Raw genomic sequence first — 41,427 nt, 5'->3', positions numbered from 1 at the left:
TTGCCTCTGCCCATGTCGTGACCCGCCGGCAGCGTTTTGTGGTCAGGTGTGGGGAGTAGTTGTCGCAGATGATGGCGATCCGCACCGTGGCAGGGCGCAAGGAGCGCAGGTAGCGGCAGAACTCCAGGAACTTCGAAGGGTGCGGATCCTTTGAAGTGACGGTCGGGATCACGCCGTGAGGCCGTAGTTCAGCTGGTCCGCTTGGGCAGCAACAGGAGTCGGTAGGTGCAGGTCCATCCGTTGGGAAAGAACCTGGCCCGACGCGATGGCGGAGGCTACGTTCGGACGATGCGGATCTTGCATCTCTCTGACACTCATCTCGATGAGGCGGGCGCCCCGGACGCCGACGGGGCAGACGGCACTGCGGCGCTGCGCTTTCTGCTGGACGAACTCCAATACCTGGACAACTTCGATGCGGTGGTCATCACTGGTGATGTTGCGGACGACGGTTCCCGGGCGGCGTACACGCGGGCACGCGGGCTCGTGTCCGCCTACGCCAGTCGGCGAGGGGCGGAGGTGTTCTACACGACGGGTAACCACGACGACCGCATCGCGTTCCGCGAAGTACTCGGCAGTGGCCACAGACAGCCCGAGGCTGTGTACGAGGGGGCGGCAGGTGAGCGGGCGGCGGTAAGCACCGTAGGCGGATGGCGGTTGATCACACTGGACACGCTCGTTCCGGGCAAGGGCTACGGCCGCCTGGACAGTGGCCAGCTCGACTGGCTGCGGGAACTGCTGGCCGACCCTGCCCCGTCGGGCACCGTCCTGGCCTTCCACCATCCGCCGGCCGTCCTGGACGTCGAGGTCCAGCAGGCGCTGGGGCTTGAGAACCCTGCCGAGCTGGCTGAGACGATTCGCGGGACAGACGTCCAGCTTATCTTGTGCGGGCACTTCCACCTGCAGATTCTGGCGCGTCTGGAGCAAGCGACGGTCTGGGTCACCCCGGGGGTTGTCAGCCGCATCGACCTGACCGCCCAGCCGGGCACCGAGCGTGCAGTCCACGGTCCTTCGGCGTCTCTCGTCCGCCTGGGGACGCCCAACGGGCCGCTGATCCACATGCTTCACGCCCGGGGTCCACGCATGGGGGAGACGGTTTACGAGGCAGACGAGGCGGAGATGCACGACGTCATCAGGAGGCTCGGGCCTGAACCTGCGGACTGATCTGGGAAGAAGCCAGTTGTTGTGTGGTGGCGCCGTGGTCCTCCTACCGTTGTGGAGTGGAGGTGGGGCGCCATGGTGTCGTTGACGGAAGAGCTCCAGGCGCGGGAGGCAGCGGCTCGACGCCGTGTGGAGGAACTCCAGTCTGAGGCTGCAGAGTTGGCCATCCGGTTGGAGCAGGCACGGGAGGATCTCTCGCGCCTGGAGATCACACGGGAGACCGTCACGCAGGTGCTGGCGGAGCTGTCGGCCGCGGAGGCCGAACCGGACATTGGGTCGGGCGATGCGCCGGAGGGGCTGGTCGTGGCGGTGTTGCCGGATATGTATCGCGACATCGTGGAGGTCATCGCTGATGCGCCGGGACCGGTGCAGGCCAAGCAGATCGTGCCGCGGATCGGGCTGCCGACGACAACCGGAAAGATTGAGGGGACCCGGGGAAAGCTGAAGCGTCTGGTGGAGCGCGGCTGGCTGGACGAGGACACGCCGGGACAGTTCACCCTCGCCCGACAAGGCCCGGGACGCGACCGGACCAACTTCCAGTGACCAAGGGCTCTTCTCCGTAGATTCGTAGGTGCCAACCGATGCGAATCACTCCCGAAGAAGAGCCCTCGATGGAACCGTACGACGCCTCAACCGAGCCTGATCCGTACTCCGCCTCCCGTGACGCCCTCGAACGCCTCATCTCGACGCTGGCCGACGGCCCAGCGGCAAACATGTCCCACGATGAACTGGAGGCGCAGCTCGAAGTGCTGGGACGCGAACTGCTGCGCCAGTTGATGCAGAACCACCTCGATCAGCGAGCCAGGGAGGAGGCCACGCTTCAAGCGGACGGAGGGCAGCCGCCGTTACTCGGTCCGGAAGGACAGCCTCGGACCTGGCGGGAGCGAGGTCACCACCGCCTGCTGACCTGCGTGTTCGGACCGGTTCGGGTGACCCGGATCGCCTACCGCGGCCGCGGTGTTGCCAACGTGCATCCGGCGGACGAAGCGTTGTCGCTGCCCGCTGGTCGGCACTCACGAGGACTGGCCCGGCTCGCGGACCTCGAAGCCGTCAGAGGCTCGTTCGACCAGGCCGCCGCCGCGATCGAGCGGCGGTGCGGGAAAGTGCTGGGCAAACGCCGCCTCAAAGAACTGGTGGTCGCCTCCGCCATCGACATCGCCGCTTACTACACGGCGAAGATCCCCACCCCGTGCACCCGCGAGATGCCACTGATCATCCAGGTCGACGGCAAGGGCGGGGTGATGCGCCCCGAGGCACTGAGGGAAGCCACCCGCCGAGCCGCGGCCAAGACCACGGCGGCCGGTCGACGCGGACGCCTGGCCCCGGGCGAGAAACCCAACCGCAAGCGCATGGCGACCGTGGCCTGCGTCTTCGACGCTGTTCCGGCCGCACGACATCGTGCACCCGCCCGGCGGTCGCAGCACAGCCAGGCCGCCCAGGCCGGGCCCGACAGCGAAGCAGAAATGGTGCACTGCCTCGGTGATCCGTCCTCCGGAACAGGTCGTCGCCGACGCCTTCGCGCAGGCCGCCTCCCGTGACCCGCAATGTCTGCGGGACTGGATCGTGCTCGTCGACGGCGCCCGCCATCAACTCGACCTGATCCAGGACGAAGCCACCCGCCGGGGCATCCACCTGAACATCCTGCTCGACTTCGCTCATGTCGCCGAACACTGCTGGACGGCCGCGCACGCCTTCTACCCGGTCGGCAGCCGCGAGGCCGAGACCTGGGCTGCGGACAAACTCAGCGCGATCCTCGCCGGACAAGCCGGCCGCACAGCCACCGAGATGACCGCCCAAGCCGCAGCCGAACAGCTTCCCGCCACCCGCTGCGACGCCGTCACCACCTGCGCCCGCTACCTCACCGGTCACCTCGACCAGCTTCACTACGACACCGCCCTCGCGGCCGGCTGGCCGATCGCCACCGGCGCCGTCGAAGGCGCGTGTCGGCAACTGATCGGCGACCGCCTGGACATCACCGGCGCCCGTTGGGGACTCGACGGCGCCGAAGCCGTCCTCCAACTCCGCGCACTGATCACGAACGGCGACTTCGAGGACTACTGGACCTTCCACACAGCCCGCGAACTCCAACGCCTCTATCGCAGGCCCGACCAGCAGGGCTACACCCTCACCGCTTGATCCTGACCGTCACTTCAAAGGATCCGCACCCATCGGCTTTTGGGGCCGGCCGCTGTCCGGTGAGGAACGCGTGGGCGGCGGTGACGAGGGTGACGTGGTGATGCCACCCGTTCCAGGAGCGGCCTTCGAAGTGGTCCAGGCCGAGGCCGTGCTTGAGTTCGCGGTAGTTGTGCTCGATGCGCCAGCGGATCTTGGCCAGGCGGACCAGTTCGGCCGGCGTGATCTCGGCAGGCAGGTTGGACAGCCAGTAGTCGGTGGGCGCTTCGGTGCCTTCGGGTCATTCGACCAGCAGCGTGACCTCGGGCAGGACACCGTCCCAGCGGCCGTGTTCGGCGGTGGCGGCGGCCCGGGCCAGACGACGGGCGCGGACGCCGGCCGGCCGCACCCGCAGCGCCAGGAAGTGCGAGCGCATCGGTCCGCGGGAGCCTTCCCGCCAGGTGACCTCGGTGAACGCCTGCCGTCCGTGGCCGGCCGCCAGTGCGGCCACCGGGGTCGGCTTGTCCCGGTAGCGGGGCTGCGGCTTGGGACCGTTGCCACATCAGGGCGGCGCGACCGGCTCGGCGTGGTGCGGGTGGACGGTCACATCAGAGCGGACCGCGACGACATAGCCGATGCCCCGGCTGTCCAGGCCGTCGCGGAAGTCGGCGTTCTGCCCGTAGCCGGCGTCGGCCACCACCACCGGCGGCACCAGCCCCCACCCGGCCAGCTCATCGATACTGTCCAGGGCCAGGCGCCACTTCTCCCGGTGCCCGACCTCCTGCGGTATCCCGGTCGTGTGCCGCCGTTCCGGATCGTCCGCCCACTCCTGGGGCACGAACGTGCGCCACTGCAGCGGACTGGACGCGGTATCGCAGACCGCGTGCACGCTCACCGCGACCTGGCAGTTGGCCCGCTTGCCCAGCGCCCCGCATTACTGGCGCGCGACAGCCACCGACATCTTCCCGTCCTTCGGGAAGGACACATCATCGACCGCCCAGGCATCCGGCCCGATCAGCGGCACCATCCGCTGGGCGATCCGCCGCCGCACCGGCACCGGATCCCAGGTCGACTGGTTCACGAACTGCTGCAGGTTCTGCTCGTTGCCATCCGGCAGCCGCTCCGCCATCGGCTGGATCGACTTACGCCGGCCGTCCAGCATCAGCCCGCGCAGATAGCAGTCACCCTTCGCCCGCTGATCCTTGCGCGGCACCGACGCGAACACATCGGCCACGAACAACGCCAATTCGGCCCGAACACGATTCACTTCATGTGCATCCACACCCCTAACGTGCCCCTAAACAGGACCGCTAGGCAGACCTAACGGAGCCCTACTAGAGTGTCGCTACACGGCTCCGGTTCCGTGAGCGGGGTGGTGGAGCCCCGTACCGGGGCCGATCGAGGTCGGTCTGACGACCCTCTGGCCGTAGCGCGCCACCAGCGGCGTGACGCCAGCGCGGCCAGCCCGGCGCCGGCGGTGTTGAGCAGTACGTCGTCCACAGAGGACACCCGGTCCAGCCGCAGGACGTACTGCGCGGTCTCGACCAGGACCGAGCAGCCCGCCGCGAGCGCCAGGATCCGCGGTACCGACGCCAGCGCCGCGAACCGCAGCGGGGCGAAGAGCCCCAGCGCCGCGAACACCAGCAGGTTGCCGACGACCTGGCCCGTCGCCGTCGCCGACCCGGCTGCGAGGATGTGAGACAGGTCACGCAGCGGTATCAGGCTCACCCGAGCGGGGGCGGTGCCGGCCCGGCCGCCCGGCAACATGATCACCCATACCCACGGCACCGTTCCGTAGACGATGCCGACCTCGGCCGGCGACGTGCGCCACGCCCCCGCCGGCGTGGTGCCGGTGGCACGTCGCCGGGCTGCTGGAGCCCACACCGCCAGCGCAGCCAACGGCAGTACGGCCACCGTGATGATTGCCACGCCAGTGAACGTACCGAACCAGCCGTGCCACCCCTTGATGATCACGCTACCTCCGCTTGCGTCCGACCGCGAAATCTCCCCGCAGGTCAGAGCGATTTCTTCGATGTCCCAACAGATGTGACGGTTGTCCGTTGGAGTTCCTCAGGGCCAACGGGCGGTGTCAGCGTCCGCCGATGGCGCCCTGCGCGTGCCCGGCAGACCGGGCTGGAGGAGATCCCTTCTCTCCGTGTCTGCCGCCGGACCGTTTCAGCCACCATTCCCGTCGCCGGGCGAAGCCCCGGTGATGGCCTGCATCTCCCGCTCGGTGATCTCCTGCAGCGGCAGGCCGTCGCAGTTGCCGAGGACTACGCCGACCCAGCCGGTGTACGGGTAGATGTTCCAGTTGGCGCTGACACCGGGGTTGCCACCGCCGCGCCCGAACACCCACTGGCCGTTGACGATATGGACCGGCATGTCGTAGGCCCCGAACGACGAACCGCTGTGGGGGATTTTGGCCCCGGTGAGCAACTCGGCCCAGGGCCGGTCCAGCACCGTGCCGTCGCCCAGCGCGCGCGCGAACCGGACCAGATCCGGCGCGGTGACGAAGCCGCCGTCCCCGGGAGCATCGATGAAGCTGCGGCCCGGGTTCTTGCCTAGTACGTCCGGGGACGGGCTGCCCTTGTCCAGGTTGCGGACCGCGTCCACCTGGCTGCCGTCGGCCAGCGTCATGTACGGGTGCGCGATGTGCTCGTCGGTGAGCCACTGCGGCCTCGTGTAGAACGCCGAGCCGGTCATGCCGCAGCGCCCGAAGATGTTCTCCCGCACGTAGTCCCAGTACGTCTTGCCGCTCACGGCCTCCACAATCAACGCGGGGATGCCGACATCGGCGCCGGAGTGGCTGGTGCGGGTGCCGGGGGCAGCCACCAGCTTGGACTGCCGGACCCACTGCTCGTAGTACTCGTGCACCTCCTCCCGGCTCTGGAAGATGCGTTGCACGTCCTCATCCGGGGTGCTCAGCCCGGAGGTGCCGGAGAGCAGGTGGTGGATGGTCACCTGCTCGGCGATGTCCTTGGCGAAGCCCTTCAGGTGGGTGCCCACCGTGTCCGACAGGCTCAGCTCGCCCTGCTGTGCCAGCTGCAAGATGGCCACCGCGCCGAACGGCTTGCCCGCCGAGCTGAGGCTGAACGCGACGCCCTCGCTGTTGCGGATCCCCTTCTCATTGTCGGCCATGCCGTAGCTGCGGGACAGCACCGTCCGGCCCCGGTGCGACAACAGCACCACGCCGGAGAACTTCCCCTCGGCGGCCAACTTCGCCACGTACCGGTCGTAGGCTCCGCCGGGACGGGTGTCCGGTGGGGTGTCGGAGTCGGTTGGGGCCGGGTCGGCGTGGCCGGGTTGGGCGCCCACCAGCGGCGCTCCGGCCGCCACCACGCCGACGGCCGCCAACCCGCCCCCGAGCAGCCGCCGCCGATTGATACCACGTACGAAATCCGAGTCCATGATCACGGTCCTTTCCTGATCGACAAACCGACCGTTGCAGGCCTGACGGCGACCGCTATCGGCAGCCGATCACCGCCCATGTGGTCCGTGCCTCCACTGAAGACGGAGGACTGATGCGGCGGCGTATGCGATTTTCGATACGCTCGCGACACACCGAATGCCCGGCATCAAGGAACCGGCGCAAGCGGGCAGTGAGATGGTCCTGCCGCTGGTGATCGCGGCAGCCCGGCTACGGCAGGGGCTGGACGACTCGTCGGTGAACACCGCACCGCCGAGCATCCAGAAGGAGTCGGCGGGCCGTTCGGACGCGTGCTCTGACAACCCCTTGCCACGGCTGCTGAGTTCGAGGCCTACCCAGGGCGCCTGCGCATCCGTGAGGGCATGGCCCTGGCAAAGCAGCGCCAGGGCAAAGCTCAAGGGCAGGCAGCTCCTGGTGCAGGACACTGATGGGCCTCGCTCGGGGCCGATGCCTGCGGCGTGCCGGGAAGTCGGATCGTGACGAGGAGTCCGCCGGTGGGGCGGGGTGTGAGTTCGAGGGTCCCGTCGTGTCCTTGGACGATGCTGTGCACGATGGCCAGCCCGAGGCCGACGCCGGCATGCTCGTCGGTGCGTATGCGTTCAGTTCCGCGTTGGAAGGGTTCGGTGAGGGTCGGTACCAGTTCCGGTAGGAGCGGAGGGCCGGTGTTCTCGACCCGCAACACGCTCACGTCGTGCTGCGATTCGGTGTGAACTGTGACGGTGCCGCCGGAGGGGAAGTTGTGGACGATGGCGTTCTGGACGAGGTTGGTCACCATCCGCAGAATGAGCGCCGCGGAGCCGAGGGTCTGTGCCTTCTCTCCGGTGACGTCGAGCGTGATCTGGCGTTTTTCGGCGAGGGGAAGCATCGTTTCGGTGGCTTCTTCGGCGATGAGGGACAGGTCGACGGGCTCGCGGGTGAAGCTCTTGCGGTCGACGCGGCTGAGTAGCAGGAGTGCCTCGGTGAGGTCGATCGCCCGCGTGTTCACGGTGTGGAGGCGTTCGATGAGTTCGCCCTGGTCCCGCGTGGGATCGTTGCGGGCGAGGTCGAGGAGTGTCTGCGAGATCGCCAGCGGGGTGCGCAGTTCGTGGGAGGCGTTCGCGGCGAATCGTTGCTGTTCGGTAACGTGCGATTCGAGTTGTTCGAGCATGATGTCGAACACGTCGGCGAGTTCGCGGAATTCGTCTTTGGGACCTTGCATGCGGACCCGGTGGGACAGTGATCCGTTCGCGGCCATCCGTGCCGCGTCTGCGATCCGTGTGAGTGGTGCGAGCATCCGGCCGGCGAGGATCCATCCTCCCAGGAGGCCGAACACCAGCAGGAAGGCCAGTGCTATGGCCGCGGCGGGGGCGAACATCCGCACGAGGAGGTAGCGGTTGGGTGCGACCCCGAGGAGGCCCTGGGGGCTGTCGGGTACGTAGCGCAGCAGGAACACCCATACCACGGCCAGCAGGAGAGTGCCGGCGATGAGGAGGAATCCGGCGTAGCTGATGGTGAGTTTCAGGCGGGCGCTGAGCCCTGGGCGCCTATTCATGAGTGCTGCCAGGGTGGGTGGTGTCCAAGCCGGTGTCGATTCGGTAGCCGACGCCGGACACCGTGGCGATGAGCCGTGGTTCGCCGAGTCGTTTGCGCAGGGCGGAGACGGTGATGCGGACGGCGTTGGTGAAGGGGTCGGCGTTGGCGTCCCAGGCCCGCTCCAAGAGTTCTTCGGCGCTGACGACACCGCCTTCGGCGGCGACGAGGACTTCGAGCACGGCGAACTGCTTCCGGGTGAGCGCGACGTAGCGTCCGTCGCGGAAGACCTCCCGGCGGAAGGGGTCCAGCCGCAGGCCTGCGATCTCGCTGACCGGGGGTCGGGCGTGCACGCGTCTGCGGTCCAGCGCCCGCAGCCGCATGACGAGCTCCCGGAGCTCGAACGGCTTCGTGAGGTAGTCATCGGCGCCGAGCTCGAACCCGGACGCCTTGTCGTCGATCCGGTCGGCAGCGGTGAGCATGAGGATCGGGATGCCGCTGCCGGAGGCGACGATTCGTCGGGCGATCTCGTCGCCGGAGGGGCCGGGGATGTCGCGGTCGAGGACCGCGAGGTCGTAGGAGTTGATGCTGAGCAGTTCCAGGGCGGTGTTGCCGTCGCTGGCGATGTCGGCAGCGATCGCTTCCAGCCGGAGACCGTCACGGACGGCTTCGGCCAGGTAGGGCTCGTCCTCCACGATCAGCACGCGCATCCCTGAAGCCTAAGCAGCACGGCATATCGCCGACATATGCAACGTGTCTTAACGGCCTGCAAGGCGCTCACCAGCTAGAACGGTTGACAACCCCCAGATAACCGTCGCGGCGGCAGCACCTCCACGATCCGGCGGGCCAGCCGGATTTTCACGCCGCGGGCGCCGCTGGACGGCGACACCCGCCGCGCCTATGACTCCCGCGTCCGGACCTTCCTGGTCTGGCTGGAGGGCAGCGGACTGGACGGCGACCCGCTCGCCAACGCCCACGACCGCGACTTCGCCGTCCGCGACTACAAGACCCACATGAAGTCCGTCCTCGGCCGCGCCGCGAACACCGTCAACGCCCACCTCATCGCCCTGGACCGCTTCTTCACCCAGCTCGGGCTCGGCCCCGCCGTCGTCCGCCGCGACGACGCCTCCAAACTCGCCCCCCGCTCACTGGTTCTCGTAGTCATGCCCGCCATACTGAGAGGTCGCCCCTGCGGCAGGGTCAACTGCTTCGGCCACATGACCTCGCACTCTTGAGATGTCGGCCTCTGCCTCACTCCGGGCACGGTCGGCTGTCGTACGAGCGGGCCGCGTACCTGATAGCCCGCGCCGGAAGCATGACCATCTCCTGATCAATTCCTTGGTCCGGAAAAGGGCCAGCGGACTTACAGAACTCCTTGCACGAGCACTTCGTGAGAGCGGCCGTGAAGTCGAAGTCGAGCACCTCCACGTCCACCTGCCCCGCGTGCTCAGGACGGCCAAGTCGTGATCGCCCGGACGGCCTCACGATCCTCAAGCCGACGCAGGGGTGCCAGTACAGCCGTCACCGAACGCGCTGGCCGCAGTGAGGCCCTCGACGAACGAACGAAAATCCGCAGCCAGGACGAGCTCCGTGTTGAAGTCGGTCTCGAACCATGCGACCGAGGGCTCGCCGTCCCGCCCGCAGGCGCGGTAGTCAAGCCCGATCCAGGAGTGCCCATCGCCGGAAAGCAGCACAAGAGGTGCTGGCATACCCCACTCCTCGACCAGGTATGGCGTGTCGAGCAACGAAGTCGTCCCGCCGCGTCGGCCGATGCCCATCAGGTCGTCAAAGGGAATGTGGTCTTCACTCCACGAGGTTCGTCGGCTGGTGGGAAACGCATCGTGATCAGCGGACACGACGCCGCCGTTCTGAACCCGCAGAAGGTCAAGCAGAGCCGAGGGCAGAGACACGCCGAGCACGCGCTCGGCCTCCCGGACCATCTCGTCCGTCAGCGCCTGTTGGACGCCGTAGTCGCCGTCCCCCCAGAACGTCGCCATGACCTCATCGAATCTCGCCATGCTCCGCAGCCTACGGGCTCAGCCGCAGCGGCCTTTCAGCTACAAGGCGCGGTCCCCCTGAGGCGCTCAACCTCGTCTACGTCGGCGGTGTCGTGACCACACGGCAGGCCAGGACCATGAACCTCCACCGCCTGCCGCCGGACATCCGGTCCCTGCACTGGATCCCCCGCCATCTGCTCGACACCGTCATGCAGTCCGACGACGCCGGCCGCGTCCACGATGCCTGGCACGCCTGGGAACACGGCGCCGCCCGCCCGCTCCTCCTGCGCGGCACCCCCGTCCCGGTCTGCTGACCGTGAAGCTCCCGAGCTTCGTCGAACACCGTTTCTCCCCAAGGTAATTCGACTACGCTTGCGAGTCCAAGATCGAACAACAGGGGGCGCCCATGCCGTACGAGGCCGGCACGAGGGTCACGCTGACCAGGGATGCGCAGGTCACCGCAGGTGACACCGCGACCAGCGGCGGCGTCCCCGGTCCGCTGTTCCTCGCCGAGGGCCTGGCGGGAACGGTCATGGGCTCGACCACGGAAGCCGGCCGCGCGGGCCAGGACTACCTCGCGAGCTTCGATCAGCAAAGTCGCGGCCATCGGTTCGACGCGTTCGCGGCGAGCCTGATCGATGACCTCCGCCAGAACGTCGCCCGGGTGGGAGCGGTCAACGCCGGAGCGGGCGCTCGGACGACCTACCGGGTGCGCTTCGACAACGGGTTCGTCCTTGACGGTCTTGAAGAAGGCTGGCTGGCCCGAGCCTGAGCACCTGCCACCCTCACCACCATCGAGGAGATCCATGGCCGACACCGTCACGTCACTGACCGCCCGCGTGCACGATCTTCAGGTGGCGGTCATGACCCATGGCCTCACCCCGCGGGGCGTCGACGTCGTCGCCGGCCTCCACGACATCGTCGTGCGCGCCTCGGCGCTCGGCCGCGACGGCAGGTGGCTCGTCGCGTCGGGCCACTCGGGCCTCGGCGGTCTGGCCATTGCACAGGGGCAGGTGGATCAGGGCCTCCTCCACTTCGACGCCGCCGTGGCGAACGGGTTCAACGACTGCGTGGCGTTCCACATGCCGCTCGTGCGCCCGCTGCACCACGACCCCCGGTTCCAGGCCCTGTACGAGCGGATGCGCGTCACCCCGGCCGACCTCGACGAGTTCTTCTGGCTGCACCGGGAGATACAGATCATGGCGAGGGAGGCCCAGCAGGCGACCGTCGACAACATCGGCCGCCTCGACACCGGGGTCTCGCTGCTCCCGCAGGCCCCCATGCCGACCCGCGAGCCGAACACCCCCGGCGTGCTGATCACCCGCCTCGACCTCGCCGCCACGCAGACCGCACTGCGACAGGCCGCCGTGAAGGCGGACTTCCAGCGCAGCGCCGGCAACGTCAGCCTCAGCCTCATCGACGACTCGTGGGACTACACCCGTGCCAGGCACGACGCCTGGCACGCCGACGATCTGGACACCCGACGCGAACAGGCCGCCGCAGCCCGGGCCTTCGTCGAACGCCCGGGCATCGGCACCATGCTGATCCCCTGCCCACCGCTGGGCTCGATCGTCTACCCGTCCTGACGAGGGACAAGCGCGCACACAGGAAGTCGACTCCGCCGACGTCCTGCGCCGGCGCACAGCAGCTTATGTAGTCGATCCTCCCCACCCACTTCCCCGTAGCGCCGGTCCTCCCCAGATTCGCCCGTGGAAGGCTGCCCTCGTGGCCAGCGGAGAGGTGCAAGCGGGCGGGTTGCGTCCTATGGCTCCTATGTCAATCAGGCGGCCTGCGTGAGGTCAGCTTGCTCGGTGCTGGTCTGGGCGTCGCGGAGGAGGGCTCGGTAGACCACGTCCGACAGACGGCGCCGGAGGGCGCGAACGGCTTCGGTGTTGGTGTTCCCGGCCTCTCGTCGGCGCTGTAGGTAGGTGCGGGCGTCTGGGTGATAGTGCGCCTGCGTGACGGCGATCCGGTGCAGGGCTGCGTTGAGTTGGCGATTGCCCGTCCGGCAGAGTCGATGGCGTGTGCGGTTGCCCGACCATACGGGGAGCGGTGCGGTGCCGTTGTGGCGGGCGTAGGCGCTCTTGGACCGGAACCGACGGATGTCGGCCGTCTCTGCGAGGATCTTCGCCGCATTGAGAATGCCGCAGTCGGGGATAGCCAGCAGGCTGGGCGCTGCGTCGGTGACGAGGGCACTGATGTCCGCTTCGAAGGAGCGGATCTCGGCGGTGAGCCGGCAGCACTGCTCCAGCAGGCAGCGGGCCAGGCGGGCCACGGTTCCGTCCTGGGTGGCCGGCTCCTTGGCGAGCGCCTGGGGGTGTTTGGTGCGGATGAGGCAGCGGGCTGGCGGGTCCAGGCTGGGGTCGATCTCGTGCAGGTGCCAGCGCAGCCGGTTGATGATCCTGGTGCTCGACGTAGCGGTGCAGGGCGACGGCGACGGGGGCCTCACGCAGTCGCGCGTCCTCGATGGCGTGCTCGATGGCCGTGAGGCGGGATTCGTAGATGGCCGCGAGCAGGTCCTCGCGGTTGGCGAAGCGCCGGTAGACCGTACGCCGGTCGACACCTGCCTCGGCGGCGATGCCCGCGATGCTGGCGCCGGGGTCGGCGGCGAGCATGCGTGCCCCGGTGGTCAGGACGGCTTCCAGATTGCGTGCTGCGTCGGCTCTCACCGGCCCGGGTCTAGTGCCGGAATGTGATCCCTGAGACATCTAACGCCTCTCGGGAGTAGAACCCTGGGCCATAAGTGCTACAGCGAAGTGACAGATAAGAGATGTACCGCCATCTACCTGTTTCATTTCGAGAAAGGCACCTTCCATGTCGAACGCATCTGAGTCCTCATCGCCCAAGGCGGATGGTGTCGCCGCCGCGATGAGTGCGCTGATCCTGGCCGTCCTGCTCGCGGCTCTGGACCAGACAATCGTCTCCACCGCGCTGCCCCGGATAGCGGAGGACCTGAACGGGTTCGACGACATCGCCTGGGTCAGCGCCGCATACCTGCTCGCGTCGACCGCCGTCACCCCGCTGTGGGGCAAGCTCGGCGACATGTTCGGCCGCAAGCCGCTCTATCTCGCCTCGACCACCGTCTTCCTGATCGCCTCGGTGGCCTGCGGCCTGGCCCAGAACCCGCCCGAGCTGATCGGCGCCCGCGTCCTCCAGGGCGTGGGAGGCGGCGGCATGATCGTGCTGACCTTCGCCCTCGTCGGCGACATCGTCTCCCCGAGCGAACGCGGCCGCTATCAGGGCATGTTCGGCTCGGTCTACGGCGTCGCCAGCATCGTCGGCCCCCTGCTGGGCGGCGTCTTCACCGACCAGCTCTCCTGGCGGTGGGCGTTCCTGGTCAACCTGCCCGTCGGCATCGTCGCCCTGACCATCGCTGCCCGTGCCCTGCCTTCGGCCACCCGAGGCGCGAAGGCCCGCATCGACTACCTCGGCGCGACCCTGCTGGCCGCGATCGCCACCGGCCTGGTCCTGGTCACCTCCTTCGGTGAGCGCTGGGGCTGGGGCTCACCGGCCATCGTCGGCCTGATCGTCGCCACCGTCGCGCTGGCCGTGCTCCTGGTCCCCGTCGAGCGCCGCGCCGCCGCCCCGGTCCTGCCACCGGCGATGCTCGGCTCCCGGACCGTGGTGTTCTCCTCGCTGATCGCGTTCTTCGCCAACGCCGCGATGTTCTCCGTACTGGTCTACCTACCGACCTACCTGCAGATCGTCCACGGCGTCTCGGCCACCCTGTCCGGCATCTACATGCTGCCGCTGGTCGCCGGTCTGGTCGTCAGCCAGTCTTTGGCCGGACGCTGGGCCGCACGCGTCGAGCTGCTGCGGAAGATTCTGCTCGGCGGCCTGGTCGCCAACCTCGCCGGACTGCTCCTGCTCGGCACCATTGGCGCCGCCACCAACACCCTCGTGCTGAGCGTCTACTTCCTGATCACCGGCGTCGGCATCGGCATGGTCCCGATGGTCGTCCTGACCACCGTCCAGAACAGCGTGCCCGCCGCCGATCTCGGCGCCGCCAGCGCCGTGGTCACCTTCGCCCGCTCCATCGGCGCGGCCTTCGGAGTCGCCGTCTTCGGTACCCTCCTCAACACCGGCTTCGCCGACCGCACCCACGCCCTGCCCACCGCAGGCGGCTTCGACTCCGCCCGCCCCGACACCATCGGCCAGCTGCCCGCCGCCCTGCGCGACACCGCCCTGAGTGCCTTCGCCCACGCGACCGCCACCGGCTACCTCTGGATCGCCCCGACCCTCGCCGTCGGCATCCTGCTCGCGCTCTTCCTCAAGCCGTCCCGCAAGGACCACCAGGCCGCTCCCACTTCAAGTGCCGCCGTCGCCGAGGAGTCCGTCCCCGCCGCCTGATCCACCCACCCCGCTCAACCGCCGCCGGCCGGCGGCGGTTCGGGCCGACAGGCGGCGGGGCCCTTACTGGGCCTTGGAGCCGCCATCGACGTGCAGGACGGTTCCGGTGACGAAGGACGCGGCCGGCGAGGCGAGCCAGGCGATGGCTTCGGCGATCTCGGCGGGGTCGCCCATCCGGTTGACCGGGGAGCAGACCACGGTGCGGGCGAAGGGGCGCCACGACGGTCGGCCGCGGGAGTCGGTCATCCACAGCTCCACCGCCGCGTCGCCCGCCGAGGCGCCGGCCGGGGCCGCCACCGGGGCGCCCACGGCCACATGGACGTCGCTGTCCAGCAGGTCCGCCAGTTCCTCCCCGAGCCGCAGCAGCGGCTGCCCGTCCAGCGACAGCAACCGGAGCGCCGCGCGCCGGGTTCGGGCAGGGCGGCCATCACCACGGCGAGGACGGCGGCGGGCACCTGAGCGGAGGAGAGGATCAGCTGCGGCCGGTCGCGCTCCGGTGGGATCGTGTGCGGCCGGGTGTGGGCGGTGACGGGCGCCGGGCCCGCGGGCCGGACGGCGAGGTCGGCCGGAACGGGCTCGACCACATGACCGGCCACTGTCTGCCGGCCCAGTCGCCGCACGGCCATCTCCCAGTCCGGGAGCGGCAGATGGCTGCTCACCCGCCGGGCGTCCGTGCCGGGGGAGAAGTGCCACCAGCCGCCGGAGGCGCCCGGCAGGTCCGGGGAGAACAGGGTGCCGTCGGCGGTGACGAGCGCGGTGCCGGCCGCCGCCAGTACGTCCAGCCCCCACCGTTCGCAGATCAGCGTGGCCGCCGATGGGCGTCCCCCGCTCTCATGGGCGCCCGCGGACATCACCAGCGTCAGCTGCCGCACCTACGCGTCCGCGACCGAGTCCAGGCTCGGCGCCAGCCACGCGCACAACGCCTCGGCACTGTCCTCGTGCAGGGGCGCGCCGACCACTACGACGGCCTCGCCCGGGCGGACAGGGGAGAGCCGCCCGGCGAGCTCGGTGAGCCAGTGCGGCGGCCGGTTCCCGTGGTGTACGAGGTGAATGCGGTCGCCGGCCCGCGAGACCGTGGGAGACGACACGGTGTCAGGGTCGTGTTCGGTCACCGTATTGCTCCCGCGGGGACGACGGCCGCATGTGAGCGGGCCGGATTCGGCTGCTGGCCACACATGTGAAATGACGCATGTGAGTCTACGCGCAATGCACACGTACCCAAATTGTCACCCTCACCGGGAATCGGGGCCGGGGCACAGGTGTTGACGACGTGTGAGGGAAGACCCAGCTCGGAGAGGCTCACCTATGAACACCGTGACCGGAACCTTTGTGGACATCGCCACCGCGGACGGCATCGCCGACGCCTATCTCACACACCCCGACGACGGGCAGGCCCACCCGGGTGTGCTCATGTACCAGGACGCATTCGGGGTGCGCCCGCATCTGACGGCCATGGCCGACCGGCTGGCGGCCGCCGGCTACACCGTGCTCGTCCCGAACGTCTTCTACCGGCACGGGCGTATCCCGGTCGTGGAGCTGCCCGAGTTCATCGACATGGAGGCCCGGCCGGACATCGTGGGGAAGGTCGTGCCGCTGATGGAGGCGCTCACCCCGGAGCTGACGGAGCGTGATGCCGAGGCTTACCTGGGGTGGTTCGCGCAGTCGCCGCTGGTCGCGACCGGGCCGGTGGGCATCACCGGGTACTGCATGGGGGCGCGGCTCGCGCTGTACACGGCTGGCACCCACCCGGACCGGGTCGCCGCGGCGGCCGGTTTCCACGGCGGCTGGCTGGCGAGCGAGGCACCGGACAGCCCGCATCTGCTGGCCGACCGGATCACCGCCGAGCTGTACTTCGCGCACGCCGACGAGGACCCCTCGATGCCCGAGGAGCAGGTCCGCAGACTGGAGAAGGCGCTCGCCGACGCGGGGGTCAGGCACCGGTGCGAGGTCTACGAGGGCGCCCATCACGGCTACACCCAGTCCGACACGGCCGCCTACAACCCGCAGGCGGCCGAGCGGCACTGGACGGAGCTGCTGGCCCTGTTCGGCCGCGTCCTCTGAGTGAGAGCGGCCCGGTCGGCGCCGGTCAGACGAGACCGGCGTCGGCCAGGGCCGTGCAGCAGGTGTCGACCATCAGCCGGGTGACGACGTACGGGTCGACGTTGGCGTTGGGGCGCCGGTCCTCGATGTATCCCTTCTTGTCGATCTCGACCTGGAAGGGGATGCGCACGGAGGCGCCCCGGTTCGACACGCCGTAGCTGAACTCGCTGAAGTGCGAGGTCTCGTGGAGGCCCGTCAGCCGGTACTCGACGCCGGAGCCGTACTGGCGGATGTGCTCGGCGGGCTTGTCATCGCGGCCGAGCGCCTCGCACGCCTCGATGATGGCGTCGTAGCCCTCGCGCATCGCCTTGGTGGAGAAGTTGGTGTGCGCGCCGGTGCCGTTCCAGTCGCCCTTGACCGGCTTGGGGTCCAGGGTGGCGAAGATGCCGAAGTCCTCGGCGGTGCGGTAGAGCGGCCAGCGGGCCACCCACAGCTGGTCCGCGACGTCCAGCCCGGGAACGAAGCCACGCTGTTGCGCGAGTGCGGGCGCCCCGACTGCACCCACGTCTACCTCGACCGCTCCCGGGGCCGCCGCCGGGAGTGGTGCGCGATGCGTTCCTGCGGAAACCGCGTCAAGGCAGCCGCCCTGCGGGCACGTAGACGGGCCTGACACACGTACAGCGGGGGCGGCCCCGTCGTACAGAACCGTCCCCCGAGAGCTTCAGGCAGCGACCTCAACCCCGGTTCTCGGCCTGGAACATCCAGCTCTGCTTCTCCAGGTCGGCGGTCAGGCAGATCAGCAGATCCTGCGTCACGGCGTCCGCCGGACCGGTCGCCTCGATGCGTTCCCGCACCCGCCCGATCACGGCGGAGAACGCCTCGACCAGGGCCTCCACGGCGTCCACGTCCTTCGTCCAGCCCGCCGCGAACGCGGGCAGTCCGCTGGTGGCGGCGATGGTGCCGGCCCGTCCGTCCGGACTGACGCCGAGCGCGGCGGCACGCTCGGCCACCGTGTCGGCGTACTCGCGCGCGGTGGTGACCACCTCGTCGAGCTGCAGGTGGATGGAGCGGAAGCGCGGCCCGTACAGGTTCCAGTGCGCCTGCTTGGCCACCAGGGACAGGTCGAGCAGATCCACCAGGGTCGCCTGGAGGGCGCTGCCCGCGATCTCGCGTTCCTGGTCCGGCAGTGGGCTGTTGACGACCGTCATGGGTGTGCGGTTCCTTTCCAGATAGTCGCCTGTGCCATCAGTGTGGAAGCCGCCGTCATGCCCGGGATCAGTCGTTTGACTGTCGGGGCTGCGGGACGCGGACCGCCGTGGCGGGCAGCGACTCCGCATCGTCGTCAAGCTTCGCCAACTCGCCCTCGGTCAGTTCGCGTTCATCAAGCCAGGCAAGACCGACGACAGCCCGCACTGTGCCGTGCGTGCCGCGCACGGGCAACGCGACGGCGGCCTTGCCGTCCACGGCCCTGGCCCCCGGCTTGACCGCGCCGCTGTCGTCCTCCTTGAGATTGCAGGTCTGGATCGGCCGGCCCTGCTCCCAGGCGAGGCCCGCTATGCCCTTGCCGAGCGGTATGCGCGCGGTGATCTCCTGGACCCTGGGCGGGATGTTGTGCGCGGCAGTGATGTGCAACAGGTCGTCACGCGCCACGTGGACCGTCCCGGCCACGGCCTCGTGACGGTCGAGCAGGCCGCGCAGCCAGACATTCGTCGACTCATCCAGCATGGTGGTCCTCGCCTTCCGGCAGGCCGAGGGTACGGGCGATCTCCGGGACCCGGAGTGGGCCTCATGGTGGCGCGGTCGAGGCGGACGACCGTACGACTGCCGTGGGCCTAGGTCACCTTTCCGTCGGAACACACCCGGTAACCGGCGGTGGCCGAGGTGGTGCCCAGGCGCCGCATCCACAGGCGTACGGCGTACTTGCCGACCTCCGCGACGGGGCGGTCGTAGGTGATGTCGAACGTCTTGGCGACGTTGAAGCCGTCCCCTTCGAGACCGCTCGTGCCGCCTACGCCCTTGCCTCGCCAGAACCACCCCCATGCCCGCTCGACCAGTACCTGATAGTGACCGTTGTGCAGCAGGCCCATCGAGTCCAGGTCGTCGAAGTGGACGACCACGGGCAGTAGAACGCCGACATCGGTGCCCGGTGTGTCGGCGGTGGTGGGGGAGGCGGCGGTCATCGTTGCTCCTAGGGGCGTGTCATCCGTCCGCTCGCTAATACGTGTGAACACGTATTAGCGAGGATGGCTTCAGGCGTCGTCGCGGACGAACTCGGCGGCGCGCTCCGCGATGGCGTACACGGTCGCGTTGGTGTTGTTGGACGGGATCGACGGGATGACAGAGCCGTCCGCCACACGCAGCCCCTCCAACCCCCGGACCCGCAGCGCGGAGTCCACCACGGATACCTCGTCCTCGCCCAGCGCACAGGTGCCGACGGGGTGGCAGTAGGACGCCACGGAGGTACGGGCGTACCAGGCGAGTGTCTCGGCGTCGGTGACGTCCGGCCCCGGAGCGACCTCCTCGGCACCCCAGAGGGCCAGCGCCGCGGACCGGGCGATCGCGCGCGCCGTCTCGATCCCGGACAGCGCGGCGCGGACATCCCGCTCGTCGGTGAAGTAGCCCGGGTCGAGCACCGGCCGCGCGTACGGGTCGCCGGAGGTGATCCGCAGGGTGCCTCGGCTGAACGGCTTGAGTGGTGAGACCCCGATGGTGAAGCCGTTCTCCACCGGGGCGACCGGGTTCGGGAACGGGACGTCGACGAAGATGATCTGCAGGTCGGGACCATCGAGTTCGGGCGTGCTGCGCAGCAGACCGATGATCTCGCCGTGGTTGCCGCGCGGCTCGGGCACCGTACGGCGGGCGCTGTGGACGAGGTTGACGAGCGGGTGGTCGTGCAGGTTGCGGCCCACGCCCGGCAGCTCGTGGAAGAGGTCCACACCGGCCTTGCGCAGCTCCCACTCGGGGCCGATGCCGGAGCGCAGCAGCAGGTGGGCGGAGCCGATGGTGCCGGCGGTAAGGACGACCTCGCGTGCGGCTCGCACGGTGAGGATACGGCCGTCGACACCGAATTCGACTCCCGTGCAGCGTCGGCCGTCGAAGAGCAGCCGGTGGGCCGTCGCCCCGGTGACGACCTCAAGGTTGGGGCGGCCGAGGGCTGGGGCGAGGTAGGCGTCCGCGGCGCTCTGCCGGCGGCCGTCGACGATGTTCAGGTCGACCGGGGCAAAGCCCTCCTCCAGGCCGCCGCTGATGTCGTCTGCCCGGCGCTGTCCCGTCTCGATCGCGCCGTCGAGGCAGGCGAGCAGGACCTCGTTGGGCTCGGCCGTCGGGGCGACGGTCAGCGGACCGCTTGTGCCACGCCACGGGGCGCCGCTGACGGCGGTCTCGGTGCGCTGGAAGTAGGGCAGGAGGTCGTCGAAGGCCCAGTGCTTGGCGCCGTGGTTGCCCCAGTCGGCGTAACTGGTGTGGTGGCCGCGGGCGAAGACCATGGCGTTGATCGTCCGCCGGCTCGGCACGCAGGATATCGAGGGCTTCCTCCAGCCCCGGTTCGGCGGACACCCCGGCTCTCCTCGCTTCGCGCATCAGCACCCCACGTCGTGGGGCCGGGCCGACCCGTCCCGGAAGGATCGGAGGCTTCAGTCCCTCCTCCCTGTGCTGCCCCCTCATAACTGGACGGTGCTCTACCGGCGGACCGCTGAGATCACCCCGCCGGGCCGTTCCTCGCGCCGCGGCGGGGGGTGATCGGGCGGTCGTAGGCGGCAGCACACTCGTGCAGGGTGCGGCTGTCGGCTTCCAAGCCGTGCCCGGCCAGCCAGCCCACCGGGTCGTCGGGCATCTCCGAGACTCACATGGACGCAGTTGATCCCGGCACGGCGTCCGCGCCGAAACGCTCGATCACACCACGCAAGCCCACGTCAGCCCATCCGACTGCCTGCCGCCGAGCGCGCGCTGATCCGGGCCAGCAGCAGGTCCACCGCATGCTCGGGCAGATAGATCCGTAGTCCTTTCGGCGATCCGTACCGCCGGCAATGCCGGATCGTGCCCCGCGGCGGCCGGCGCGGCGGGCCGGTCCTTTTGCAGATCCACCGTTACGGTGATCCGCTCGCAGCGGGCGACGGCCCGCTTCTGGCGCAGCACTGTGACGCCTTGAAGTCCAGCGGGGCGGCGTGTCGACCTCGAACAGCCGGGCACCTTCGGGCCAGTTCATCCGAAGGCCCGGCTGTCCATGCCGGCGCTGAGCAGCACAAAATGCCGGACCCCGGCCGCGGGGGCCTGCTGCAACAGGTCGTCGAGGAATTCGTCCTGATGACGATGGAGAACGACACGGTCAGCCGCCGGCGTCGCGCGGCCTCGTCATCGGGCGTCGGCGAGGAGGGCCACAAACCGGCGCAGCGGTGAAGGCCCGTGCTAGAGGGTCCCGAAACAACGCGTCTGCCCGCTTGCCTTCCAGTGCCCGCACGCGGCCACTCCCACCGCAGTGGCCCACATCCCTGAGGGCTACACCCGTTCCTGCTCATCAGCCGCCGCGCCAGCCCAAACGGGACCGAATGCGGCGACGCTGACTGCAGAGCCGGACCCCCTCGGTACGCCCGGTGGGACGGTCAGTGGGCGAGCGATGCTGCGTCGCCCAGGACGGCGACGGGATGGTCCGCGGGATCGAGCGCGCGCAGCAACTGCTTCATGTGCGCCTTGGAGAGGCTGATGCAGGCATGGGTGGGGCCGCCGTGGTCGACGTGGATCCAGATGCCTCCACCGCGGCTCTCCCCCAGCGGCTTAGTGCCGTCCATCGGTGATGTTCCGGGCTGCCGGTTGTAGTTGAGGGCGACGATATAGTCGAAGGACCCGGCCAGTGCTTCGCCTTCGAAGCCGGTGCCGCTGACCGAGAAGGCACCGGACTGGTGGTAGGGCAGCTTGGTACCGGGATCGGCCAGGCGTCCGCCGGCGTCGGTGAGGCCGAACACCCCTATGGGGCTGTGCAGATCGCCCAGGTAGTGCTTGTCCGTCCAGCCTTTGTAGCCGTTGTGGGCGGCCCACACTTCTCCGCGAAGCCAGCCGCCGTCGACCCGTTGCCAGAGCACGGCCTGCGAGGATGCCGAGTTCTTGGCGGTTCCCGTGACGACGAGGACCTGGCGGGTGTCGGCCGGGACGTGTGCCAGGGTCTTCGGGCCAAGCCCCGGCAATTCGAAGGGGAGTTGAGACCGTGATTGAACCGTCGCCGACGGAGCGGCGGATGGGGGTACCGATTCGCCGGCCGCCGTGGTGGCGGATTGTTCGGTGCTCCCGGCCCGAACGTGGGCCGGATGGGCGTCGCCCTCGGTCAGGTGGTGCGCGGTGATCCCCAGCGCAGCGACGACGAGCGCCGCGGTTGCTGAAAGGTAGGGCCTGTGCAGGCGCATGGGTATGGGCTTTCTCGGGAGGTTAGAGGAGCCCCGGAGGGCTCGTGGTGCCGGACGGACCAGGCGGCGCTGGCCGGCCCCCGATGGTGCCGCTTGGACCGGATGGTGCCGCGAAGTGCAATACGGGGGAGGAGGCTTCAGTCGCGTCGCCACGGCCGCGGCCCCTCGAAGGAGCTCGCGGCCCGGCCCTGGCCGCGCATCACTGCGCGGCAGTGCGTGTGCCTTGACGTGTGCTCGGATCAGCTGTGGGCATTCTCCGGCACGGTGATCTGACGCTCGCCCCAGCTCATACGGCTGGTGGCCTGGTAGTTGACCACGGTACCCGCCTTCAGACCCGTCGCCTTGGCCTTGGCCGAGGGCTCGACGAGCCGGAGTTCGTCGCTGAGCAGGTCACCGGTGGAGGAGTCGATGACGAGCCGCTGCTTCGTCGTCCCGAGCGCCGTCCGGTACGTGCCGGGGAACTCGACACCCACACCTTCACGCCCCAGCGGATCGGTGACATGACCGACTACCCGGACTCCGGGCAGACCGGCCATCACCCGGTACGCCGCCGCCCGGACACCGGGCTTGACGGGCATCGTGGCGAGGTTGCCCGCCTGCCGCAGGATCCAAGCACTGCGGTCGGACGCGGCGCCCTCCGTGCCGTTGCCCCGCGCGTACAGCCCCTCCAGGTAACGGCGCAACCCGTCGCTGGTGGCGGGCAGGGCCCGCAGGGCCTTGTAGGAGACGTTGTCCGGTCCGACGGCGTAGATCTTGCCGCCGACGTCCGTCCGCATGACTGTCGGCCGCCCAGCGCCCATCGTGAAGGCGACCGAGTGGGTGTCGCTCGACTGCCCGACCTCGGCCTGCACCGTGCGGGGCGAACCCACGGCCTGCCACACCGCCTTGTCCGCCGCGGTCCGGGGTTCGGTCCTGGAGTCCAGACTGGAGACCATCAGACTCTTCGTGCCGGGCCGCACACCCACCGACCAGGAGTCGGTCGACGTGCTGCGCACGGCGAAGAGCCGCCCACTGACCTCGGCGAGATCCACGCTCCCCGAAAGCGTGGTGGTCTGCCAATACGCCCCCTCGGCGGGCGAGGCCTCCGCCTTCTTGGCCGCGCTGAGCAGTTCGATACGTCCGTCGACCTGCACGTCCGTGGCTGCACCCGGCGCCTGCGCCCCGACGGAGGCCGGCGGTTGTGTGGTGGACTGGTCGGCCGGTGCCTGCCGGTCGAACGAGCTGACGGACACCACCACGGACGCCGCCGCCGCCACGAGCGCGACGGCCCCCAGCGGACGGAAGCGCATCGACCGGCGCGCCACGCGGCTGTTCGCGGGTTCGGAGACGATGCGTACGAAGTCCTGCCGTTGCCGCGCAGGGTCGGTCAACCGGGCCGGATCCAGTTCGTCGGGCCGCGCGTCCGAGAGCACCTGCATGATGTCGGGTCGCTTCGATCGATCCTGTGAGTTCTTCATGCGTGTGCTCCTTCGCAGTGCGGTCGAGGGGTGCCGGCGGCATGGGTCGACGCTGCCTCGGACGGTTCGTACGGGTCGGGCGCCTGCGCCGCCTCCAAGGCCTTCTCCAGGCGCCGACGCGCTCGGTAAAGACGGACGGCCAGTGCTGCGCTGGTGCATTTCAGGACGTGCGCGGCTTCCTTCGTGCTCAGGCCGTGCCAGGCGATCAGGGTCAGCAACTCCCGGTCGCTCTCGGGCAGACCGGCGAGCGCCTGGAGCGCGATGTGCCGGTCGGCGACCATCGCCGCCACGTCACCGGCGTGGTCCTGAGCGCCACCGGCGATGCGCTGTGCCTCCTGAGCGGCGAGGAGGTAGCGCAGAGCGTCACGGCGACGCATCTCACGCACCAGGTTGCGGGTCACTCCCATGAGCCACGGCAGGGTCGGATGCGGGACGTCGTCGTGGATCCGCCGCCAGGCGATGGTGAACGTCTCGCTGGTGATGTCCTCTCCCACCTGGCGTCCCACCAGGCTTGTGGCGTAGCCAAGGACACGCGGGTAGCACTCCTCGTAGATATCGTGGAAGCGCTCGGCAGGTGTCACGGGCACCCCCTCATCTCGGCTTTCATACCTGGAAATGTGAGCAGCGGCCCGCTTCTTACCGGCCGGCGAGAAAATCTCCGTGTGATCGGCATCACGGCTGGAGGCGGATACGCCCGACCGGGACGGAAGGGCGACACCTGCACGCGTCACACGTGCGTACTGGTCTTCCGTCGCCCACAGCGCGTTCTGCCGGCGCAACTGGACAGACGCGGCCCGGCAGCACAGCCCCTCGCCGGATGAACCACGAGCGGCGCCGTTTCGTTGTGGTCGACGTAAAGCCCTTCCGCCCGGACGACGAAGTTCGACTCTTCTCTGTCAGCGAGGTGTTCTTGCACCCCCAGAACAATGGGTCAGTGTCTGCGCCCCGGCCAACACCGGAGGACCCGGTAACGAGCCGTCCCGCCTGCTCTGCCCCACCTTGAATGCCCCGAATGCGGATCCTCCGGTATCCACCGAGGTCCCAGCGCCCATCCGGGCATTCTCATCTTGCAGTGTGCGAAAAAAGGGATGTGGCTGGCGGTCGGGCCGCGAGGCGTGACGCCTTGACGAAAGGCTCGGGCTGAGAGGGGAGCGGCGCCCAGGGCGCCGCCGCAGACAAGGCGCTGTCGCGCCGGAGCGACAGCCGTGATCGGGATGTGCCGGCTCGGGACGCGGATGCCGTGGCGAGAGCGTTCAGTTGCGGGCCAGTCCGCTCGAGGACGGCTCGCAAGGCCCATGCGACATGGCGCTACTGTTACTGAAACGGCAGTGACATCGCCCCAGGTCCACGGAAGGTGCCGCCGGGCGCAGCCCGCCCATGCCACGATCACGCTGCCGATGAAGGCACCGCTCACGCCGCCGAGAACCAGTACCTGAACGCGGGTTGTTCTCCTCCACGGTGTGGTCCGCCGGATGAGCCGCGGTCACGTCCGTCGTCCGGTGCCCCGTCCTCAACGGGTGGCTCGTTCACTCCTCTCGCGCCGAAGCATCCGGCGTCGCCGCCGACCCCATGTCCCGTCAACCTCGTGCGCGCAGGCCGACGAGGGAATGGAACCGCGCGGGCGTGGTTCCCTGACCGATCCGGCGGGGCCCGTCGCTCTCAGTCGAAGGTGAGGATGCCGCGGATGTTCTTGCCGTCGCGCAGGTCCTGGTACCCCTGGTTCACCTGCTCCAGCTGGTACGTCGCGGTCACCAGCCCGTCCAGCCGCAGATAGCCGTCCCGGTGCAGCTTCAGCAGCCGCGGGATGTCCGTCTGCGGGTTCATGGAACCGTAGATGGAGCCGCGGATCTCCACCTGGCGTTGGAGGATCCAGTCGGACACCGCGTGGATCTCGAACGTCGAACTCGCCAGTCCCGTGATGACGACGACACCCGACTTCCCGACGGCGGCCTGCGCCTGCTGCACGACCTGCTGATCCACGTTTCCCACGGTGATGAGCGCTTGGTCGGCCATCTCTTGGCGTTAACGGTCTGGAACTGGCCCCGCTTTTCCGGCCCGACCTGGCCCCGCTTTGGGGCTGGTGCGGCGATTGTTCCGGCTTGAAGTGGCCCCCGGTTCCGGTCTGCTCCGGCCCCAGCTTCGCCGGGACGGCTGTGCTGGGCGACTTGCTGTGGGAGAGAATGCTGGGCATGACGACTTGAAGAGCACCGGCCGGGCGGCAGCACTGGCGCAAGGTCGGGACCTGGGACACGGTCTTTGACGGGGACTGTCGGATCTGTGCCGCCTGCGGATCGTCCGTCCGCTCGTACCAGTACCGCTTCTATCCGCCCGAGTCGTCCATGTTCGAGCGGTGCATCGGACTTGCCTGGTGTTCCAGTTGCCGTATCTACTCCGGCAATATGGTGCACGTCCCGCGAAAGCGGGTCCTGGCCGACGCCCTCGCTTCGCTTCCTGGTGAACAACGGGAGAGGCTTGCACGTTCGGAAACACGGCTGATTGAGTTCCTGGACCGCCAGGTCCGAGGCAACAGGGATTAAGATCCCACCGGCCGGCTGGCCTTGGGGCTACTTCTTCGTCTGCAGTTGCTTCGCCTTGGTCTGGGCGAGGCGGTAGGACTCGGTGCCGGTCTCGATGATGGTGCCGTTGAAGGTGAGCCGGTCGACGATGGCCGCGCAGAGCCTTGGGTCGGTGAACGTCTTGGTCCAGCGTCTGCCGAAGTCCTGGACCTCTGATCCGGCCCGCTGCACAGAGGCGAAGATTCCCGACGAGCGTGCCTTCGCCACCAAAGGCGATCTCGCGAAGGCCATCATCATGCGGGCCCTGGCCTCGCCGCTGCCGATCGCCTGGGTGACCGCAGACTCGGCCTACGGCCAGGAGTGGCGGCTGCGCCGCCTGCTGGAGGAGGCCAGCATCGGCTATGTCCTGGCCGTGCCGAAGTCCCAGCACGTGCACGCCATCGGCCGCATCGACTTTGCCATCACCCAGGCACCCGAGGACGTCTGGGAACGCCACTCCTGCGGGGCGGGCGCGAAAGGGCCGCGCGTCTACGACTGGGCGGCAGCGAGGCTGCCCGCGATCGATGACTTCGACGGCGATGCGCCCACCCACGACCGGTGGGTGCTGGCCCGCCGCAGCCTGGCCCGCCCGGACGAGATCGCCTACTACCTCGCCTATGCACCAGCCGGCACCGGCATCGCCGAACTGGTACGGATCGCCGGGACGCGCTGGGCGATCGAGGAGGCTTTCCAGGCCGCGAAGAACGAGTACGGCCTGGATCAGTACGAAGTTCGCCGGTATCCGGGCTGGTATCGGCACATCACCCTGGCCATGCTCGCCCACGCCTTCCTCGCTGCCATGGCCGCCGCCGCGGGGACGGAAAAGGGGGCCGCAGAATCGGTTCCGGCGATCTCGCCCCGCTCACGGTGGCGGAAATCCGGCGACTCCTGGCAGTTGGCCGCCCCACGCTGACGCATATCCGGCGCACACGCCACGCACTGAACTGGTCTCGATGGCGCCGCCGTCACCAGGCCACCGCGCGCCACTGTCACTAACGCCGCCGCACCCGAAGTCACGAACTCCCGCCACCTGACGGCGCATCAGCCCAGTACACTCACGAACACGCCACTGACCAGCAGGAATAGCAAACTGCAACTGGAGTACTAAGTCACAGGTCGCAGTGTTGATCGATTAACCGGCCGCAGGTCAGAGACCCGGCCCTTCACTTCTTCGACTACTGATCGCGCTCGACGGAACTGGTCTCGCCCACGAAGGCTCTACCGACCACTTGATCCGCGCGGCGACACGCGATACGCCATTCCTTGATCCGCTGCCGCTGACAGCGCGAGCTCTATTGACGCGAAAGGTGCCGATTTGGGCATCTTCTTTGTGTATGTACCAGCGTTGGTGTTCTTTGGGTTGGGAATCATGCGGATCCTCAATAGGAAAGGAGTTCGGACCGAGGGTCGGCGTGGCGGTACGAGCTGGAACGCCAACATTTCTTCGATCGATGTTATTTATCGAGACGAAAGAGGGGAAAGGCATTATGTCTCGATCGTAGCCGAGGGTATCGGGATTATGGCACCTGTCCGCCTCGTAGACCTGCTTCGTGATTCCTGGGGGACTGCGGTATTACGTTGACGTACTGCTGAAGGGGGGAGTAAGAAGTTCACAGCGAATACACCCGCAGAGCCGAGTCATATCCGTCCACCGGGAACGGTACCTGGAGAATGGCGCAGCTGTAGTGCCGCTCGGCATCGTTGAAGTCCGTTTTCGCGTGCTGAGGAAGCCTTTTCCGCCAGATCATCACTCGTCTTGACCGATCCGGGCCCGACCCTGTTCTCTGCCGTCACCGGCTATCGCCCGCAGCGTTGATCCGCCCCGGATTGCGGCGCGGCGCCAATGGCATTCGGCTACAGGGGGTCATGGTGTCTCACGCAGGGCGACGTGACACCTTTTGCTACAAATGAACGACGGAACTAGCCTCATTTTATGGCTATCGCGACCACGAATCCTGTGACGGGCGAGGTCATCAGGACCTTCGAGGAACTCACCGCCGAGCAGTTGGACGACAAGCTGGAGCGGGCCGCCGCCGCGGCAAGGTCCTATCGCCTCACGAGCGTTGAGCAGCGCGCTCAATGGCTGAACCAGGCAGCCGATGTGCTGGAGAAGGACGCCGACGACGTCAGCCGGATGATCACCACGGAGATGGGCAAGACGCTCCGGGCCGCCCGCGAGGAGGTGGCCAAGTGCGTCCACGGACTGCGCTTCTACGCCGCCCACGGCCTGGACTTCCTGCGGGATCTACGGAACGACGCCGGGAACGTCGGCGCCAAGGAGTCCTTCGTGACGTACCAGCCGATCGGCGTGGTGCTGGCGGTGATGCCGTGGAACCTGCCGCTGTGGCAGGCGATGCGCTTCGCCGCGCCCGCGTTGCTGGCGGGGAACGTCGGGGTGCTCAAGCACGCCTCGAACGTGCCGCAGTGCGCGCTGTACATGGAGCGGCTCTTCCGGGAAGCGGGATTCCCGGACGACGTGTTCCAGACGCTGCTGATCTCCGCGCGCCGGGTCGAGGAGGTCCTGCGCGACGACCGGGTGGCGGCCGCGACGCTCACCGGCAGCGAGCCGGCGGGACGCTCGGTGGGCGGGATCGCCGGTGACGTGATCAAGAAGGTCGTGCTCGAGCTCGGCGGCTCCGACCCGTTCATCGTCATGCCGTCCACGGATCTGGACCGGGCGACCGACGTGGCCGTCAGGGCGCGGACGCTCAACAACGGGCAGTCCTGCATCAACGGCAAGCGGTTCTTCGTCCACGAGGACGTCGCCGAGGCGTTCCTGGAGAAGTTCACCGCGAAGATGGCGGCCCTGGTGGTGGGGGACCCGATGGAGGACGCCACGGACGTCGGCCCGCTGGCGACCGAGTCCGGCCGGGCGGACGTCGAGGCGTACGTGGACGATGCGGTCGGCAAGGGCGCGACGGTGCTGACGGGTGGGAGGCGTCCGGACCGGCCCGGCTGGTTCTTCCCGCCGACCGTGCTGACGGGCATCACGGACGAGATGAAGATGTTCCACGAGGAGGTCTTCGGCCCGGTCGCCCAGGTGTGGACCGTGGCGTCCCTGCAGGAGGCCCTGGAGATCGCCAATGGCCACCCGTACGGTCTGGGTTCGAACCTGTGGAGCGAGGATCAGGCGGAACGGGACCTGTTCGTCCGGGATGTGCAGTCCGGTATGGCCTTCATCAACGGCAACACCACCAGCTACCCCGAAATCCCCTTCGGCGGGGTCAAGCGCAGCGGCTACGGACGCGAACTGTCCGACCTCGGGATGCGTGAGTTCATGAACGCCAAGACCGTCTGGATCGGGCAGGACGCCGCCTGAGCGCGGGCGGGACCGTCACCACGGAGGTGGGAGCATGAGCGGAAGCGACACGGCCCGGGGCCGTCCGGAGGTGGCCGTCCTCGGGATCGGAACCATGGGGGACGCCATGGCGCGGAACATCGCCGCGGCCGGGCTGGGGCTTCGGGTGTGGAACCGCAGGCGGGCGGCGGCCGAGCCGCTGACCGAGGTCGGCGCGGTGGTGTGCGACACTTCGGCTGAGGCCTGCCGCGGGGCCAAGGTCGTGCTGACCGTTCTCGCCAACGAGCGAGTGGTGTCCGAGGTGATGGACCAGGCCCGTGACGGTCTGGACCGGGACGCCGTGTGGCTGCAGTGCTGCACCGTCTCGCCCGAGGGCAGCCTGCGCCTGGCGGAGCAGGCCGACGGACTCGGCGTCGCCTTCGTCGAGGCGCCGGTGCTGGGCACGAGGGAGCCGGCCGCCGCCGGCACCCTGACCATTCTGGCCGCCGCGTCGCACCTGTGTGCCGGCGAGCGTGTCCAGCCGGTCCTGGACGCGGTGGGCACGCGCACCGTCTGGCTGGACCACATCGGGCAGCCCAGCAGCCTGAAGCTCGCTTACAACGCGTGGGTGCTGACGACCGTCGAGGGCATCGCCGAGTCCCTCACCCTGGCCGAGGCGCTGGGTGTCGACCCTCACCAGCTGATCAACGTCATCAGCGGCAGTGCGCTGGACAGCAAGTACGTGCAGTCCAAGGGCCCCAAGATGATCAGCGACGACCTCGACACACCGTCCTTCCCGCTGGAGGCGGCGGCGAAGGACGCCGCTCTGATCACCGAGTCTGCTCACGGCGCCGGGCTGCGGCTGGGCATCGCGGAAGTCGTACGCGACCGGTTGCAGTCGGCTGCCACGCACGGTCAGGGGCGGGCGGACGTGGCGGCCACATACCGGCTGTCGCGACGGGCGGCCTGATCGGGCCGTCTCCCGGACACCGGTCCGGGTTCGGGCCCGCCGAAAGGAGGCATCGATGACACAAGCAGGAGTCGCGTCGGCGCGAACGAGCAGCGAGCAGCTCGCGGACATCGTCCCGCTCGTCGACGACGAGCAGTGGGAGTCGCCCTCCGCCTGCAAAGGCTGGCGGGTCATCGATGTGATCGCCCACCTGGCGGCCCTCGCCCATGAAGCGGTCGAACCCCCCACACCGGACCCGTCCTGGCCGCAGGTCCGCGAGCGCTACCACGACATGCGGGTCGACGAGCGCCGCGGCTGGAATCACCGTGAGGTGATCGACGAGTGGAGGCGCTACACCCCCCGGCAGTTGGAGCTCCTGGAAGCGGGCCAGAAGACGCCGCAAGCGGACGACCCGGTACCCGTGGCGGGCCTGGGAACCTACCCGCGGCATCTGCTGGCCAACACCATGGCGTTCAATGTGCTCTGCCATCTGCGTTACGACCTGCTCGCCCCGCAGGGGCCGCTGCCGTTCACGGTTCCGGCGCCGACAGACGAACTGGTGGCTCCGGCCGTGGAGTTCATGCTCGCCGGGGTGCCGCAGATGCAAGGTCACGACCTCGACGCCGCGGTCACCGAGCCGCTCGTGCTGGACCTGACCGGCCCCGGTGCCACGACCGTCACGATACTGCCCGCCGAGGGCGGGCACGCAGGGCTGACCGTCACGCCCGGCGCCCTCGGATCGACCCAGGTCCACAGCAGCGCGGCCGACTTCATCTGCTGGGGTACCACCCGCACTCCGTGGCGCGAGCACTGCGAGATCACCGGAGACGCCGCTGTCGCCGAGCCGTTCCTCGACCGCCTCGACATCATCTGACACACGATCCCGCTCTTGGCCTTTCCCCCCCGGCGGGGCGCGGTCGCAAGCGGCAGCACCGCTCTCGCCGTTTGAATGCAAAACAGCTCCGAGAACACCATCGACAAGTCGATAATCGCGAACCGGACAGACGAAAAGGAAGTGCGTCACCATGTCGAATTCGTCGCTGAAGAAGGTTCTCATCACGGGAGCCGGTTCCGGCTTCGGTTTCGAGGCGGCCATGCGGCTGGCCCAGAAGGGATTCGACGTCATCGCCAGCGTCGAGATCTACGCCCAGGTGCAGACCCTGAAGTGGCAGGCGGCCGAGCGGAAGGTCGACCTGCACGTGGAGAAGCTCGACGTAACCAACGACGGCGACCGGCGCAAGGCTCTCGACTGGGGCGTGGAGATCCTCGTGAACAACGCGGGCGTCGGAGAAGGAGGCTCGACGGTCGACATCCCCGGCGCGAACATCCGGCACCAGTTCGAGGTCAACGTCACGGGGCCGCTTCTGCTCACCCAGGGGATCGCCAAACAGATGATCAAGCGCGGCGAGGGCCGTATCGTCTGGGTCTCGTCACGGGAAGGCCTGAACGTCAATCCGTTCACGGGTATCTACTCGGCGTCCAAGCACGCGATCGAGGCGATCGCCGAGACCATGGCGTACGAGCTGCAGGAGTACAACATAGAGGTCGCCACGGTGAATCCGGGGCCGTTCCTGACCGGCTTCAACGACCGGATGTTCCAGACGTGGGAGAGCTGGGAGGACGACCCCGCGGAGCGACTGTTCGACTACTCCGAACTCGCCTTCCCGCGCGCGCAGTTCGACCCTGAAGCCGTCTTCGCCACGCTGACGGCCGTGGCGGCCGGCGAGGTCGACAGCTTCCGGAACCTGGAGCCGAAGTCCATGATCGACGAGACCAAGCAGCTGCAGCGGGTTCCGTGGGAGCGCAAGGTCACCGATGGCCTCGGTACCCGGCATGAGGCCATCAAGAATGCCTACAAGATGAAGCCGGAGACACCGGTCTCGGCCTGAACCGGCATCGCATCAACGTGGCGGCCCCCGGCAAGGACGGCAGGGGCGCACGACACCAACGCGGCGCTACCGGAGCCTGGACGCGCGGATGGCACGCGGGCCACGACCCGGCCGCGCCCCGTGGTGCCGGGACCGTGGTCGCACCCGGGTCGCGGGCTGAGTCGCCGCGATACCGTCAGGCGAGGACTTCGAGGAGTCGTTTGCCGAGGACGCCGGCCGAGTGCGGGTTCTGGCCGGTGATGAGGTTGCGGTCCTCGACCATGTACGGCTCCCAGTTCGGACCCCGGCTGAAGTCGACCCCGAGCTTCTCCTTGAGGTCGGTCTCCAGCAGCCACGGGGCTCGGGGGGCCAGCCCTACGCCCTCCTCCTCGTCATTGGTGAAGGCCGTGATCTTGTAGCCCTTGAACGGCGAGACACCGTGGATCCGGGTGGCCAGCATCGCGGCCGGGGCGTGGCACACGATCGCCAGCGGCTTGCCCGACAGCAGCTGCTCGGTCAGCAGGCGCCCGGTGTCGGGGTCGAACGCCAGGTCCTGCATCGGCCCGTGACCGCCCGGCAGGTAGACGGCGTCGTAGTCCTCGAGCCGCACGTCCGAGAGCTTGAGCGGCCGCCGCATCCCCTCGGCGTCGCGAATGATGTTCTCCTGCTGCAGGGCCCCGTCCTCACCACCGTTGAAGGACGGGCGCAGGCTCATCATGTCGACGGTGGGAATCACGCCGCCCGGAGTGGCGATGATCACTTGGTGACCGGCATCCGTGAGGATCTTGTACGGGTTCGCGAACTCTTCCGCCCAGTAACCCGTGGCATGCCTCGTGCCGTCCTTAAGCACCCAGTAGCTGGCACCGCTGACGATGAACAGTACCTTCGCCATACCCCATGCTCCTTCGTCCCGACCTTCGCGCGCAGGCGCGACCACGGCTGGGCAGTCCCCACGCACTTTGCACGCTAAGCGGGCCATTGCCGTCGCGCACTTCGGAGCCGCGGGCTCGGATCCTCGGCGGGACCATTGGGGTGAATCACTGGGACTCGTCCGTCCTGACAGCCCACGTTGCGAGAGTGCGCGGAGTCAGCCGGCCTGACTCGTGGGTGATCGGTCCGATGGAGGGCCGCTTCCTCTGCCTGTCCACTTGCCGATCTGATGCACGATGACCAGCGTGACCAGGCCTGCTGCTACGCCGATGGCCGTGTCCGCCAGACGTAGCAGCGGCTGTTTCCAGGCCCCGTGCGGGTTCAGTCCTGCGACGACCATGACGACGGTGGTGGTGATGGCCGCGGTCGCTTCGTCGCCGGGCCGTCCGATCAGCCCGGGCACCAGGACGCTCAAGCCCACGAGCAGGGCGAGGCCCCAGGCGTGAAAGGGCAGGAACGCGAGGTATGCCAGGCAGAGTACGAAGCTGATGAGGGTCGCCGACATGCGAGCGATCGCCGCGATCGCACTCTCCCTTTTGCATTCCCGGACCACGAAGATCGTGGAGATCGCAGCCCACATGCCACCGAGTTGCCCTTCCTCGTACGGCTGATGAGCGGTCGACCACAGTCTGGTTGCCGCCCAGTAGCTCAGCAGACTGGCCAGGCCGACCTCGACCGAGTACCTCAGCAGCCTTCCGGTCCCCGCCTTCGGTGAACTCGATGTCACCGCCATGCTGCGACCGCTGTCTCGAGGAACCGCAACGCGCGACTGTGACAGGACATGCCCGTTCGTCACTTACCGGTGACGGAGTCGTGGGCCGCGCTGAGGATGAGATCCGTGACGGCTTGGGGGTGGGAGATCAGGGACACGTGGGAGGAGTCGATCTCCACTGTCCTGCGCGCGTGCGCGCGTTCGGCCTCGTACCGTTCGAGGCTCGGGTTGATGGCCCGGTCCTGTCTGCCGACGAGCACGTAGACGGGCTTGTCCCGCCAGGCCGCTTCGGTGAGTTTGTCGGTGAAGGCGGACTGTGCGATCGGCCGCTGTGTCGATGCCATGACGGAGGCCTGCTGCTGGGAGAGATCCTGGGCGAAGGTGGCGTGGAGTTCGGCGGGCCGGATGTACACGTCGGTGCCCGTGGTGGTGTCGCCGTTGCGGAAGGGGACCTGCCTCAGCGCCTTGGTGAGCGGGGCTGCCGCGAATTTGCCGGAGAGGCTGGCGAAGGACTCTCCCTTGTCCGGCATGATGGCGTTGACGTACACGAGTGCCTTGACGTTGTCGAGGCCGGCGGCCGCCTGTGAGATCACCTCGCCGGCGTAGGAGTGTCCGACGAGAACGATCGGTCCCTTGATGGTTTTGAGGAGGCTGTTCAGGTACGTCGAGTCCTGGGGTATGCCGCGCAGCGTGTTGGGCGGGGCGATGACCTGGTAGCCGTCCCGCTGCAGGCGCTGGACCACTGCGTTCCAGCTGGACCCGTCGGCGAACGCTCCGTGTACGAGCACCACGGTTGGCTTCTGGGCCGCCGGGGCCCGACCGATGTCGTCCGCGGCGTGAGTCGGCATCGGCATCACAGTCAGGGCGGAGAGCACCGCCACTCCAAGGGCCAGTCTGCCCTGGCCCGATGTCAGGATTCCGGAGACGGTCATGTGCTTCCACTTCCTCGGCGTACAAGGTGAACTCGGCCTGTTCGGCGACTGAGAAAAGTGAGGGGCGTACGGAAGGCGTCGCCCGCAGCCACCCCGAGAGCCCTGTCCGGCCGGCTGCGCGGAGTCGCGCGGACCTCCTTCGCGGAAGTCGTCGTGCTCCGCGTCCGCCGCATCTCCCGGATCACCATGTTCGCGTGTCTCTGCTTGCCGCGCATTCGTTGCCGTGGAGGGGGGGGCCGGTGGCGGGTGTGGTCGCCGCTCGACAGGCCGTCGCCGCTGGACCTCGGCGACGCCGCCGCGCTGGATGCGCGACGGCGAGTAGTCGGGGTGCCGCATTGTGAGACGCGCGAGGGTTCGAATGGGTGAATTGCGAGCTGTATCGCGCGGTCATACGGTGGATATCGGCTGTCGCGACGACGAGTCCCGCGACGAGTGTCGAGGAGCGGGCGGGGTGGCCGCAGCATGCGGCCGAACGTCTGGTGAAGGAGATCGAGAGCGTCAGCCGGGTGATCGCCACGGCGGAGCCCTCGGCTGCGGAGGCAAAGACACCGTGAAGGGGACGTATCGTGAGCCTGCAGAAGATCCTCCCGGATCGGATCGGGTTCGGGACGGCTCCACTGGGCAACATGTTCCGCGCCGTTCCGGACGACGAAGCGAACGCGACGCTCGACGCCGCCTGGGATCAGGGCGTCCGCTTCTACGACACCGCTCCGCTGTACGGGGCAGGTCTGGCCGAAATCCGCCTTGGTGGACTCCTTTCGAGCAAGCCCCGGAACGAGTTCGTCCTGTCGACGAAGGGTGGGCCGGGTCATCCTGGACGAGATCGAAGAGGGTTCCCGTGATTTGGGGGAGAAGGGCAGTCTCTTCAAGTTCGGCCGCCCCAACAGGATCGTCCACGAGTGGACGGCCGAGGCAACCGAGCGCTCGCTCGAAGGCAGCCTGAAACGACTGGGCGTCGACCGGATCGACATCGTGTGGGTCCACGACATCTCCCAGGACTTTTACGGCGACGTGTGGCTGCAGAAGTTCGAGGAGGCCCGAACCGGGGCCTTCCGGGTCCTGTCCCGGCTGCGCGACGAGGGCGTCATCAAGGCGTGGGGTCTCGGGGTCAATCGCACAGAACCCGTCGAGTTGGCCCTGGCCTTGGAAGAGCCCCGGCCGGACACGCTTCCTGCTGGCCGGGCGCTACACCCTGCTGGATCACGCGCACGCTCTGCAGAGACTGCTGCCCATGGCCGTCGAGCAGCAGGTCAGCATGGTCGTCGGTGGTCCGTACAGTTCCGGTGTACTCGTCGGCGGTTCCCACTTCGAATACGCTGACGCTTCCCCCGAGATCGTGGAAAAGGTCCGGCGTCTGAAGGAGCCCGCAGACCGACACGGGGTGAGCATGAAAGCCGCGGCCCTGCAGTTCAGCCTCGCTCACCCCGTGACTGCCGCCGTCATCCCCGGTGCGACCAAGCCCAGTCGCATCGCCGAGGACCTAGCCGCCCTGCATGAGCAGATCTCGGCTGACTTCTGGCGCGAACTGCGGCAAGCCGACCTGGTCAGCCCGCAGGCGCCCTTGCCCGGCGGCACCTGAGCCCCTGCGGATACTTCCCGTCCGGCAACGGAGAAACCAACGAGCTCGGGAGAACGTCATGGCATCGACATCCGTCAGCCGGATCGTCCCCGCCTCGCCCGCACGAGTGTGGCAACTCATCGGCGGCTTCGGCTCCCTGCCCGACTGGCTGCCCTACATCTCCCACAGCGGCCTCGTGGAGGGCGGCCGTGTCCGACGGCTGAGAAGCCCCGACGGGGACGTCATCGTCGAGCGCCTGGTGGAGCTCAACGACGCCGAGCGCCACTACAGTTACACCATCGTGGAGGCACCTTTCCCTGTCGTCGGCTACCTGTCCACCCTGCGCGTGCACGAGGTGAGCGGTGCCCCCGACAGCGCCGAAGTGCAGTGGTCGGGCCGTTTCACCCCCGAGGGCGAAGCGACCGACGACGAGGTGATCGCTCTTTCCACCGAGATCTACCGAGATGGCCTCGAGGCGCTCCACAAGTGACGGCGGCCGTGGCAAAGTCCAGGTGGGCGGCCAGTTGAGTCCAGGCCGATGGCCACCGGAATTCCAGGTGGATGGCCGTCTGGCCTGCGGTGTTCCTGATCGCTTCCTTATCTGAAGGAGACCCCTCCGTCCGGTTTGCTGGTGTTTGCGATCATCAGCAACCGGCCGGAGAGGTCCTGTGACGAAGTCTGACAGAGAGATCATGGAAATTCTTGAGGCGTACGACCTGACCGGGACGGTCTGGTCGGCGGCGACCTTGACGGGACACGACCCGAAGACGGTCAAGCGGTATGTCGAGGCCCGCGCCAGCGGGCGAAATCCTTATGAGCGAGAGCCGCGGCCGAAGATGATCGACGCGTTCCTGAAGAAGGTCGAGGAGTGGGTCGAGCAGTCGAAGGCGACGATCCGCGCGGATGTGGTCCACGAGAAGCTGGTGAAGATGGGCTACCGGGGCAGCGAGCGTTCGACGCGGCGGGCGGTGAACGCGGCGAAGACGGCCTGGAAGGCGGGCAAGCGCCGAACGTACCGGCCGTGGATTCCCGAGCCGGGCCGATGGCTGCAGTTCGACTGGGGCGAGGGCCCGCGCATCGGGGGGCGGCGGACCTGGCTGTTCTGCGCGTGGCTGTCCTGGTCGCGGTTTCGAGTCGTGATCCCGGTATGGGACTGCACGTTGGGCACGCTGGTGGCCTGCCTGGACACCACGTTGCGCCGGATCGGCGGGGCCCCGACCTACGTACTGACCGACAACGCGAAGACGGTGACCGTCGAGCACATCGCCGGGATCCCGGTACGGCACCCACAGATGGTCGCCGCGGGCCAGCATTACGGCTGCCAGGTCGTCAGCTGCGTCCCTAACGATCCTGAATCGAAGGGTGGCGCGGAGGCCACGGTCAAGATTGCGAAGGCCGATCTGGTTCCCACGGATGCGAACCTGCTGCCCGCCTACGACCGTTCGCCGAACTCGCGGACGCCTGCCGGACCTGGTGCGATGCGGTGAACTCCCGCCGCCACCGGGCGACCGGGCAGATACCCGCCGACCGCCTGGACATCGAACGCACCACCCTGCACGTGTTGCCCATCGAGCCGCTCGCGCTGGGCGAGGAGAGACTGGTCGGCTCGGATCGCACGATCAGCTTCAACTCGGTGCGCTCTCGACCCCTCCGGGCTATACCGGCTCGAGGGTGTGGTGCCGGATGGTCGGCGAGGAACTGTCCATCACCGCCCGCACCAAGTCCGGGTGATCTGCTGGAGATTTGGCGCCACCAGCTCTCCACCCCGGGCCTTCCGCAGATCCTCGGCGAGCACTATCCCGACCACCCCGATGGCCGCAGCATCCACCAGCCCCGCCTGCAACCGCGCTCGGAAGCCGGGATCGCGTTCGTTTCCATCGGCTCCGGCGCGGGCCGCTGGCTCAAGGAGGCCGGACCCGCCGGAGCCGTCCGCATCCGCGCCAAGATGGCCCGCGCGGCCGAACTGGCCACAGTCCTGGGCAATGACAGAGTCGACCAGGCCCTGGGACTTGCGGCCACGGCCGGACGCTTCGCCGACGGCGACCTGCTCTCGATCCTGCGACACATCGCGGACAGCAAGCCCGTCGGTGAAGTCGTCCGCGCGGACGAATCCCATTCCGTCCAGAACGGAACTATCGGCTGGCAGGCACTGGGCCAGTAGGCAACGGCCCAGGGTAGTTGAAGCCCGGCCGAGCAGGGTCAGTCGCCGATGAACCACAGATACGGGTGTGTCCCGCGCTCGACGACCTGGCACAACTCGCGGGCCTGAGCGACCCATTCGCCCGCGCAGGCGGCGGGAAGCCGGTCGAGTTCCGCCAGCAGCAGCGGCATCTGCCGCTGGTTGAACATCGCGTCCCCATACGGAGTCAGGGCGAAAAGCATCGGGAATTCCGAGGGGGCAGGCCCGCGAAGGCATTTGTCCACTTCACCCCGGCCTCAGCGCGAGCCACGACGTCCCCGAGATCACCCCGCACCGCCAGATTAATCACCCGCCGAGCCTATCGGCGCACACTGCGACCAGCGAAGGAATATCCAACCGTGACGTTTCCCCAGGCCCCGGCCCTGCCCGAGGAGTTGGGCAAGCTCATGCGCCGCATGCGCCTGCCCTATATGCGTAAGGCGGCCCCCGACGTGCTGGCCACCGCCCGCGCTCAACGCTGGGACCCCGCCGAGGTCCTGCGGCTGCTGATCGCCGAGGAGGTCACCGGCCGCGATGCGGTTACCCGCCGGCTTCGCCGGCACTCGGCGAACTTCCCCACCGGCAAGACCCTGGGCTCCTGGCGGGCCGAGGACTCCACCATCCCCGAACCCACCCAGAACTCCCTGATCACTCTGGAATGGATAGGCCGGGCAGAGAACTTGGTGATCGCCGGCCCGGGCGTTATCTGGGGATGAAGTTCACGGTTCGGGCGATCGCCCTTGTAATGACGTTGAAGACATAGAAGCAAAGACAGGTGGCTGCCCGAGCGATCTCTGGCCCCACTCTGGTGTCGGGCCCGGGTCAGACCTCGATGCGCCGTTGCCACCAGGGCAGGTGCTGTGGAGCGAATGGATCGTTGACGGTGCGCTTCAGAACGCGTGCGTCGATCGGCGCCAACGCCGCCTGTAGTTCCCTTCGAGCGCGGGGACGGAGGTTGCAACTGGCAACTTCGAGGAGTGTGCGGATGTGCCCGGTGGCGACGTCTGAGTATCCGTAGTGCCACTCTTCTGCGTTGCGACGCCGCCCGGCTCGCTGAGCCCAGCGGCGGAAGGCAAGCGCGATATCCCCTCTGGGTAGGCGTCGCTCGCGCTCGAACTGGGCGATTTGCCGGTTCGTGGATGCAGACAGTCCTCTGATGACGGTTCGCCTGAAGTGCCTGGTGTTCCGCAACGGCAACTGGGACCTGATCTCGCCCGGTGTCCGGCGAGGCATGTGGACTTCCTGAAGGTGCCGGTGTTGGCAGGTGCAAGAACGCTAGCCCTGCTGACACGGGGTATTCAAGACCATTTCAGCTTGCCTGGACCTGGCCGGGCAAGCCGCGGCGGGCGAGTTCGCGTCGGAGATCGAGGTTCTCTCCGTGGGCCTGCTCCAGCGCGTCCCGCAGAGCCTGCACTTCGTCTCTGTGCTGCTTCTTCAGCCGGGTGATCTGGCTGGTCAACGCGAGGACCAGCGTGTTCTCTTCGTTCGCGGGCGGGGCCGGTGCGGGGATCGGACGGGCTTGAGCCCGCAGGCGTTCGATGCGGCCGCGCAGGTCGGGGTGGTTGTAGAGGAATGCGTGGGAGACGCCGGCCTCGCGCTGGACGGCCTGGAAGGTGATCGGCTCGCCGCGTTTGATCAGCCGCCGGATGGCTTGCTCGGCGTCCTTCGTCTTGGCCTGGGACTTCGCCTTCGCGGCGGCGGTGAGGGTCTGGGTGCGCTTGATGCGGGCGTCGGTCACGGCCTGGTCCTTCGGTGTCGGTCGAGATCGAAACTGATGGGGACGGGTCCGGTGGGGGCGGTGCCGCAGCCGGCGCCGTGGACCGCCCGGTCGGGTCTGCTGCGGATGGAGTCCAGCAGCTTCGCGAGGGCCGCATGCTCGGCTCGCCGCTGGAGCAGCCAGACGTTGTCCTCGGGCATAGGGCGGCCGTGACGTTCCTGGAAGGCGGTGGTGGTGCGGTCGATCAGTGCTGCTGTCTCGGTCAACTGCCTTTCCAGGGAGGGCTGGTGAGAGGCGTCAGTGACGAAGACCGAACAGGTCAGACAGGCGTTTCCCTTGTCGCAGGTCTGCAGGGGCGGCAGCAGGCACCAGCCGTGGGGCAGGAACCGATCGGCGCGGTTGAACAGGTGGAGGCTGTCGTGGTCGTCGTGGGAGAAGGTGACGTGGGTGCCGTCCGCCCTCAGTTTCGCGGTGGCCAGGAATGCCTGCTCGGCGTGTTCCTGGCGGTGGCGACGTAGTGCATCGACATCGACGGGGTGGCATGCCCGGCATAGCGCATCAACACGTGGACGGGCAGGCCGAGTTCGGCAAGCCTGGTCAGCTTTGTGTGACGAAAGCGGTGAGTATGGCTCAGGCCGACGGGCTTGCCCCTGCCGTCGGTGATCTCCACCGTCTTGCTGAACTCGCGGAGCATCCAGCTGTAGGTGCCGGACGGGTAGGGCTTGTCGCCCTGCCGGTTGCCGGTCCGCTGTATGAACAGGTGACGCGGGGTGATGCCGGGGAAGTGGTCGCGGATCCACTGCCGCTGTTCCTCGATGACCGCGACGACGTCGCGGTCGACGAGGATGTTGTCCGGTGCCCTCGGCGGCGTCGACGGCCCGGTCGGGGACCGGGGAGAGGCAGTCGAACAGGCAGGTGCGGATCTCGCTGGCCCGTCGTCCGGTGAGGATCTGCAGCAGGATCATGCGCATGGCCTGCGGGTCGTCGAAGCCGCGGGCGGTGATCTGCTGCCCGTTGCCTCGCGTGATCAGCATGTGCTCGTCGCGGCCCAGGCCGAGCAGGGGCAGGGCGGCGGGGATGTGTGCGAGCGCGTGGTCGTCGACGTAGTCCTCGTTGTTGAGATCGCGCTGGTGCGGGATGCGGGAGACCTGAAGGCGGACGGCTCGGGCAGTGGCAGTTCAACACAACACCCCCTGAGCTTGAGATTTAACCTCAATGCCGTTGACTTAGGGGTCTGGTGGGGGTGCGATGGCAGGTATGACCTGCAGCGTTTCGACTGGCCAACAGGTGGGCTTGGGCGGTCGCGG

The 41,427-nt window shown here is 68.3% G+C and carries 43 protein-coding genes and 9 pseudogenes; 21 read left to right on the top strand and 31 right to left on the bottom strand.

Annotated elements, in window-relative coordinates; translation table 11 throughout:
* Positions 1–151, bottom strand: a pseudogene (locus ACH47Z_RS42385) (IS630 family transposase); the annotation flags it as partial.
* A 137-nt stretch (positions 152–288) separates the two neighbouring features.
* Between ACH47Z_RS42385 and ACH47Z_RS42380 the strand changes: the two are divergent.
* The 3 genes and pseudogenes from ACH47Z_RS42380 to ACH47Z_RS42370 all read left to right on the top strand — a co-directional run.
* Positions 289–1,161: a metallophosphoesterase family protein gene (locus tag ACH47Z_RS42380; RefSeq protein WP_399084390.1), complete on the top strand. Its 873-nt coding sequence runs from the start codon at positions 289–291 to the stop codon at positions 1,159–1,161.
* A 72-nt stretch (positions 1,162–1,233) separates the two neighbouring features.
* Positions 1,234–1,701: a hypothetical protein gene (locus tag ACH47Z_RS42375; protein WP_399084387.1), complete on the top strand. Its 468-nt coding sequence runs from the start codon at positions 1,234–1,236 to the stop codon at positions 1,699–1,701.
* Positions 1,702–2,496: 795 nt separating this feature from the next.
* Positions 2,497–3,294: pseudogene (locus tag ACH47Z_RS42370) on the top strand (ISKra4 family transposase); the annotation flags it as partial.
* On the opposite strand, the pseudogene ACH47Z_RS42365 reads toward ACH47Z_RS42370, so the two are convergent.
* From ACH47Z_RS42365 to ACH47Z_RS42345, 5 genes and pseudogenes are all read right to left on the bottom strand, one after another.
* Positions 3,284–4,552 (bottom strand): annotated as a pseudogene (locus ACH47Z_RS42365) (IS701 family transposase). The pseudogenes ACH47Z_RS42370 and ACH47Z_RS42365 overlap by 11 nt on opposite strands.
* A gap of 38 nt (positions 4,553–4,590) precedes the next feature.
* Complete coding sequence (locus ACH47Z_RS42360) at positions 4,591–5,244, bottom strand: VanZ family protein (protein WP_399084384.1); 654 nt, start codon at positions 5,242–5,244, stop codon at positions 4,591–4,593.
* Positions 5,245–5,445: 201 nt separating this feature from the next.
* A complete protein-coding gene (locus tag ACH47Z_RS42355; RefSeq protein WP_399084381.1) occupies positions 5,446–6,678 on the bottom strand; it encodes a serine hydrolase domain-containing protein in 1,233 nt (410 codons plus the stop codon).
* 413 nt (positions 6,679–7,091) lie between these two features.
* A complete protein-coding gene (locus tag ACH47Z_RS42350; protein ID WP_399084378.1) occupies positions 7,092–8,228 on the bottom strand; it encodes a sensor histidine kinase in 1,137 nt (378 codons plus the stop codon).
* Complete coding sequence (locus ACH47Z_RS42345) at positions 8,221–8,916, bottom strand: response regulator transcription factor (protein ID WP_399084375.1); 696 nt, start codon at positions 8,914–8,916, stop codon at positions 8,221–8,223. Before ACH47Z_RS42345 ends, ACH47Z_RS42350 begins: the two co-directional genes overlap by 8 nt.
* A gap of 303 nt (positions 8,917–9,219) precedes the next feature.
* On the opposite strand from ACH47Z_RS42345, the gene ACH47Z_RS42340 reads away from it, so the two are divergent.
* Positions 9,220–9,441, top strand: coding sequence for a hypothetical protein (locus tag ACH47Z_RS42340; protein ID WP_399084372.1), 222 nt, complete (start codon positions 9,220–9,222; stop codon positions 9,439–9,441).
* 255 nt (positions 9,442–9,696) lie between these two features.
* Here the strand turns inward: ACH47Z_RS42340 and ACH47Z_RS42335 are convergent, their stop codons facing one another.
* A complete protein-coding gene (locus ACH47Z_RS42335; RefSeq protein ID WP_399084369.1) occupies positions 9,697–10,224 on the bottom strand; it encodes an SMI1/KNR4 family protein in 528 nt (175 codons plus the stop codon).
* Positions 10,225–10,340: 116 nt separating this feature from the next.
* Here ACH47Z_RS42335 and ACH47Z_RS42330 point away from each other — a divergent pair, with 116 nt between their 5' ends.
* The 3 genes from ACH47Z_RS42330 to ACH47Z_RS42320 all read left to right on the top strand — a co-directional run bounded on the left by ACH47Z_RS42330 (position 10,341) and on the right by ACH47Z_RS42320 (position 11,789).
* A complete protein-coding gene (locus ACH47Z_RS42330; RefSeq protein WP_399084366.1) occupies positions 10,341–10,517 on the top strand; it encodes a hypothetical protein in 177 nt (58 codons plus the stop codon).
* Between the two features lie 92 nt (positions 10,518–10,609).
* A complete protein-coding gene (locus ACH47Z_RS42325) occupies positions 10,610–10,975 on the top strand; it encodes a hypothetical protein (protein WP_399084363.1) in 366 nt (121 codons plus the stop codon).
* Between the two features lie 34 nt (positions 10,976–11,009).
* A complete protein-coding gene (locus tag ACH47Z_RS42320; RefSeq protein WP_399084360.1) occupies positions 11,010–11,789 on the top strand; it encodes a hypothetical protein in 780 nt (259 codons plus the stop codon).
* 194 nt (positions 11,790–11,983) lie between these two features.
* On the opposite strand, the gene ACH47Z_RS42315 is transcribed toward ACH47Z_RS42320, so the two are convergent.
* Together ACH47Z_RS42315 and ACH47Z_RS42310 are read right to left on the bottom strand one after the other, a co-directional pair.
* Positions 11,984–12,478: a transposase gene (locus ACH47Z_RS42315; RefSeq protein ID WP_399084399.1), complete on the bottom strand. Its 495-nt coding sequence runs from the start codon at positions 12,476–12,478 to the stop codon at positions 11,984–11,986.
* Between the two features lie 130 nt (positions 12,479–12,608).
* Positions 12,609–12,818: pseudogene (locus ACH47Z_RS42310) on the bottom strand (TetR family transcriptional regulator); the annotation flags it as partial.
* Positions 12,819–13,017: 199 nt separating this feature from the next.
* Here ACH47Z_RS42310 and ACH47Z_RS42305 point away from each other — a divergent pair.
* A complete protein-coding gene (locus tag ACH47Z_RS42305; protein ID WP_399084357.1) occupies positions 13,018–14,553 on the top strand; it encodes an MDR family MFS transporter in 1,536 nt (511 codons plus the stop codon).
* A 63-nt stretch (positions 14,554–14,616) separates the two neighbouring features.
* Here the strand turns inward: ACH47Z_RS42305 and ACH47Z_RS42300 are convergent, their stop codons facing one another.
* From ACH47Z_RS42300 to ACH47Z_RS42290, 3 genes are read right to left on the bottom strand one after another with little or no spacing between them, the layout of a single operon-like run.
* Positions 14,617–14,799, bottom strand: a complete 183-nt coding sequence (locus ACH47Z_RS42300; RefSeq protein ID WP_399084354.1) for an SDR family oxidoreductase — start codon at positions 14,797–14,799, stop codon at positions 14,617–14,619.
* A complete protein-coding gene (locus tag ACH47Z_RS42295; RefSeq protein ID WP_399084351.1) occupies positions 14,796–15,425 on the bottom strand; it encodes a hypothetical protein in 630 nt (209 codons plus the stop codon). Before ACH47Z_RS42295 ends, ACH47Z_RS42300 begins: the two co-directional genes overlap by 4 nt.
* Complete coding sequence (locus ACH47Z_RS42290; RefSeq protein ID WP_399084348.1) at positions 15,426–15,641, bottom strand: hypothetical protein; 216 nt, start codon at positions 15,639–15,641, stop codon at positions 15,426–15,428. It lies immediately after the preceding gene.
* A 217-nt stretch (positions 15,642–15,858) separates the two neighbouring features.
* Here ACH47Z_RS42290 and ACH47Z_RS42285 point away from each other — a divergent pair, with 217 nt between their 5' ends.
* Positions 15,859–16,614 carry a dienelactone hydrolase family protein gene (locus tag ACH47Z_RS42285; RefSeq protein ID WP_399084345.1) on the top strand — a complete coding sequence of 252 codons (756 nt, stop codon included), beginning with the start codon at positions 15,859–15,861 and terminating at the stop codon, positions 16,612–16,614.
* 25 nt (positions 16,615–16,639) lie between these two features.
* Here the strand turns inward: ACH47Z_RS42285 and glnII are convergent.
* Positions 16,640–17,104, bottom strand: a pseudogene (glnII, locus tag ACH47Z_RS42280) (glutamine synthetase); the annotation flags it as partial.
* Between the two features lie 12 nt (positions 17,105–17,116).
* Here glnII and ACH47Z_RS42275 point away from each other — a divergent pair.
* A pseudogene (locus tag ACH47Z_RS42275) lies at positions 17,117–17,263 on the top strand (CGNR zinc finger domain-containing protein); the annotation flags it as partial.
* Positions 17,264–17,327: 64 nt separating this feature from the next.
* On the opposite strand, the gene ACH47Z_RS42270 reads toward ACH47Z_RS42275, so the two are convergent.
* The 6 genes from ACH47Z_RS42270 to ACH47Z_RS42245 all read right to left on the bottom strand — a co-directional run bounded on the left by ACH47Z_RS42270 (position 17,328) and on the right by ACH47Z_RS42245 (position 20,871).
* Complete coding sequence (locus ACH47Z_RS42270; RefSeq protein WP_399084342.1) at positions 17,328–17,801, bottom strand: DNA starvation/stationary phase protection protein; 474 nt, start codon at positions 17,799–17,801, stop codon at positions 17,328–17,330.
* 67 nt (positions 17,802–17,868) lie between these two features.
* Positions 17,869–18,318 (bottom strand): GAF domain-containing protein, encoded by a 450-nt coding sequence (locus tag ACH47Z_RS42265; RefSeq protein WP_399084339.1) that lies wholly within the window; start codon positions 18,316–18,318, stop codon positions 17,869–17,871.
* A gap of 107 nt (positions 18,319–18,425) precedes the next feature.
* Positions 18,426–18,773, bottom strand: a complete 348-nt coding sequence (locus ACH47Z_RS42260) for an acyl-CoA thioesterase (protein WP_399084336.1) — start codon at positions 18,771–18,773, stop codon at positions 18,426–18,428.
* Positions 18,774–18,842: 69 nt separating this feature from the next.
* Entirely contained in the window at positions 18,843–20,078 is a 1,236-nt protein-coding gene (locus tag ACH47Z_RS42255; protein ID WP_399084333.1) for a GMC family oxidoreductase, read from the bottom strand.
* Between the two features lie 212 nt (positions 20,079–20,290).
* A complete protein-coding gene (locus ACH47Z_RS42250; RefSeq protein WP_399084330.1) occupies positions 20,291–20,425 on the bottom strand; it encodes a hypothetical protein in 135 nt (44 codons plus the stop codon).
* 368 nt (positions 20,426–20,793) lie between these two features.
* Positions 20,794–20,871, bottom strand: coding sequence for a hypothetical protein (locus ACH47Z_RS42245; RefSeq protein WP_399084396.1), 78 nt, complete (start codon positions 20,869–20,871; stop codon positions 20,794–20,796).
* Here ACH47Z_RS42245 and ACH47Z_RS42240 point away from each other — a divergent pair.
* Positions 20,839–20,988 (top strand): hypothetical protein, encoded by a 150-nt coding sequence (locus ACH47Z_RS42240; RefSeq protein ID WP_399084327.1) that lies wholly within the window; start codon positions 20,839–20,841, stop codon positions 20,986–20,988. The genes ACH47Z_RS42245 and ACH47Z_RS42240 overlap by 33 nt on opposite strands.
* A 203-nt stretch (positions 20,989–21,191) precedes the next feature.
* On the opposite strand, the gene ACH47Z_RS42235 is transcribed toward ACH47Z_RS42240, so the two are convergent.
* The 5 genes and pseudogenes from ACH47Z_RS42235 to ACH47Z_RS42215 all read right to left on the bottom strand — a co-directional run.
* Positions 21,192–21,986, bottom strand: coding sequence for a L,D-transpeptidase family protein (locus tag ACH47Z_RS42235; protein WP_399084323.1), 795 nt, complete (start codon positions 21,984–21,986; stop codon positions 21,192–21,194).
* A gap of 239 nt (positions 21,987–22,225) precedes the next feature.
* On the bottom strand, positions 22,226–23,443 hold the full coding sequence (locus ACH47Z_RS42230; protein WP_399084320.1) for a CU044_5270 family protein: 1,218 nt from the start codon (positions 23,441–23,443) through the stop codon (positions 22,226–22,228).
* Complete coding sequence (locus ACH47Z_RS42225) at positions 23,440–24,024, bottom strand: RNA polymerase sigma factor (protein ID WP_399084317.1); 585 nt, start codon at positions 24,022–24,024, stop codon at positions 23,440–23,442. The genes ACH47Z_RS42230 and ACH47Z_RS42225 overlap by 4 nt, the downstream gene beginning before the upstream one ends.
* Positions 24,025–25,102: 1,078 nt before the next feature.
* Complete coding sequence (locus ACH47Z_RS42220) at positions 25,103–25,423, bottom strand: hypothetical protein (protein ID WP_399084314.1); 321 nt, start codon at positions 25,421–25,423, stop codon at positions 25,103–25,105.
* 584 nt (positions 25,424–26,007) lie between these two features.
* Positions 26,008–26,148 (bottom strand): annotated as a pseudogene (locus ACH47Z_RS42215) (ATP-binding protein); the annotation flags it as partial.
* Between ACH47Z_RS42215 and ACH47Z_RS42210 the strand changes: the two are divergent.
* The 5 genes from ACH47Z_RS42210 to ACH47Z_RS42190 all read left to right on the top strand — a co-directional run bounded on the left by ACH47Z_RS42210 (position 26,108) and on the right by ACH47Z_RS42190 (position 32,113).
* Positions 26,108–26,911: an IS701 family transposase gene (locus tag ACH47Z_RS42210; RefSeq protein WP_399084311.1), complete on the top strand. Its 804-nt coding sequence runs from the start codon at positions 26,108–26,110 to the stop codon at positions 26,909–26,911. The pseudogene ACH47Z_RS42215 and the gene ACH47Z_RS42210 overlap by 41 nt on opposite strands.
* A gap of 1,020 nt (positions 26,912–27,931) precedes the next feature.
* On the top strand, positions 27,932–29,317 hold the full coding sequence (locus ACH47Z_RS42205; RefSeq protein WP_399084308.1) for an NADP-dependent succinic semialdehyde dehydrogenase: 1,386 nt from the start codon (positions 27,932–27,934) through the stop codon (positions 29,315–29,317).
* 34 nt (positions 29,318–29,351) lie between these two features.
* On the top strand, positions 29,352–30,245 hold the full coding sequence (locus ACH47Z_RS42200) for an NAD(P)-dependent oxidoreductase (protein ID WP_399084306.1): 894 nt from the start codon (positions 29,352–29,354) through the stop codon (positions 30,243–30,245).
* A 55-nt stretch (positions 30,246–30,300) separates the two neighbouring features.
* The gene (locus tag ACH47Z_RS42195) at positions 30,301–31,098 is read left to right on the top strand and encodes a maleylpyruvate isomerase family mycothiol-dependent enzyme (RefSeq protein ID WP_399084303.1); all 798 of its coding nucleotides are present in this window, start codon (positions 30,301–30,303) and stop codon (positions 31,096–31,098) included.
* 151 nt (positions 31,099–31,249) lie between these two features.
* A complete protein-coding gene (locus tag ACH47Z_RS42190) occupies positions 31,250–32,113 on the top strand; it encodes an SDR family oxidoreductase (protein WP_365723144.1) in 864 nt (287 codons plus the stop codon).
* Between the two features lie 175 nt (positions 32,114–32,288).
* On the opposite strand, the gene ACH47Z_RS42185 is transcribed toward ACH47Z_RS42190, so the two are convergent.
* The 3 genes from ACH47Z_RS42185 to ACH47Z_RS42175 all read right to left on the bottom strand — a co-directional run bounded on the left by ACH47Z_RS42185 (position 32,289) and on the right by ACH47Z_RS42175 (position 34,666).
* On the bottom strand, positions 32,289–32,984 hold the full coding sequence (locus ACH47Z_RS42185) for a type 1 glutamine amidotransferase domain-containing protein (RefSeq protein WP_399084299.1): 696 nt from the start codon (positions 32,982–32,984) through the stop codon (positions 32,289–32,291).
* Between the two features lie 195 nt (positions 32,985–33,179).
* Positions 33,180–33,818 carry an FUSC family protein gene (locus ACH47Z_RS42180; RefSeq protein WP_399084296.1) on the bottom strand — a complete coding sequence of 213 codons (639 nt, stop codon included), beginning with the start codon at positions 33,816–33,818 and terminating at the stop codon, positions 33,180–33,182.
* Positions 33,815–34,666 (bottom strand): alpha/beta fold hydrolase, encoded by an 852-nt coding sequence (locus ACH47Z_RS42175; protein WP_365723142.1) that lies wholly within the window; start codon positions 34,664–34,666, stop codon positions 33,815–33,817. The genes ACH47Z_RS42180 and ACH47Z_RS42175 overlap by 4 nt, the downstream gene beginning before the upstream one ends.
* A gap of 566 nt (positions 34,667–35,232) precedes the next feature.
* Between ACH47Z_RS42175 and ACH47Z_RS42170 the strand changes: the two are divergent.
* The 3 genes and pseudogenes from ACH47Z_RS42170 to istA all read left to right on the top strand — a co-directional run bounded on the left by ACH47Z_RS42170 (position 35,233) and on the right by istA (position 38,385).
* A pseudogene (locus ACH47Z_RS42170) lies at positions 35,233–36,245 on the top strand (aldo/keto reductase).
* Positions 36,246–36,303: 58 nt separating this feature from the next.
* On the top strand, positions 36,304–36,714 hold the full coding sequence (locus ACH47Z_RS42165) for an SRPBCC family protein (protein WP_399084293.1): 411 nt from the start codon (positions 36,304–36,306) through the stop codon (positions 36,712–36,714).
* A gap of 202 nt (positions 36,715–36,916) precedes the next feature.
* Positions 36,917–38,385, top strand: a pseudogene (gene istA, locus ACH47Z_RS42160) (IS21 family transposase).
* Positions 38,386–38,423: 38 nt separating this feature from the next.
* Here istA and ACH47Z_RS42155 read toward each other — a convergent pair.
* Positions 38,424–38,606 (bottom strand): hypothetical protein, encoded by a 183-nt coding sequence (locus ACH47Z_RS42155; RefSeq protein ID WP_399084290.1) that lies wholly within the window; start codon positions 38,604–38,606, stop codon positions 38,424–38,426.
* A gap of 156 nt (positions 38,607–38,762) precedes the next feature.
* Here ACH47Z_RS42155 and ACH47Z_RS42150 point away from each other — a divergent pair, with 156 nt between their 5' ends.
* Positions 38,763–39,119 (top strand): ATP-binding protein, encoded by a 357-nt coding sequence (locus ACH47Z_RS42150; RefSeq protein WP_399084287.1) that lies wholly within the window; start codon positions 38,763–38,765, stop codon positions 39,117–39,119.
* A gap of 593 nt (positions 39,120–39,712) precedes the next feature.
* Here ACH47Z_RS42150 and ACH47Z_RS42145 read toward each other — a convergent pair.
* From ACH47Z_RS42145 to ACH47Z_RS42135, 3 genes are all read right to left on the bottom strand, one after another.
* The gene (locus tag ACH47Z_RS42145; RefSeq protein WP_399084284.1) at positions 39,713–40,141 is read right to left on the bottom strand and encodes a DUF6262 family protein; all 429 of its coding nucleotides are present in this window, start codon (positions 40,139–40,141) and stop codon (positions 39,713–39,715) included.
* Positions 40,138–40,386, bottom strand: coding sequence for a hypothetical protein (locus ACH47Z_RS42140; RefSeq protein ID WP_399084281.1), 249 nt, complete (start codon positions 40,384–40,386; stop codon positions 40,138–40,140). Before ACH47Z_RS42140 ends, ACH47Z_RS42145 begins: the two co-directional genes overlap by 4 nt.
* A 194-nt stretch (positions 40,387–40,580) precedes the next feature.
* Positions 40,581–40,874 (bottom strand): tyrosine-type recombinase/integrase, encoded by a 294-nt coding sequence (locus ACH47Z_RS42135; protein ID WP_399084393.1) that lies wholly within the window; start codon positions 40,872–40,874, stop codon positions 40,581–40,583.
* Between the two features lie 61 nt (positions 40,875–40,935).
* On the opposite strand from ACH47Z_RS42135, the gene ACH47Z_RS42130 reads away from it, so the two are divergent.
* Positions 40,936–41,427, top strand: a 492-nt coding sequence (locus ACH47Z_RS42130; RefSeq protein WP_399084278.1) for a hypothetical protein, incomplete at its 3' end; no start/stop codon positions are given.

Origin of the sequence: Streptomyces sp. NPDC020192 (assembly GCF_044388685.1) — a bacterium.
Lineage (GTDB): Bacteria > Actinomycetota > Actinomycetes > Streptomycetales > Streptomycetaceae > Streptomyces.
This window is presented reverse-complemented; position numbering and strand designations above follow the sequence as displayed.

Bases quoted from the DNA above. Each gene is read 5' to 3' on its own strand.
- ACH47Z_RS42190 (WP_365723144.1), top strand. From the start codon at position 31,250: ATGTCGAATTCGTCGCTGAAGAAGGTTCTCATCACGGGAGCCGGTTCC.
- ACH47Z_RS42205 (WP_399084308.1), top strand. From the start codon at position 27,932: ATGGCTATCGCGACCACGAATCCTGTGACGGGCGAGGTCATCAGGACC.
- ACH47Z_RS42270 (WP_399084342.1), bottom strand. From the start codon at position 17,801: ATGACGGTCGTCAACAGCCCACTGCCGGACCAGGAACGCGAGATCGCG.
- ACH47Z_RS42195 (WP_399084303.1), top strand. From the start codon at position 30,301: ATGACACAAGCAGGAGTCGCGTCGGCGCGAACGAGCAGCGAGCAGCTC.
- ACH47Z_RS42375 (WP_399084387.1), top strand. From the start codon at position 1,234: ATGGTGTCGTTGACGGAAGAGCTCCAGGCGCGGGAGGCAGCGGCTCGA.
- ACH47Z_RS42260 (WP_399084336.1), bottom strand. From the start codon at position 18,773: ATGACCGCCGCCTCCCCCACCACCGCCGACACACCGGGCACCGATGTC.
- ACH47Z_RS42330 (WP_399084366.1), top strand. From the start codon at position 10,341: ATGAACCTCCACCGCCTGCCGCCGGACATCCGGTCCCTGCACTGGATC.
- ACH47Z_RS42325 (WP_399084363.1), top strand. From the start codon at position 10,610: ATGCCGTACGAGGCCGGCACGAGGGTCACGCTGACCAGGGATGCGCAG.
- ACH47Z_RS42255 (WP_399084333.1), bottom strand. From the start codon at position 20,078: ATGGTCTTCGCCCGCGGCCACCACACCAGTTACGCCGACTGGGGCAAC.
- ACH47Z_RS42230 (WP_399084320.1), bottom strand. From the start codon at position 23,443: ATGAAGAACTCACAGGATCGATCGAAGCGACCCGACATCATGCAGGTG.
- ACH47Z_RS42335 (WP_399084369.1), bottom strand. From the start codon at position 10,224: ATGGCGAGATTCGATGAGGTCATGGCGACGTTCTGGGGGGACGGCGAC.
- ACH47Z_RS42320 (WP_399084360.1), top strand. From the start codon at position 11,010: ATGGCCGACACCGTCACGTCACTGACCGCCCGCGTGCACGATCTTCAG.
- ACH47Z_RS42235 (WP_399084323.1), bottom strand. From the start codon at position 21,986: ATGCGCCTGCACAGGCCCTACCTTTCAGCAACCGCGGCGCTCGTCGTC.
- ACH47Z_RS42340 (WP_399084372.1), top strand. From the start codon at position 9,220: ATGAAGTCCGTCCTCGGCCGCGCCGCGAACACCGTCAACGCCCACCTC.
- ACH47Z_RS42285 (WP_399084345.1), top strand. From the start codon at position 15,859: ATGAACACCGTGACCGGAACCTTTGTGGACATCGCCACCGCGGACGGC.
- ACH47Z_RS42185 (WP_399084299.1), bottom strand. From the start codon at position 32,984: ATGGCGAAGGTACTGTTCATCGTCAGCGGTGCCAGCTACTGGGTGCTT.
- ACH47Z_RS42350 (WP_399084378.1), bottom strand. From the start codon at position 8,228: ATGAATAGGCGCCCAGGGCTCAGCGCCCGCCTGAAACTCACCATCAGC.
- ACH47Z_RS42300 (WP_399084354.1), bottom strand. From the start codon at position 14,799: ATGACCGACTCCCGCGGCCGACCGTCGTGGCGCCCCTTCGCCCGCACC.
- ACH47Z_RS42305 (WP_399084357.1), top strand. From the start codon at position 13,018: ATGTCGAACGCATCTGAGTCCTCATCGCCCAAGGCGGATGGTGTCGCC.
- ACH47Z_RS42155 (WP_399084290.1), bottom strand. From the start codon at position 38,606: ATGCTTTTCGCCCTGACTCCGTATGGGGACGCGATGTTCAACCAGCGG.
- ACH47Z_RS42165 (WP_399084293.1), top strand. From the start codon at position 36,304: ATGGCATCGACATCCGTCAGCCGGATCGTCCCCGCCTCGCCCGCACGA.
- ACH47Z_RS42210 (WP_399084311.1), top strand. From the start codon at position 26,108: ATGGCCGCGCAGAGCCTTGGGTCGGTGAACGTCTTGGTCCAGCGTCTG.
- ACH47Z_RS42200 (WP_399084306.1), top strand. From the start codon at position 29,352: ATGAGCGGAAGCGACACGGCCCGGGGCCGTCCGGAGGTGGCCGTCCTC.
- ACH47Z_RS42355 (WP_399084381.1), bottom strand. From the start codon at position 6,678: ATGGACTCGGATTTCGTACGTGGTATCAATCGGCGGCGGCTGCTCGGG.
- ACH47Z_RS42240 (WP_399084327.1), top strand. From the start codon at position 20,839: ATGCCGGACCCCGGCCGCGGGGGCCTGCTGCAACAGGTCGTCGAGGAA.
- ACH47Z_RS42345 (WP_399084375.1), bottom strand. From the start codon at position 8,916: ATGCGCGTGCTGATCGTGGAGGACGAGCCCTACCTGGCCGAAGCCGTC.
- ACH47Z_RS42175 (WP_365723142.1), bottom strand. From the start codon at position 34,666: ATGACCGTCTCCGGAATCCTGACATCGGGCCAGGGCAGACTGGCCCTT.
- ACH47Z_RS42265 (WP_399084339.1), bottom strand. From the start codon at position 18,318: ATGCTGGATGAGTCGACGAATGTCTGGCTGCGCGGCCTGCTCGACCGT.
- ACH47Z_RS42250 (WP_399084330.1), bottom strand. From the start codon at position 20,425: ATGCCCGACGACCCGGTGGGCTGGCTGGCCGGGCACGGCTTGGAAGCC.
- ACH47Z_RS42380 (WP_399084390.1), top strand. From the start codon at position 289: ATGCGGATCTTGCATCTCTCTGACACTCATCTCGATGAGGCGGGCGCC.